Genomic DNA, 57,671 nt, shown 5'->3' on the forward strand with positions numbered 1-57,671 from the left:
TGCGATAGGCAGCATGCGCGCCGAGCCTTTGGCATTTTTCACCCGCTGGAGATACCAGACAATGCCGGCAACGACGATCAGGGTCACAATGATGAAAAACCACCGCTGCTCCTGAAGAATTCCGAATGCTGCGCCTTTATTGCGGTGCGAGGTCAGAAGAAAGAAATTTCCGATGACCGGAATTTTTTCACTGATTTCCATGCGCGTAACGACCAGATATTTCGTTCCCTGATCGATCAGAAAAGCAACAAGCGCAATTACATAATAAATCACGTTAATCCGTCACCTCGTACTTCTTTAAGATACCTTCAATTTGGAACCGGCGGGCGGCAGACGCTTCCTTCCGGCTTGTCTATTGTAGCACAGCGCCGAAGAGAGCGTCTATTGCACGACCGGAGGTTGCAGCGGCTGCCGGCCCTATATCGGCAGGACGGTTACCGCTGCAGCAGAACAAAAAAATGCAGAAAACCGCCTTATCCGAGCAAAGAAAAGCCCCGCTGGCGGCCGTCCCGATCGACGATCTCCGCGGGGCTTTTATCACGCTAAGGACATGAAAGACAATCAGTCGATCTTGATGCCGACTTCTTTCCCGTTAAGCGTCACTCTTTCCATACCGTCCTTCGAACCAAACGATACCTCGTTAACCAGTACATTCTCGCGCAGCACGGAGTCGAATGCTTCAAGAGCCGTTTGCAGCTCGTTGTCGACGTCGAGCGTCAGATCTACACGCTGTTCGACTTTGAGATCAAGCTTTTTGCGCGTATCCTGTACGGCGCGGACGATCTCGCGTACCCAGCCTTCCTGCTCGAGTTCCGGCGTCACATCCGTGTTCAGCGCTACCGTCAGACCGTAACCGGACGCGGATGCAAAACCTTCCTTCGCTTTCTTCTCGATCAGCAGCTCTTCGCCGGTCACCTGCAGCTCTTCCCCTTCCGGCGAAGTGATGTTGAACGAACCGCTGTCTACGACTGCACGCGTCTGATCCGCTGTCATGCCTTTGAAGTGGTTCTGCAGGAAACCGACGTTTTTGCCGTATTTCTTGCCCGCTACCTTGAGGTTCAGCTTGAGCGTATAGTCAACAAAGTCGCTGTCCCCACTCTCTACACGGATTTCTTTGACATTGATCTCGTCCTTGACGATATCCGCGTAATCCGCCAGATCAAACTCGCGGTCCATGGATACAATCAGCTCGGACAGCGGTTGGCGCGTTTTCAGGCTGTTTTCGTTCCGCACGTTGCGGGCAAGTTCTACGATCTGCTGCGATGTCTTCATGTCGCGCTCCAATTCGGTGTCGATCAGCGAAACGTCGGCTTCCGGATAGTCGGCCAGATGCACGCTTGTCTTGCCGCCCAGGTTGCTGTACAGATCTTCCGCCAATACCGGCATAAACGGAGCGATCAGACGAGCCAGCGTCGACAGAACTTCGGTCAGCGTGCGGTACGCATCCAACTTGTCGTCCGTCAGGCCGCTGCCCCAGAACCGGTCACGCGAACGGCGGATATACCAGTTGCTCAGACCGTCGACAAATTCTTCGATGCCTTTGGCTGCTGTCAGGAAATCATTATCCGCCAGTGCTTCGTTGGCCGTCGCGATCAAGCTGTGCAGACGGGACAGAATCCAGCGGTCCAGACGACCGGTCGGCACTTGGAATGGATGCTGTTCCGGATCAAATCCGTCGATGTCCGCATACAGCGTCAGGAATGCGTGCGTATTGACGATCGTATCGACGACTTTAGATTTTGCTTCGCCGACGACGCCTTTCGAGAAACGCTTTGTATTCCACGGTGCGCTGTCGGCCAGCATTACCCAGCGGAATGCGTCCATGCCGTATTCTTCAAGCACTTCCCACGGATCAACAACATTGCCTTTGGACTTCGACATTTTCTGTCCGTTTTCATCCAGAATATGGCCGGTTGCCATAACGGATTTGTATGGCGCTTCTCCGGTAACCATTGTAGAGATTGCGAGCAGACTGTAGAACCAGCCGCGCGTCTGGTCGATTCCTTCGACGATCATATCGGCCGGGTACTGCGCTTTGAAGTCTTCTTGATTTTCAAATGGATAATGCTGCTGGGCAAAAGGCATCGAGCCGCTGTCGAACCACACGTCGATAACTTCCGGCGTACGGGTCATAACTGCACCTTCCGCAAATGGCGACTTTAGTTTGATTTCATCCACGTAAGGCTTATGCAGCTCGATATCTTCCGGAACGAAATCTACAGCACGTTCACGCAGATCTGCGATGCTTTTCGGTGCGTACTGCTTGCCTGTTTCCTCGCACACCCAGACATTGAGCGGCGTTCCCCAGTAGCGGTTCCGGCTGATGTTCCAGTCGATCAAGTCGTCCAGGAACTTGCCGAAGCGTCCTTCGCGGACATGGTCCGGATACCATTTAACGCCTTTGTTGTTTTCGATCAGCTTGTCTTTAACAGCTGTCGTCTGGATAAACCAGCTGTCTGTCGCATAGTAGACAAGCGGGGTGTGGCAGCGCCAGCAGAACGGATAGCTGTGCTCGTATTTTTCTTTGCTGTACAGCCGTCCTTTTTCAGAAAGGGACTTCACGATTTCGATATCGGTCTCTCCATCCTTCACGAAGCGTCCTGCAAAATCAGTCACATCGGCTACAAAACGTCCTTGCGAATCGACCAGATTGACGAAGCTGATTCCGTTCTCTCGGCAGACCCGGTAGTCGTCCTCACCGTGCGCTGGAGCCATGTGGACAACACCCGTACCGCTGGAATCAGTAACGAAGTCCGCACCTACGATGAAATGTCCTTTTTCCGGTGTAAAGTAGTGGAACGGTGCATCGTAGTTCAGGCCGACCAGTTCCGAACCCTTCAGCTCCGACAGCATCTCGTATTCGCCTTTGAGTACACTCTCCGTCAGATTCTTTGCCAAGATCAGCACTTCGCCATCCTGCTTAACCTTTACGTAAGTCATGTCCGGATTGACAGCCAATGCAATATTCGAAGGCAGCGTCCAAGGCGTCGTCGTCCAAGCCAGCACATACTCGCCGCTTTCCAGCTTGAACTTGGCTGTCGCGCTCAGGTCCTTCACGTCTTCGTAGCCCTGTGCCACTTCGTGCGAGCTCAGTGTTGTTTGGCAGGACGGACAGTATGGGCTTACACGGTGTCCGCGGTAGAGCAGTCCTTTGTCATGGATTGTGCCCAGCAGGTTCCAAACGCTCTCGATATATTTATTATCCAGCGTGATGTACGGGTTATCGAGATCCGTCCAATAGCCGATCGCTTCGGTCAGATCGCGCCACTGCTTTTCATACGTAAAGACGCTCTCTTTGCACTTCTTGATAAATTTCTCGACGCCGTATTCTTCGATATCGTGTTTGCCGGAAATACCCAGCTGTTTCTCCACACCCAGCTCAACCGGAAGACCATGTGTATCCCAGCCCGCTTTGCGCACAACATGATAGCCCTTCATTGTCTGGTAGCGGCCTACGAAGTCTTTGATTACGCGGCCCAATACGTGACCGATATGCGGCACACCGTTCGCTGTCGGCGGTCCTTCGTAAAAGACGAAGTTTGGTTTACCTTCCCGGTTTTCGATCGACTTTTTAAACGTATCTTCTTCGTTCCAACGGTTCAATATCCGTAGATCGCGCGCCCGTGCTTTCTCTTTCACATCGACTCTTTGCATTTCTGTAGGCTCCTTTTTGTTGAAAAATAAATGCTTTTTAAAACAAATAAAACCCCGCCCCTGGAAAGGGACGAGGCTTGCTCGCGATACCACCCTTGTTTCGCCTGTCTGCACAGTCTGTCCGAAAAACGCCGGAGCACGCCGCTTTTCGGGCATCGCGCAGCAGAGCGACACCTTGTCTCCGCGTCCAATAACGCGGGGCCGCTGTAACGGTCGGCTTCCGGTACGGCCTACTCTCTCTGCCGATACACGGTCAAAGAATTCGGACGTACTTCTCCGGGACGATCTTCGGTCTATGCTTCGTACACCGGCTTGCAGCTCATAAAGGCCCGGCTCTCTGGAGAACGATTGCATGACGTACTGTTCCCATCGTTGAATTTGAGTTGTAATGGTTACTGAATCAAATCTGTCTGATAACGTTCTTTATTTATAGCGCTATACGCACCCGTTGTCAATAGCTCACATCATTTGGTGGGGTACGCAGCAATCAGTAAGATTCGCTTGCACGCCGGTCGGCTTGAGCTTGTTCCATCTCGCGATCAAGCTCACGGCTCTGGCGATCAAGCGCATCCCAGCCATCTTGGGCCAGCAGTTCCAACTGCGCTTCGATCAGCGTACGGAAACGAGTCCGGTAGATCGACGCCTGCTTCTTGAGTTCTTCCATCTCTACAGCTACTTTACGTGATTTAACAAGCGCTTCATTGATGATCCGGTCGGCATTCTTTTCCGCTTCCTTCACGACCAGCTGCGCTTCCTTCTTCGCATTGCCGCGCACTTCGTCAGCCGCTTCCTGTGCGACAATAATCGTCTTGCTGAGCGTATCTTCCAAGTTCATAAAATGATTCAGACGCTCTTCCATTGATGCCATACGGTGCAGCAAATCCTTGTTTTCGCGAATCAGACTTTCGTAATCTTTGATGACCTGATCCAGAAACTCGTTGACTTCATCTTCATCGTATCCACGAAGACGTCGGCTGAATTCTTTACTATGTATATCCAGCGGTGATAATGCCATGTTGTGCACCTCCAATGTATTAAGCACGCTGCCATCCTTCGACAGTACGGCGGATGTATCCGGTTCGTGCATAAGACCGCCGCGCTCCCCGCGCAGCGGTCCTCTTCGGTTTATCGGAATTTCGACGCCAAAACGTGAATTCCTGCTTGCTCCTGCACAACCCGCTACACAAATTTGCCGATTCGTACGCGGTAACGACCTTTTTTTGTCAAATCGCCGACTTCCAGCACTCGAAAGCGCCCGAAGCCCTGCAGCGAGACCGTATCACCTTCGCGCAGCGTTTTGGAGGGATCTTCCTCCACCTTCCAATTTACCCGGCAGCGGCCGGCTTTAATCGGAGGCAGAATTTTCGCTCGGCTCATCCGGTAAACGTCACTCGCAATTCCGTCGAGACGCGGCGAAGCTACAGTCAGTTCCATTTCCGCCAGTTCCGATTCCGAAGCCAGCAGCGACGCAATCGGCAGAAGTTCGGTGAATACGTTTACCCGATGCACCTGCCTAAGCTCCAGATTAAGGAAATCCGCGATCTCGGCGGCAGCCACAATGTGGCATCCGTCTTCGCGCGGATGAATATCACCGATCTTGGAACGCTTGATTCCGAGTCCCAATACCGATCCCATATAATCGCCATGCCCGATCTCCGTGAATTTGCTGTCTGCCGGAGTGATCGACAGCACAACCATTTTCATGTCTTCGTCGTCCAATTCCCGATAATCCGGTGCAATCAATGCCCGCTTGCGTTCGGCATGCGGACTTCCGCCGTCCAGACGCATGACAACATCTCTCTCCGAACCGGCCAGCATGGACAGGATCTGCAGCTGCCGAGGATCGAGAAAATCGGTCAACTTCATTTCATGATAACGGGCCGCGCCTTCAAGCCATTCAGAGGCGCGGTCTACAAACTCCCGTTCATCGGGGTGCACATGTTCATACAAGTTTTTAGACATAAGTTTTCTCCGTTAAGTGATTGCCAGTCTTAAGAGCTCAACCAGATACATAACTCCCCGCTGAACAAAACGCAAAACGAAAAACGCAACAATCGGGGAAATATCGAGCATTCCGCCGATCGGCGGAATAAAGCGGCGGAAAATGGACAAATACGGTTCTACAACTTTTCCGAGCATAACGCCGACTTGGCTTTCGCGTACATTCGGCAGCCAAGACATCAGGATATAAATAATCAGCAGCCAGCTATAAATTTGAAAAAGCAAAGGAATCCATTGATACTCAAGCCGTAAGAGAAATTCTACCAATCTATCTTCACCTCATTTGATTAAATTCTTGGTCCTCGCGCATCAGATCGGCGATTGTCCCTTCGACTTCGACCGTATCCGGCGTGCAGAGAAAAATATCTCCTCCGACTTTGGAAATGCTGCCGTTAATGGCATAGACCGTACCGCCGAGAAAATCGATAATCCGCTTGGCATGATCACGGCGGACCTGCTGCAGATTAACAACAACGGAACGATGCGCACGGAGATGATCGGCGATTATCTGAGCATCTTCGTAGGTGCGCGGTTCGGACAGGATAACTTTAACACTCTTTTGCGCATGGATGCTGACCACATTGTTCGTTTTCGCATTTTTGCGCGTTTCGTAATTTTGGGTCGAATCGTTCTGAGGTTCTTCCTGCTCTACCACTCTTTCGCGTTCCACGATTTCCTCTTCTTCCTGCAGGCCAAGAAAATTCATAAAACGGTTCATGACACCCATCGTCAGTCCTCCTCTTTTCCTACCAGAATAGAGCCCAGGCGCAGCCAGGTTGCCCCTTCTTCAATCGCCACTTCGAAATCTCCCGACATGCCCATCGACAAATGTGTGATCGGGTAAGGCAGTACATTACCAGCGTTCAGCTCGTCCCTAAGCTCTCGCAATCCCCGGAATACGGGCCGAGCGGCTTCGGCATCGGATTCCAGCGGTGCCATGGTCATCAAGCCGACAATCTCGATATGGGGATAATCACGCATCTGCCTTACAAAATCGAATACCTCTTCCGGCGGCATACCTGATTTGGAGTCTTCGCCCGATATATTGACTTGAACGAAAACCTTAACCGTTATATCGGCCGCTGACGCCTGACGCTCCAGTTCTTTTGCCAGAGACAGACGATCCAACGAGTGAATATAAGCGAATTTGCCTATAACATCTTTGACTTTGTTACTCTGAAGCTGACCGATGAAGTGCCAGACTCCCCGATCTCCGAGTGCTTCCCACTTGGATTTGGCATTCTGCCAGCGATTCTCGCCAATATGGAGAATTCCGCTGTCGAATACCTGAGCCGTTTTTTCCGTTGAGACATATTTGGTCACGGCTACAATGTTGATTTCTTCGGGCGATCTACCCGCGCGTTCGCAAGCTTGAGAGACCAGCCTGTTCACCTGCGCGATCCGCTGTTCCAATGTCACCGGAACGTGCCTCCTTCTTTCCGTCCAATCCAGCTGGCCATGCGCCCGGTCCGTCCATTTTCCTGTCTGTGCGAAAAAAACAGATCGGTCCGGCTGCTGGTGCACCAGCTCGTACATGCAATGTTTTCCGGACGTATTCCTGATCTTATCATAATGTGTCGGTTCAATTCTTTCAAGTTCAGCAGAGCTTTGCCGCCACCCAGATCTTTTGAAAAGTCAGACAGCGAACATGGATCATTACCCGAGTCTTTTTCAAGCAAAACCCGGACCTGTTCCAGTACCTTGTCATCCACTTCATATCGGGTTTCGCCGATACAAGGGCCGATCGCCGTCTGGATGTCTTCCACGCGGCTTCCATAATGCTCCTGCATCTTCTCAACCATACGGCGTCCGATTTCTGCTACTGTCCCTTTCCAGCCTGCATGTGCAAGACCGACTGCCTTTGTAATCGGATCAAAGAAATAGAGCGGCACACAGTCAGCGTAAAATGAAGTCAGCAGAATTCCGGGTACATCCGTCAGCAGTCCATCGGTATCGGGAAAAGCGCTCTCGCGATCAAGTCGACCGCGGCCGCGGTCGACTTCCTTGACGATCGCAATCTCTGCCAGGTGCACCTGCTCTCCGCTCGTCCAATCTTCGAAGCGGAAACCAGCTGCAGCTGCCACTCTGGACCGATTCTCTGCCACATGGACAGGATCATCGCCCACATGCAGCGCACAATTGAGTGAAGCATGAAACCCTTGGCTTACTCCGCCCGAGCGTCCCGTAAACCCTGCACTAAGCCCTTTGAAAGCCTTCCAAGGCTCCAGTTCAAATACTTCTGCACCACTTTCCGCTATTCTGCGAACGAACGGTTCTTGAATCGTCGTCATCTTCTGCTGCTCCTCCTTGCCGGATTATTCAGGTGTCGATCTTGAAAAAAAGATCCGCTTCCGTATAGCGAAAGCGGATCCTCCATAAGCGCTTCATGGCTTTTAATCGTTGTTTTGACGCGAACGGTTACGCAGGAACGTTGGAATGTCCAGCTGATCGGTATCCGCCTGCGGCTCGAAAGCCGGACGCGGCGGCTGCTTTGGACGTTCACCCGGAGCGGCTTCCGGCTGCTGGGCTGCAGGACGACGCACAATCGGTTTCATAGGCGCTGGCTTATGTTCAAAACCGGTCGCAATAACCGTTACTTTGATATCTTCTTTCATGGTCTCGTCGATGATGGCACCAAAGATCATGTTCACTTCCGGATCGGAAGCTTCGATAACGATCTCCGCTGCTTCGTTGACTTCATACAGCGAAAGGTTCGACCCACCGGTGATGTTCATGATGACGCCTCTTGCGCCTTCAATCGATGTCTCCAGCAGAGGACTCATAATCGCTTTGCGTGCTGCTTCCGCCGCACGGTTCTCTCCGGAAGATTCACCGATGCCCATCAGCGCGGATCCGCGCTCGGTCATGATCGTTTTGACGTCAGCAAAGTCAAGGTTGATCAGACCCGGAACCGCAATCAGGTCGGAAATGCCCTGTACCGCTTGACGCAGTACGTTATCCGCTTCGCGGAAAGCTTCGAGCATAGGCGTCTTCTTATCAACAATCTCAAGCAGTCGATCGTTCGGAATTACGATCAGCGTATCGACTTTTTCTTTGAGCGCTTCAATGCCCAGTTCAGCCTGTCCGGCACGTTTACGGCCTTCGAAAGTGAACGGACGTGTAACGACGCCTACTGTCAATGCGCCGCACTCACGAGCGATTTCGGCGATGACCGGCGCGGCACCTGTACCTGTGCCACCGCCCATTCCTGCGGTAACAAATACCATGTCTGCGCCTTTCAGCGTATTGCTGATCAGTTCGCGGGATTCTTCGGCTGCTTTTTTGCCGACATCAGGGTTGGCTCCTGCACCAAGGCCTCGAGTCAGCTTGTCGCCGATCTGCAATTTATGTTCCGACTTAGCCAGGTGCAAAGCCTGAGCATCCGTATTTACTGTAATAAACTCCACGCCCTGCACACCGTTCTCGATCATGCGGTTGACAGCGTTGCTTCCGCCGCCGCCGACGCCGATGACTTTAATGCGCGCCAGGCTCTCCATTTCGAAATCGAATTCCAACATAGTCCTCCATCTCCCCCTCGTTTTCCTTGGATGGGCTCGTTTTTGTGTTCCTCATATAAATTCGCTAAACATATTTTTGAGCTTTTCTAGGAAACCGGTTTTCTGAGCCGTCTCCGGCGCGGGGCTTGATTTAGGTCGACTGACGGGTTTCTTGCCAGGCGCTGCACTTCCTCTGCCGCGGTTTTTCCGAATGACGCTGTACAAAATGCCGATCCCACTGGTGAAGGCCGGGTCCCGCACACCGATATAATCCGGTACAGCGAGACGAACGGATGCAGTCAGCTCACTTTGGGCAACCTGCAGCACACCGGGCATTGCGACGGTTCCGCCGCTTAGCACATAGCCGCCGGCAATATCTCGATAGCCCATGCGTTGAATTTCCTGATGAATGAGCTGGAAAATCTCTTGAACCCGAGGCTCGATAATGGCCGCAAGGTCTTCCTGTGTATATTCCTTCTCGATGGTGCTTCCAATCCGATTGACCTTGAAAACAACATCCGCCGCAGCATCCGCCATCATGGCACAACCGTATTTAAGCTTGACCTTTTCAGCCTGGTCGGTTACCGTACGCAGACCGTAGGCGATGTCGTTTGTGACATATTCGCCTCCGACCGGCAGTGTCGAGACGGCCGATAGATGGCCGTTTTCAAAGATCGAAATCGTTGCCTGTCCGGCTCCGATATCAATCAGGGCCGTACGCATCGTCTTCTCATCTTTGGTAAGTGCCAGCTGGCCGGCCCCGAGGGAAATCAGCACCAGTTCTTTCACCTTGAGGTCGGCTTTCTCCACACAGCGCAAGAGGTTATGTATGGCCGTCTTCGCGCCTGTGACGATCGTAGCTTCCACCTCCAAGCGGGATCCGATCATGCCCCGAGGATCCTGAATTCCCTCCAAGCCGTCAACCACGAACTGCTTGGCCACGACATCGATGATTTCACGCTCCGGCGGCAGAGCTACAACTTCGGCAGCCTTCGTTACGCGCTCGAGGTCGTCCTCTCCGATCTCGCGATCCTCGTTCGATACGGTCACAACGCCGCGGCTTGACTGCAGTCCGATATGGCTGCCCGATATGCCGACATAAACTTCTGTTATCTGAATGCCGACCATTCGCTCGGCATGCTCTACGGCGTCACGAATCGATTGGACGGTTTGATCGACGTCAACGATAGCGCCTTTTCGGATTCCTTCCGAATCGGCCGATCCAACTCCAATAATATTAAAGGTTCCGTTGCTTATCTCCCCAATAATAGCACGAACTTTGGATGTACCGATGTCCAAACTAACAATGATGTCATTGCTGCTCAAGCCCTTGGCACCTCCCGTTTACAAAATTAATCATCTGGTTTGTTTAAAGCCGGGTCTTATTTGGCATCTCATTAAAAGAATTCAACGCGACTTAAACTTTCCCTCTTTCGTTTCTGATTTTTTTATGCTTTTTATACGATTGTGTATCTTTTTGTGAGAACACAGCAAACATTATAGCATTTTTTATAATCCAAGAGTAGCAGGCTCTAAGGCGCTTGTTCACCTTCCTCAGATTCGTTTTCGGCGTTTACGAAAGGCATGAAGTAATCGGCTTCGAGCAAATCGATAAATCCGGGGCTCTGTGTTTCGGTAATGCCGCCCAAAATCTCGAGTTTGTCTTTCAGCAGAGAAACGGTTGTTTCCACTTCAAACCGCGACCGCGTGTATAAGCGGATCTTGTCCGGATAAGATTCGGTAGGAGTAGGTGTAATCTCGGAAAGGTCGGACAGCAGGCTGTCCGGCACTGAGGCCAGCACCCGGCATAACTTGATCTTCTCCTCTTCTTTCCCTTCCCACTCGGTCAGCATCGGCTTCTCGGCAGGCAGACCCCGATCCTTGAGCGGAATCTCAGCTCCGCTGCCCAGCAGCGCCTGAACGCTGCCATCGTCGAGCAGCTCGTAAGCAACTGGATCATACTCGTCAACAATAAGCCGAATGGTGCCTGGAAACCGCTTCTCTACCTTCGCATGCTCGACCGCATTCAGGTTCGCCACAATTCGCTGCTCCACACTAGCCGCACTTGATGCAAAAAAGTGACTGCCGATACTCAATTCCGCCGCCTCAATCACCGCAGAGCGATCGATGTACACATTGCCCTCGACTTCGATCTGCTGAATACGACTCAACGATGAGCGGAAAAATAGAACACTCAGCATCGCAACCAGCAGTACGATCACCGTTAGCCAAAGTTTCCATCGACCGCTGCGCCGGAGCCGACGCGGCTCTTCCTCTTGATGTTCGCTTGGTTTGACTACTTTCAGCATGGCCATTCTCCATCCGGCCGCCCTTTTTCGTCTGTATGAAACAGACAGACGAAAAAGGGCGGTTAATTGCGCAATACGCGGAATTTTGTATTACGTTCATTATACACGTGCCGCGCACGATGGCAAAGAAAGATCAGACTTATAGCGCTCCCCGACGAATGGCTTGTGCTCTCACCGCCAATTTTCGCAGTTCTGCCGCAATAATCGAAGCGGAATCGGGCTTGCCGAGTCCAGCTGAACGTTCGGACATTCTGGCACGCAGATACTCATCGTTCACAACCGCCTCTACGGCCTCGAGCAGGCTTCGTCCGTTTAGATCACGTTCCAAGATCATAAGGGCCGCACCCTCGTCTTCCAGAGCTCTGGCATTGACTTCCTGATGATTGTTTGTAACGTTAGGAGACGGAATTAGTACTGCGGGAATGCCCAGTGATGTCACTTCCGCGAGAAACGATGCGCCGGCGCGGCTGATAACAAGCATGGAAGCGGCCAGTACCTCCGGCATCCGCTCCACATAAGGCAAAACTTTTAAATTCGCCGGAGTCACCCAAGGCGCTTCGTCAAGACCGCGCTTGATCTCGTCATAATATCTCTTGCCGGTTACATACACAAATTGTACATCAGGCATTCGCATAATATCCGGCACCATCTGCAGCATTGCTTCGTTAATCGCCTTGGCTCCGATACTCCCGCCTACGACAAGCACGATCGGGGTCCCTTCCGGAAGCCCCAGCATCCGAAATCCTTCGGCCGCATTGGCTCTGTGAACCGTCGTAGCCCGCGGATTCCCACTGTACATGACCCTTTTCGCTTTCGGAAACTGATTCTGCGTCCCGTCGAAGCTTACAGCCACTGTATTGACGTATCGGCTGAGAAAACGGTTAGTCAGTCCGGGGATCGCATTTTGCTCGTGAATCAGTGTCGGAATTCTCAGCTTGTGAGCTGCATAGACAACGGGTCCGCAAACATAACCTCCGGTACCAACGACGACATCCGGTTTAAACTTCTCCAGCAGTTCTGAAGAACTCTGTACCCCCCGCAGAAAGCGGAGAACGGTCTTGATGTTGTCGGCGGAGAGACTGCGGCGAAATCCTGTAATATCCAGCGTCTCGAACGGTATCTGGGTTTCGGGCACAATGGAATTTTCGAGACCGCGCTTTCCCCCAATATACAAAAATTCGGTATCCGGTCTATCGGCTTTCAACTGCTCGGCAATGGCAAGGGCAGGATAGATATGTCCACCGGTCCCGCCTCCGGTCAATACGACGCGCATACGACTTCCTCCCGTCTAATTCGATATCGAACGAACCGCCTGCTTAAACAGCAGCCCCCGTTCTTCAAACGAAGCGAACATATCCCAGCTTGCACAGGCCGGAGACAGAAGCACTGTATCTCCAGGTTCGGCCAGTTGACGCGCTTCGTCTACAGCACGGATCAGCGTTTCTGCGGAATCTCCTGCCGGATCGACGACCTTAATATGTTCTACGCCCGCACGGCGAGCCACACCGGCAATCTTCTCGCGTGTTTCTCCAAGTGTGACAAGCGCCTTTACCTTACTCTGCAAAGCAGGCAGCAGTTCCTCGTAATCAGAACCCCGGTCCAGTCCGCCCGCAATCAATACCACCGGCCGTTCGAAAGCCGAGAGTGCCGTCAGCGTCGCTTTGGAATTGGTTGCTTTCGAGTTGTTGTAGTAATGAATAGCGCCGATCTCGCCCAGCGATTCCAAACGATGCTCTACACCTCCAAATCCGGCAAGCGGCTCTTTGAGCGCTTCCGGACTTACACCAGCCGCAATCGCTGCCGCGCAGGCCGCCATTGCATTTGCCGTGTTGTAACTGCCTGGAATACCGATATCCGCAATCCTGATAATCGTGTGCACCTCTCCCGCCGCATCGCGATATACGATAGAACGGTCGATCAAGTTGTCCTCACCTTCCAGCAGACCGGACGGTGAGACGTATACACCTTCCAGAGTCAGCTCTTCGGTCATCGAAAACGGAAGAACCTTTCCTTTCAGGTAAGGAACCAGTTCTCTGCAAAAAGGATCATCCCAGTTGATGATGCTTGTATCTTGAGGTGTCTGATTTTCGAAAATTTTGGCTTTGGAGGACGTATAATCTTCCATTGAACCGTGGTAATCCAAATGCGTCTCTGCAATATTAAGCAGACAGGCGATCCGCGGTGCAAAATCCTGAGTCCCTTTCAGTTGGAAGCTGCTTAATTCAACCACAAGCCAGCTGTCGTCCGGAGCCTGCAGAGCGGCATCGCAGAGAGGCGTTCCGATATTCCCGGCAACAATCGGTTTTAGACCCGCTGCTTCTAACATGTTACCGATCCATGTTGTGGTCGTTGTCTTCCCGTTAGAACCGGTGATTCCGATCATCGGAGCCGCTGACAACTGATAGGCGACTTCGACTTCGGTTACGACTTCAATGCCGAGCTCAAGCGCTCTTGCAACCGGAGGCGCGGAGTAAGGAATACCCGGATTCTTAATTACCAGCGCCACTCCCGGATGAATCAGATCATCCGGATGTTCGCCGCATATAACAGAAATGCCCAATTCCTCGAGAACGCCCGCTTCTGGACTGTCTTCCCGCGGCTTACGGTCGTTGACCGTCACATTTGCGCCGAAGCCGTGCATCGTTTTTGCCGCCGATACGCCGCTTCGCGCAAGCCCCAGTACAACGACTTCGCGATTTGCATACTTTTTAGGATGTTCCATCTCTACAGCCCCTTGACAAGATACAGTCCGAACACGGATAGAATCAGCGAGACGACGAAGAATACGACGACGATTCGCCATTCCGACCAGCCGGAAAGCTCGTAATGATGATGAATCGGACTCATTTTGAAAATCCGCTTGCCTCGCGTTTTGAACGACAATACCTGCAGCACGACGGACAGCATTTCAATTACAAAAACGCCTCCAATCACGAGAAACAGAAATTCCTGTTTCGTCAGGATGGCAATCATGCCGAGCGCTCCGCCGATCCCGAGCGAGCCTGTGTCGCCCATGAACATTTTGGCGGGATGCGCATTGTAGACCAGGAAGCCGAGTACAGCTCCTGCCATCGCCGAAGCTCCGATCGCCGAAGGGAACTGTGTCGCCTGCATGGCAATCAGTGCATAGGCTCCAAAAGCAGGGGCACTGACTGAAGACAGCAGACCGTCTACGCCATCAGTGAAATTGACCGCATTGGATACAGCCAGCAGCATAATTACGATGAACGGATAATAAAACCAACCGCCCCAATCGAAGGTGCCGGAAATTCCCGGAATCGACAATGCGGTGCTGTGTCCAGAGTCGATCAGCAGCCAACAGGCGATCGTTGAGAAGAGGAGCTGGCCCGCCAGCTTTTGCAGCGAAGTAAGGCCAAGCGAACGCTTTTTCACTACTTTGATGAAATCGTCCAACAGACCGACGAAGCCGAAGCCCAGCGTCGTCGTCAGCAGAACATAGAATTCGGTGTTGATTACGGAAAATTTGACGAAGGCCAACGTAAAGGCCAGCAAAATGACGATACCGCCCATAGTAGGGGTGCCCGCCTTTTTCAAATGACCTTGTGGCCCTTCTCCGCGCACCTGCTGTCCGAGCTTCAACCGCTGCAGCAGGGGAATGCATAGCGGCCCGGCCAGTACGGCAAGCAGAAACGATACGGCGGCTGTCAGAATTAAAAGCTGTAAATCCATTCGCCGATCAGACTCCGCTTGCTCCGGTCAGCGGCGCATCTCGCAGCGCATAGACCACTTCTTCCAGCTTCATCCCCCGCGAAGCTTTGACCAGTACAACGTCTTTGGGCTTCAAGCGGCCGCACAGATGCTCAATAAGCTGCGCTTTGTCGGCGAAGGCATATACCGCTTCCGGGTTCATGACTTCGCTTGCCCCTTCTGCCGCTTCGGCGGACAAAGGACCAAAAGCACATACAGCCTCGATACCCGATCTGCCTGCATATCTTCCAATCTCACGATGATATTCCTTCTCTTCATCACCAAGCTCCAGCATATCGCCCAATACCAGCACTCTCGAAGCGTAACCTTCCAGACCGGCCAGTACGTCAATTGCCGCTCGGGCTGAGGTAGGACTTGAATTATAGGTATCGTTTAAGAGCGTCAAGCCTGATACGCCGATCAACCGCTCGATCCGCATACCGGTAAGCTGCAATTCTGCAAGCCCCTTCTTCATTTTATCAGCTTCAACACCGAGCTCCCTGGCTGCAGCCATCGCGGCCAACGCATTGGTCACGTTATGACTGCCGAGCGTCGGCAGCGAGAAGCAGAAGTCAGCTTCTCTTCGCGTCGTAAAGGCCATGCCTGATCCCTGCTGCATTATTCCGGTCGGATAATCGTCGTTTTCTTCGTTTAGACCGAATGTAAATGTCCGAAGCCCTTCAGGCAGCTTGCCTTCCAATTCCTTCAGTACAAGAGGAAGGAGCGGCTCGTCGCCATTGTACACAAGCAGACCGCCAGGCTTGGTGCCCGATGCAATCTCAAGCTTGGCACGGGCGATATTTTCCCGACTGCCCAAGTTAAGCAGGTGGGATTCGCCGATATTCGTTACGATCGCAATATCGGGCGGAGCAATCTGTGCAAGCAGAGCAATCTCGCCGAGATCGCTCATACCCATTTCCAATACGGCGACATCCGTATCTTCCGGCATAGCCAGCAGGGTTAACGGCAGGCCCAGATGATTATTGAAGTTCCCCTGCGTTTTGTGGACGCGCAGCGAAGTACTCAGCAGTGCAAAGACCATGTCTTTGGTCGTCGTCTTGCCATTGCTGCCGGTTATGCCGACCACTTTTGCACTGGTTTCGCGCAAATAAGCAGCCGCCAACATCTGCAGCGCTTCGAGCACATCATCCACTTCGATCAAAACGCCTTCCGGAGCACCTTCGTGTCCACGCTGCCAGAGCGAAGCGGCCGCTCCCGAACGAAGCGCTCCGGCTGCAAATTCATGCCCATCCACCTGCGCGCCGCCAAGCGGTACGAAGAGACAGTTCTCACCGATCTTGCGCGAATCGATGGAGACGCCGACAATCAACTTTTCTGCAGAAGCTGTACCGATCAACTGACCTCCGCACATGTCGGCAACTTGGCCGATTGTCCGTGTAATCACTTGACGACTCCCCTTACCGCTTCTGCCGCTACAAGGCGGTCGTCGAAGTCCAATACCTGCTTGCCGACCAGTTGATAAGTTTCATGTCCTTTGCCCGCAATTAACAGCACATCGCCCGGCTGCGCTTCCTCAACGGCACGGCGAATCGCTTCCGCACGGTCCACAATCAGCGTGTAACGGCTCTTATCGACCCCGTCCTCAATCAGCCCCGCTTCAATATCTTTAAGAATTGTATCTGGATCTTCTGTACGCGGATTATCCGAAGTTACAAACGCAAGATCGCTGTATTTGACCGCAATACGCCCCATAATCGGCCGCTTCGTCCGGTCGCGGTCTCCGCCGCATCCGAATACGCAGAGTACTCGCTTTTCCGCGAATTCGACGACAGTGCGCAGTACATTCTCCAATCCGTCCGGAGTATGGGCATAATCGACGATAATAGCGAAAGGTTGTCCCGCATCAACTGCCTCGACTCGTCCATCTACGCCTGCAACAGCTTCCAGACTGCGTTTAATGTCTTCCAGCTCTACCCCTTCGATCAAAGCGGCAGAGATTGCGGCAAGCGCGTTGTAGACGTTGAACTTGCCAACCATACGCAGCTGGATATCTGCAGAACCTTTGAATGTGTCAACGTGGAAGAATGTGCCTTTCGCCGTAATTTTGATCTGCGAAGCCCGGACATCGCATTCGCGTTCCACGCCGTAAGTGACAACTTCGGCAGCCGTCACTTTGGCGAATTCTGACGAAGCTTCGTCGTCCGCGTTCAGTACAGCATATTTGCGTTCGGAAAGATCTGCCGGCAGCGAATTGCCCAATCGTGCGAAGAACAGTCCTTTGGCGGCGCGATACTCTTCCATAGAATGATGATAATCCAGATGGTCCTGCGTCAAGTTCGTAAATACGGCCGTACGATAATCCGTACCCTTGACACGTCCTTGTTCCAGTGCATGCGACGAAACTTCCATAACGCAGCATTTCACGTTTCGATTAACCATATCGGCGAGCGACCGTTGAAGGCCAAGCGATTCCGGCGTTGTGCCCGACATTGGAAATGTTTCGCCGTCGTAACGCATCTCGATTGTACCGATTAAGCCGGTCTTAATGCCATGATCCTGCATGATTCGCTCGATCAAGTACGTTGTCGTTGTCTTGCCGTTCGTTCCGGTAACGCCGATCATACGCATCTGTCGGCTCGGCTCGCCGAAGAATGCATTTGCCAGAACGGCCATCGCCATCCGGCCGTCGCGCACGAGAAGCTGCGGAAGATTCGTGTCGAGCTTACGTTCAACGACCAGCGCGACGGCGCCGTTCTCTTCCGCCTGCTTTGCATAATCATGTCCGTCCACCGTGAATCCAGGCAGACAAATAAACAGATCTCCCGCTTTCACTTTACGAGAGTCGATCTCAATTCCCTTACATTCCGTTTCTCCGCTGCCGATCAACCGAGCGGTAATGAGCTGCTGTGCCAATTGCTGCAATTGCATGATTCATTCTCCCCTTATCCTATTCAATATTCCCAATCCTTGTGTTCTGTGTATGCCCAGGCCGCAAAATGCCCGAACCCGCCAATGGCAGGCCCGGGCTATCCGCAGCTTCAGTTAAGCGGAGCGGCTTCGCTTTCCGGAGCTGGCTCGACAGGGACGACTGTCCCGCCATCCACGACCGGTCCGTTGATGTCAGCCTGTTCGTCGGCTTCCAGGGAATCATCTTCGACATGTTCTCCGCCGGTCGAGGTATCCTCAGACTCCGAGTCATCGTCCGTACCGGTCACCATCACTTTGGCGGACTTGAGTGTCAACACGACAATCCGGTTTCCTTCGGCGTCTTGGGTCAACTTCTGCGAAGCAACGTAACCCGACCCCTTTGTACTGATCGAAACGTCCAATAATGCCAAAATATCAACTGCATCTCTCAGTGACAATCCGGTCAAGTCCGGCACGTTCATCTCATCCTTATCCTCAGTCAGCAGATAAATCTTCTGTCCGGCATACATGGCGCTGCCTGCAGCCGGATACTGTTCAATGACCGAAGTACCCGCACCGACCTGTTCGTAGGCGATACCTTCCTCCAGAAGTTTGGACTTGGCGTCTTCCAGCTTCATCTTAAGCAGATTTGGAGCGGTAACTTTAAGCAGCAGGTCCCCAGTTTCCGAATTCTCGCTTTCGCTCTGAATCTCGGTATCTGAGAACTTCTTCGGTACACCCATGTACTCCAATGTTTGACCCAGGATTTCTTTGGCGATAGGAGCTGCTATTGCCCCTCCACTCGCATTTGGATCATTGGGCTCATCAAGCATGACGAATACTGCAACCTTCGGATCGTCGGCCGGTGCATACCCGATGAAGGAAACAGCAGAACGGTTCTTGTCATAAGCGCTGCCTCCTGCTTTGGCTACGCCGGCCTTCTCAGCCGTACCTGTCTTGCCGGCAACCCGGTAACCCGGAATATAGGCATTCCGTCCCGTGCCGATTATTCGATCAGAAACAACCTGCTCCAGATAACCGCTAACGATCTTGGCCGTTTCGGGTGTGATCACGTCGCGGATTTTTTTGACTTCATTCATTTTTGTCACTTCGCCGGTCTGTGGATTGCTTTTCGACTTTACGATGTGCGGTTCAAGCAGCTTTCCTCCGTTAGCAACCGCCGAGATTGCCACAATCTGCTGAATCGGCGTAACGCTCACATTGTGACCGAACGTAATCGAAGCCTGGTCGCCGAGCGGGCTGTTTTCCGTTACATTCATCTTGCCGTCCAGTTCGCCAGGCAGTTGGATACCCGTCTTTTCGCCGAAGCCAAATTTCCCAATGTATTCCGTCAACTTTTTCGTTCCGATCTTTTCCAGGCCCAACTTGACAAACGCTACGTTACTGGAATGCTTGACACCGTCTAGGTAAGAGATAACACCCCAACTTCGGCCTACGTCGTGAATATTTCTGCCTCCGACCCGAATGACTCCCGAAGAATAAGTTTCGTTGGGATTGAATTTCCCTTCCTGAACTGCAGCCGATAACGTAACAATTTTGAATGTCGATCCCGGCTCATATTGTCCCATAACGGATAGGTTGTTGAAATCTTCAAGCTTCTCCGCTTCGGAATAAGAGTTCGGATCAAATGTCGGCATATTTACCATCGCTAGAATATCCATTGTATTGGGATCAGCAGCGATAATCGATACACTTTTCGGCTGATACTTTTCGTAAGCTTTTTGCGCTGCCTGTTCAGCATAGTGCTGAATTGTGCTGTCCAGCGTCAATTGGAACGAAGTGCCATCTTTCGGCGGTACAACTTCACTGCTCGCATTCGGCAGCTCAACACCTTTGGCATCTCTCTGATAACTGATCTTCCCGTCGATGCCTTTGAGCTCGTCCTCAAAATAAGATTCGATTCCGTATTTGGGATTGCCTTCATTATCAACAAATCCAAGTACGTTAGCCGCGAGCGTATGCTGCGGATAAAAACGCTTAATCTGATCGTCAAATACGATACCGATATCCGTTTTTTTGCTCAACCCTTTGGCCTGACGGACTGCGGCAATCGACGATTCGATTTCCTTTTTCAAATCGCCGTCGATCTTCCATCCCTGCGGCCGTACTTCAACCCATACGCTGTAATCGCCTTTTTTGTAAGTCCCTTTGGGGCTGTCCTTCTCATACTTGCGGACCACCAGTTCACGAAGTTTTTCTTCAGACACCCCAAGTTTTTCATGCAAAATTTTCACAACGTCGTCCGCGGTGCCGCGTTGGTTGATAATATTGGGTTCCACAACCACGGAATAAGCAGGAGAGTCTACCGCCAATTCCTTGCCGTTCCTGTCCGTAATGGCTCCTCGTTCGGCCTTCAATACTTTGGAAGCCGACCACTGCTCAACGGCCTCCGCGTGCCAAAATTCTGCCTGAACCACTTGCAAAAAAAAGATTCGTCCGATTAGAACGAGAAAAAAGAGGGTAATCCCCCCTCCGATTAAAAGCGTACGCAATTTCACCCTTTTTGTCAGCATACCGGTGGAACCTCCTGCCTCATTCAATCCCGCTTCCCATTTGGAGCTCGCTGCCTAACGGCAGCGAGCTCTTCAATTCGAAGCTTTTTGTTGTGAGTTCCCAGTCTATTGATCGCGTCACATGCTCGGTTTGATAATTCGATTCCCTATTCAAGTCGGGTTAAAGCTAAGGTTCGAACTATAAATCGGTCTCGGTCAATGTACTAGTTGTCAGTATCCGCTCCAGGCGATTGCTTGTCTTCTCCGCTGTTGCGATTAACGAAGATCGGCTCATGTTCCGTCGCTTGGACCAATCCGAAAGACAGTGCTGTTGGTACAATCGCCTGCCGCAGCACTTGCTCGTCGCGTGCCGCCTGCGCAATATCTTTGTTGATCTGGTTCGTTTGGCTTTGAGCCGCTGCAATTTGATGATTCAGATCATAGATATGTACATAGCGCCAGGCCACAATACTGCATAGAGCAACCGCGACCAGCACGCTGGCCAGATACAGCAGTTTTTCTCTGCCCGGAAGCTCGGCCCGGCGGGTTACAACCGTAGTCTTCTGATTGTATTGCTGTGAATGTGAAGATTGCTGTTTCTCCCGTTCCCGGATTGCCAAATTTCCGCGTGTCTGTACCATTGATCAATCTCCTCGTCTTGAAATTAGTCCAGCTTCTCTGCCACCCGAAGTTTGGCTGAGCGTGCTCTGGGATTTTGCTCGATCTCCGCATCCGTTGGTACTTTAGGTTTGCGGTTGATGATTTTGATGCTGTTCGGACCTTCATAAACCTCGACAGGAAATCCTGGAGGAGCGACATTTTTGCCGGTATATTCGAGCAAAATTTGTTTGCAGATCCGATCCTCAAGCGAATGGAACGTAATAACACTTACTCGTCCGCCCGGTGCCAAGCAGCGCACTGCTGCATGAAGCGCATCTTCAAAAGCAGACAGTTCGTCGTTAACGGCAATTCGCAGCGCTTGGAAACTGCGTTTGGCCGGATGACCGCCCGTTCTTCTCGCTGCCGCAGGTATGCCTTCTTTGATAATTTCAGCAAGTTCGGTTGTTGTCTCGATCGGATGCTTCGCCCGATGCTGCCCGATTTTCCCTGCAATCCGCCGAGAAAACTTCTCTTCTCCATAACGATACAGAATGCGTGTAATTTCTTCTTCCGGCCACTCATTAACAATTGTTCTTGCCGTCAATTCGGAGGACTGGTCCATCCTCATATCGAGCGGAGCTTCATGGTTGTAGCTGAATCCGCGCGACGCTTCATCGAATTGAGGCGAAGATACGCCGAGGTCGAACAGAAATCCGTCTACTTTAGGAATTCCTTCCTCATCGAGCGGAATCCCCGACTCTCGAAGTGCATTTTCCAATTCTCGAAAGTTGGTCTTGACGAGCGTAACCCGTTCTTCGTAAGCTGCCAGCTGCTTGCGCGCATTCTCCAGCGCCCAATCGTCCTGGTCCAGCGCAATCAGTCTTCCGCCTTCGCCAAGCTTGGATGCAATTAACGAGCTGTGTCCTGCACCGCCAAGCGTACAATCGACGTAAATGCCGTCAGGCTTAATATTCAGCCCCTCGACCGCTTCTTCTTTGAGCACCGTAATGTGATGAAACAATTTCGTATCCCCCAGACGCAACATGTCGCATTCATAATTTTCTTTAAAATTCGATATCGAAATCGGATAATTTCTCTGCAATTTCTCCGAAGGACTCCTCCGACTGCATATAATAGCGGTCCCAGTTGTCCCGGCTCCAAATCTCTACCCGGCTGCCTGCGCCGATAACGACGCATTCCTTATCCAACTGCGCGTATTCGCGCAAGTTGGCAGGCAGATTCGCTCTTCCCTGCTTGTCCCATTCGCACTCCGCTGCACCTGAGAAAAAAAACCGAGTAAAAGCACGTGCATCGGACTTCATCAAAGGCAGGTTATTCAACTTGCGTTCGAGAATTCCCCATTCCTGCTCAGAGTAAACGAAAAGGCATTGGTCTAGTCCGCGTGTCACAATGCATGCCGTTCCCAATTTCTCGCGAAACTTGGCCGGCATAATGATGCGGCCCTTGTCGTCGATGTTATGCTTGTATTCGCCCATAAACATCGCAGGACCCACTCCTCGCCTTTTCTCCTCCACTTCATACCACTTTCCACCACCTACAGCATAATAGATTCGACGTTCGAAATCAAAGCCCTTCCTTAAATTTCACGTTTTTTTGTCGAATTTGACGTTTTTTTTCGGATACTTTTCTTTTTTTATAAAAAAAGACCGTTATTCCCTTATTACAGGAAAAACGGTCTTTTTTCTATTCAACTTCAAACATTCCAACTTTGCAGGTACGTTTTTTGCATTTCGTTCAGCTCGTCGATTTGAATGCCCATGCTTTCCAGCTTATAACGGGCCACTTGTTCGTCCAATTCATAAGGGACTTTGATCATGTGGTGTCCAATCGATTCATAATGCTCATTTACATACCGCAGCGACAATGCTTGCAGGGCGAAGGTCATATCCATAATCTCTGCCGGATGACCGTCCGCTGCGCCCAGGTTGACCAGTCGACCTTCGGCGAGCAGATATATTTTCCGTCCATCCTTGAACTGATACTCTTCGATATTTTTGCGAACCGTACGAATCGCTTCCGAACGTTCTTCCATATCCGGCTTGCTTACTTCAACATCAAAGTGCCCGGCGTTTGACAAAATCGCTCCATCTTTCATCACATCGAAATGTTCGCCTGCAATGACTGCCTTGTTGCCTGTAACCGTAATAAAGAAATCGCCGAGTGGTGCTGCTTCAAGCATAGTCATTACCCGGAAGCCTTCCATATGCGCTTCCACCGCTTTAATCGGATCGATTTCGGTCACAATGACATTGGCCCCGAGTCCGCGTGCACGCATGGCCATTCCTTTGCCGCACCATCCGTAACCGACGACAACTACCGTCTTGCCGGCCACAATCAGATTGGTCGTACGCATGATCCCATCCCAAGCCGATTGACCGGTACCGTAACGGTTGTCAAACAACGATTTGCAGAAAGCATCGTTAACGCCGATCATCGGCAGCTTCAACGTACCTTCGTTCTCCAGCGAACGCAGCTTGATAATCCCGGTCGTTGTTTCTTCCGCGCCGCCACGAATTGTTTCCAGTAGATCCGGTCGTTCTCCATGCAGAATGGTAGCCAAGTCGCCACCATCGTCAATAATGAGATCCGGCTTGGCTTCAAGCGCCCGGATGTTCAGCTCTTTAAGTTCTCCCGGTGCCGGCTGATACTTGGCAAAGACCGTAATGCCGTCCTCTACAAGAGCCGCGCAGACATCGTCTTGTGTAGACAGCGGGTTGCTTCCTGTAATGGTCACTTCCGCCCCGCCGGCTTGAATTACTTTCGCCAGATAAGCTGTTTTTGCTTCAAGGTGCAGACAGACGGTAACTTTCAATCCTTTAAAAGGCTGATCCTGTTCGAACTGCTCCCGAATGCGGTTTAATACCGGCATGTGCGCAGATGCCCAATCGATTTTCAGGCGACCTTCCGGTGCAAGATTGATATCGGCAATAATACTGTTTTGTTTGGCCAATGAACTCATGTAAAAACCTCCCGATCCACTTTTATCATATTGAGCCCTACTCTTTTACGATGTTGGATCTTAATAATGATGTTGAATCTTAATGGTGATATTGAATCTTGATCCTATTAGACTTCAACAATACGATGTCTGCCTGTCAGATCCGGATCGATTTTCATCAATTCGTCAATCCAATCCAGACCGTAACGGTTCAACATGTAAAAGACGGTATATACGCGCTCCTGTGGACGGTCCAGCGGAAACAGCATTTTGTAAATACGATCCCATCTGCGGAGTTCCGCTTCGTTTTGTCTGGCAATGGTCTGTTTCGTCTTTTCCTGCAAAAAAGTTATCTGATCGACGATTTTTTCACGGTTCTTCATGCCCAAGTTCGCAAGACCGGATTGCAGTTCTCCCAGCCGTTCGATTAACGGTGCGTAAAGTTGTTCGAACTCTGCCTTCGTCTGCTCGAACATTCCGTCCATGCCGAGTTTATCCTGCTGAATTAACCAGGCTTCTTTCCGGCTTTCGAACCGTTCCATCACATCTTCAAACGTAAGGCCATAAAACTCCATGTTCTTTTTCGTCGAAGGGTCGAGCACCGTAAAGGACATCCGCGGAAGTAGAATCGGCATCTGCATGCCCGCAGCCTCGAATCCATCCTTTGTTCCTGCCCAATAAGCGATTTCCCCAAGTCCCAATACCGCCTGCAGAACCGGGAATAGGTAATCCTGCATCAACGGCCGTGTCAACACATTGTTGCTGAAGCACTCTGGACATCGCTCCAAACGTTCAAGGAGCTCCTCCTTGGTCAGAATGACCATACCCCGACGATCGACAAACTTTCCGTCCTGTTTATACAGCAGCAGCCGCTGCCCTTCATGAATATAGAAAAGGTTGGCAGCACCCTCTACTGCTTGGGCCTGCTGCTCGTAACCGGCATCTTCGATTCTTTCGGCGGCTTGCAGATAAGCTTGCTCGAACTTGTCGTTTTGCTCGATCAGACGTTCAAACATCGGACGTTCCACTTTGCGAAGTTCCGGATCTGCCGAATCGACAAGAACAAGACCATAACGGCCGAACAGTCTTCCGATCAGACGGGCAAACCCTTCGCTCAGGCTGGTGGATTGAGGAAGTTCACTGCGAAGCATCCCTATCAGCTCCGCTTTGAACTCCGAATCGGCAAGCTCCAACTCCAGCTCCGCAATCACTTCTTCCCACTTTTCGGTCGGTACTTCTACAGCGCTGACTGATGATTTGCCATCATGCCAAGATTCCATTCGAAGTCGGCGCACTTCAAGGTCATGCGTTAATACGTAAGTATGATCCGCTTCATCCCAATCATGGTCTTCGCCTGCGATCCAGAAGATTGGTACAACTTCCCGACCCAGGTCTTTGGAAGCGAGCCTCGCGGCATGAACAATTGTCGCCGCCTTGTATACGACAAGAAGGGAACCGGTAAACAATCCGCTCTGCTGTCCGCCTACGACAACCAACGTCTGTTTGTCTTTCAACTTCTCCAGCGATTCCCGAACGGACGCATAATCGTTATATCGAGCATTGTAAGACGTCAGTACCCGAACCAATTCCTGGCGGTCGGCCTGCGGTCGGTTCGGAGCATCCAGCCATTCGGCCCGGCGCCTAAGCGAGTGCCCATCTTGTAAATCGTATTCGTATAATTCATGCGAGTGCTGCCCGCGCACATAATCTTCTCCCAAGGCCGAACCCTTGCGAATCACCTGTGGAATGACATTCATGTCTGGCCTTGCCTCCTGTCTCTGTCTCCTTAAACCCTTCTTGATTGTACCCAATCGTCCTCGCATCGTCAAAACAACTTTCTACCACTCCGGTATAAAGTCATACTTCAAAAAAGCAAAAGACCGCCTTTCCTAGCGGCCTGCGCTGCGGAAAGACGGTTTGTTTCTCCTCCAGAAGATGGAGAGAATGACTTGCTAAACGACTCAGTAAGGTGTAGCGACCCAGTGTCCTGGAGAAACTTCAACCAACGTCGTCTCTTCGGTTTTTTCGTCTGCCGAACGGATTGGACCTCCGCCTTCAGCCGACAGCAAAATCCGCTTTTTCTGCGCTTCGACTTCCGGATCCGGAACTGGAATCGCGGACAGCAGCGACTTGGTATACGGATGAATCGGATTGCTGTACAGCTCTTCGCTGTCTGCCAATTCGACCATTTTGCCCAGATACATAACCGCAACACGGTCACTGATGTGTTTGACCATCGACAGATCGTGTGCAATAAACAAGTAGGTCAGACCAAGACGCTCCTGCAGTTCCTGCAGCAGGTTAACGACCTGCGCCTGGATCGACACGTCGAGTGCCGAGATCGGCTCGTCACAGATAATGAATTTCGGATTAACTGCAAGCGCGCGGGCAATCCCGATACGCTGACGCTGACCACCTGAGAATTCATGCGGATAACGCGTTGCGTGATCGGTGTTCAGACCAACCAAGTCCAACAACTCTTCGATACGCTTTTTGCGTTCTCCTCTGCTGCCGGCCATATTGTGGATATCCAATGCTTCGCCAATAATATCCGATACCGTAAAGCGTGGATTCAGGGAAGCATACGGATCCTGGAAAATCATCTGCATATCACGGCGCATGGCCTTCATCTTGTTTGGAGGCAGCTTGTAGATATCTGTTCCGTTAACACGTACGCTGCCTGCAGTCGGCTCATAGAGCCGCAAAATGGTACGGCCGGCTGTGGACTTACCGCAGCCCGACTCGCCTACCATGCCCAGCGTTTCGCCTTCGCGGATAAAGAAATTCAAGTTATCCACCGCTTTGAGCACTTTCCCGTTTCCTACATTAAAATATTTTTTCAGCCCCTCGACTTCGATCAGATTCTTTCCTGTCATTGCTCCCATGGCTGACGCCTCCTTCACTGTTGAATCTGCGGATTATTTATTTTTAAGCGACGGGTCAAGCGCATCGCGCAAACCATCTCCGAGCAAGTTGAATGCCAGCATGATTACGCTGATCAGAACTGCCGGGAACAGCATCCGCCAAGGATAGTACATCCAGCCGGTAAGGGCATTTTCGACCATCGAACCGAGCGAGGAAATCGGAGCCTGTACGCCGAGACCGAGGAAGCTCAAGAAAGATTCTGCGAAAATAGCGCTTGGAACCGACAGTGTCAGGGTAACAATAATTGGACCGCTCGCATTCGGCAGCAGGTGACGGAACAACAGTCGGCCTGTACCTGCGCCCATCGAACGCGATGCCAATACGTACTCGCGGTTTTTCAATTTCATGATTTCGCCGCGGACAATCCATGACATGTTAATCCAGCCTGTGATGGTCAGAGCCAGGATGATCGTACCCAAGCTTGGCTCGAACACAACCAGCAGCAGGATCGTAACAAGCAGGTAAGGAATTGCGTACAGAATTTCGGAAAATTTGTTCATGATCGTGTCGACGCGGCCGCCGAAGTAGCCCATGATGCCGCCGTAGATTACGCCGATCAGCAGGTCGATCAGCGCCGCTGCCACACCTACGATCAAAGAGATTCTTGCGCCCGACCATGTTCTGACAAACATATCACGGCCCAGATCATCCGTTCCGAACCAGTGCAGCGAGGAAGGCGGCTGGTTAGTTGCCAGCAGGTCGTTCGTTTGGTAATCGTAACCGTGTACCCAATAAGAAATCATTGGTGCAAAGATCGAAGCAAGAATGATCAGCACCAAAGCCATCAGACCGCTCATTGCAACTTTGTTGCTGCGCAGACGTTCCCATGTATCGCGCCAAGCCGTAAGGCTTTCGCGCTTAATCACTTCGGATTCGCGCTCGTTAATATTGACTGGCTCAAAGTCAGCCGCCGTCAAAGCGGGCATAGGCTGCTTGTTCGCCTTATTTTCATTCGCCACTTGATTAGCCCTCCTTGCCCGATGTCAGTTTGATACGCGGGTCGACGAGTACGTAAACGATATCGGTAATGAACCGAGCGGCCATCAAAATGATACCGTAGAACAGCGTAATACCCATAATCATCGTATAATCGCGGTTTGAGATACTTTCAACGAACACCTTACCAATGCCGCCGATGCCGAAGATTCGTTCAACAACAACCGAACCGGTAATGATGTTAGCCGTCATCGGTCCCACATAAGTAACAACCGGCAGAATACCGTTGCGAATAACGTGCTTCCAGAGAATTGCCGGCCACTTCAGGCCTTTGGCCTTCGCCGTTTTGATGTAATCAGCATGCAGAACTTCCAGCATGCTCGAACGAGTCAGACGGGCGATATAAGCGATTGGTCCTGCCGACAATGCGATAACCGGCAGTACATAACCAAGTGGCGTGCGAAGCCCCGTGATCGGAAATATCCCAGCCTTAAGACCAAGTGAGTATTGAAGCAGCGAAGCAAGTACAAAGCTCGGTACCGCTATACCAATGACCGCTATGATCATAACGGCGCTGTCTATAAACTTCCTATGATACAAAGCCGCCATTAACCCCAGCGTCACGCCGACAATAATTGATACAACAACGGCGATGAGACCCAGTCTCAATGATACGCCGAATGTTTGACCAACAATAGAAGAAACTTCCTGATTTAGTTTTTTCATCGAAATCCCCAGATCACCTTGAACAATATTACCAAGGTAATTCACATACTGAGTCAATATAGGTTTATCCAAACCGTATTGAGCATCCAAGCGGGCCCGAATTGCAGCCGGAATTTCTTTTTCGGACATAAACGGATCGCCCGGAATTGCTTTCATCAAGAAAAATGTCGCTGTTATCAGAATAAACAGCGAGAGCAGCGTATATATAAGTTTACTGGTTATATAGCGTGCCATCTGCGAACCTCTCCCCCTTCATTCTTATAAAACTGGTTAAGCTAATTAGTTATATATAGTTGCACATTCATTATTTTCAACCCTATTTACTAGTTAAACCAGAGCAAAAATGGAAGTTTTGCGAACATGCAAAAAAATCGGGATATATATGGGAATCCACATATATCCCGAGCCTTTATTTAACTTAAGTCATTCTCACCAGACCGTTTGATCTTAGTGTTCTTCCAGGTAAGCGCGAGTGAAGTCGATTGCGCCGGAGAAGTCAGTCGTTACGCCTTTAAGGTAAGGCTTTGTAAGCGATGCTTGTGTGTAGTAGTAAACAGGCATGATAACCATGTTTTCTTGAATCAGCAGTTTTTCAGCATCAGCCATGTCCTGCATACGTTTTTCCAGATCATTACCGCCTTTGTAGGCTTCTTCGATCAGTTTGTCGTATGCTGGATCTGCATAACCAGTGTTGTTGTTGCCGCCACCGCTAACAAACATGTCCATGTAAGTCATCGGATCGTTGTAATCGGCAGACCAACCTGCACGAGCGATTTGGAAGTTACCCGTTTTTCTACTTTCTAGGAATACGGACCACTCTTCGTTTCTCGTTTGAATTTCTACACCAAGATTTTTCTTCCACATATCAGCTACAGCCAGAGCCAGCTTTTGGTGGTTTTCACTTGTGTTGTACAGCAGGGTAATCGGAGGAAGCGTTGTATATCCTTCTTCCTTCATGCCTTCTTCAAGCAGCTGTTTAGCTTGTGCTGCATCTTCTTTGAAATATTCGCTATCCGGATGCATATCGCGGAACGATTGACCGTTCAGACCCGCGATCGATGTTGGTACGAAACCGTATGCCGGAGTTTGGGAAGCTTTCGTTACATTGTCGATGAGCGATTGACGATCGATCGACATTGCGAATGCCTTACGAATTTTTTCATTGTTGAACGGCTCAACTTCAGTGTTGAACTCGTAGTAGTATGTCGAAGCAATGTTTGTAAGCTTGAACTCGTCTGCCAGCTGCTGCGAAAGCGGCTGAATTTGGTCGGTTGGAATTTCACCGGTAGGTGCGCCAGCATAGTCGATTTCGCCGCCTTGGTACTTAGCAGTTTCTGTCGCGCCGCTGTTTACAATCGTAGCTGTAATGTTGCTCAGCTTGATGTTATCCGCATCCCAGTAGTTTTCGTTTTTCGTCCAGCCCATTTCGGAACCAGAAGTCCAGCTCGTCATTGTGAACGGTCCGTTTACAACCATCGATTCTGGCTTCGTTGCCCAAGCATTGTTGCCTTCCACCGTCGATTGGTGAACCGGATACAATGTGTAGAACGAAGTCAGACCCAGGAAGTAAGGAGTTGGGTTCGTCAGCTTAACTTCCAGCGTTTTTTCATCAACAGCTTTTACTCCTACAGTGGAGAAGTCAGTTGTTTCGCCAGTGTTGTAAGCTTCAGCACCTTCAATGTAGTACAACTGGTAAGCATATACTGGAGCCGGAACAGTTTCCGGGTTCAGCACGCGCTGCCAAGCGTATACGAAATCGTTGGCTGTTACAGGATCGCCGTTACTCCAAGTTGCGCCTTCACGCATTTTGAAAGTGTACGTCAGACCGTCTTCGGAAACATCCCAGCTCTCGGCAGCGCCTGGAACCGGATTGCCTTCTGCATCGATTGTTGCAAGGCCTTCATACATGAAACGCAGCGCAGTGTTGGACTGGCTGTCTTGAGCCTGTGCCGGATCAAGCGTCGGCGGCTCAGCCGTAAGGTTAAGGCTTAGAGTCTGATCAGCTGCCAGGTTGGCATCGGTAGCGGCCGGCTCGGAAGCATTTCCGTTGTCAGTCGTACCCGGAGCGGTCGCAGCCGAATCCGTATTTGTCTCGTTGGCGCTTCCGCAGCCTGCGAGTACTGTGCCGATTACAAGAACCAGCGTGAGAAGCAACATCCAGCTTTTCTTTTTCATCCTGCAGCTTTCCCCCTAGAAAAGATTAATTTTTTTATTGATTATAACCCTCACCGCAAAAAAAATCTATAACCTTTTTTCAGAATCTTACGCTTTTTTTCAAATTGTACTCGCTTTCTGTCACATTTTCTGTCTCAAACCCTGATATTTCGGCAAAAAAAATAAAATTTCTTTCGTATTTTTTTAATATGTATCATTTCATGTTAGATATTTATAAGGTAAGCAATAAATCCGGAAATTCCAAGCAGAATATAACAAGGTGCCAGGAAAAGAAACGTCATTCTCCAAAATCCGGAAACTAATCGTCGCGGTTCAATTTTTCCGCGTTTACGGTTTTGTGCACTTCCGAGCAGCCCGGCCAGGATCAGCAAAATCAGCAGCAGCAAATAAAATCCGAATGTAGATCCCAATACATAATTATAAAGCGCTGAGACAGCAAAAATCAGAAAAGGTGTTGTGACATCCATTGCCCGTCGGAAAGACTGAGGCCTTGGTTCTTTGCACAGTACACCCACCGCGTAGACGAGTAAGAATGGCAAAAAAGGAAGCACACACAGCGTAATCAGCACTCCTGAGACCGTTGCGAACATATTATTCCTCCTGCGCCCTTAAAATTCAAAAACCTCTCATACCTATAATATCTCAGAAGTCCAACGGACTCAGTTTATGCCCTCGATCAAGTTCAGCAGCATCCGATTGATAGGCGCCTCCGTACCGGATCGATGCGCAAGTTCCGCAATTCCTCCACTGATCCACTTTGCTTCGGTGTTTCTTCCTCCCAATACATCTTCAAGCATAGAGGAACGATTCCGGGCCGTTGCGCGGCATACATCCAATACATCCCTCCACCAGTTTTCAGGAACGGGAATCCCTATATTCGAATAAACAACCGAAATTTCATCGAAGATAGCTCGCATAAGAGCAACTCGTCCGTTGTTTACAAGCAGTTCGCCATTCTCGACACGCCATATGGCCGTAAGAGGATTGACAATCGCATTGATCAGCAGCTTTCTGTACACGACAGTTTGAACTTCATTCGACACCGACATGGACAATCCTGCCGAAGTGTATAGATCTTCGAACTTTTTCTCCAGCTGCATTTGCTCTTTGGAAAGGAAAGTTTCTGCCGCCTTTGGAAGTCCGAACAGTGTCGAACCTTTCCCTGCATGCAGAACGGAACCTGTATCCAATCGGCGTGCCCCTTCGGTAGTAACGGCCGCATATATTAAAGCTTGCGGCATTACTTTTTCCAAACGCTCCAGATGTCCGATACCATTTTGCAGGCAGAGCAGCCGATCACCGGAACGCATGCCTTCACTCAGCTTATGAATCAGAGAGTCGTTTAGATCCTTCTGTTTGACGGCGAGCAGAATCCATCGATCTTCCGTTTCGTTTTCGGGCTTTGCAAAATCATGAATGGATCTGGCATCGAGCATTTCTTTTTCGCCTTGAAAGCTCGCTCTTGCTGCAGGTTCATGCACTTCGATTCCATATCTCGAAATATGCTGTGCTTGTTCTTCCGTTCGGGTATACAGCAGAGTCTGGGCTCCGCCTCGTGCGGCTCCTGCAGCAAACAGAAGCCCCAAAGCTCCGCCACCAATAACTTCAATTTTCAATATTCTACCTCCACGTTGAATATTTATCCCAATTGTCTTTGGTTTACTGATACAGATTGCAGCCTTATAATTAGAATAATCAAACCGATCTTATTTTCCTGTTAATGAACGAGTTAACGCTCCTGCGGAATTTTATTTTATCACAGCCGCCAAACGGCGAAAATGCTGACGCGGAAGTTTCCGTCATGCTCCGGAATTCGGAAGAACGAACAGAAAGCGAGGAATACGCTGTGTCAAAACGTTTATCTGCAGGTCTGATCGCAGCTGCACTCGCCTTCGGTTCCGGCGCTATTCCGGCGTATGCACATTCCTCTCTCGAAGAATGGACGCCGGAGCAGCGCAGGCTGCTTCAAGATACATTGTCGCTGAACGAACTGCAGCGCGATGCGGACCGTATTGCTGAAGAACAGGAAGTCTTGTCCCGTCAGCGTGAACGTCTGAATCAGGAGATTCGACGTCTTGAAACCAAGATTGCGGATAACCGCAAGCGTACGGATAGCATTGTTCGCGCTCAATATATGCAGAATCAGCGCTTTATGCTGCTGTCACTGATTGAAGCCCGGTCCTTTAGCGATATAACCCGACTGTATAATTACTATCATCTTGCGATCCGACATGACGAAGAACTGCTGCTCGGATTCCGCCAAGACACGGAGGCATTGGAGAATCGAAGAAACGAATTGGCTGCCAATTCGGCTCGACTGGAAACCGTTCGGACCGGCATCGAACAGCAGCAGCTTCGACTTCGCGCCCTCCAACAAGATATTGATCAAGGATTGCTCGCCAGCAGCGATCCAGAGCGCCTCAATCGTCTTGCCGACGAACTGAACGTCTATTGGAACAATGTCGGGCTGTATGAAGTCGACGGATACTTTGCCTCCCTTGCTTCGGCCAGCACCGAACTGCCGAATTTTTTGCAGAGCAGCGGCAAAATGCAAGTATCGGGACTAGGTACACGTTATACGATCGAATTGACGGACGCCGAACTGAACACTTTTCTCCGCTCGCAAAGCACCGCTTTTGAAAACTTTTCCTTTACGTTTGAAGACGGGCTGGTTGTTGCGGAAGGAAGTCAGGATCGGCTGTCGCTGCGCATCGAAGGACGCTATACGCTGGAGACTGAACCGCATAACGCCATTCTGTTTCACGTTGACAGGCTGGTCTTCAACGGTCTTGAGCTTCCCGAAACTACCCGCAGAGAGCTTGAACAAAAATACGATCTGGGCTTCTATCCACAGCAGGTCGCTCCTGTCGTAGTCAACGGTGTCGAAATGGCCGAAGGACGTTTGAAAATTTCAATGCAGTTGGCACTTTAGACAAAGTCCTTCCTTACACGAATTCGAATATGCTCAAAAAATGCCCTGTCGCAGTGCTACAGGGCATTTTTCATTAAAACTTTCGGCAGACCTTTTCGAATTCAGGGCAGCAAGTAGGCGGCCAGTTTGTCCGGACCAATCTCTCCTTCATAAAAACGGATTAACGAGCGGCTCCACGAACTTTCGCGTGCCGCTTCCCTTTTCGGATCCGCAGTCTCTGCTGTTCCGTCCGTACCACTTACGAATTGTGGGTCAGGCAGCCAGCGAAGCAGGTCCGTATTGTTATTGTCGGACTCGTCGAACACTGCCCGAAGTGCAGACAGATGTCCCGTAGAGCTGTACCAATCGTTCTGTGTATCACGACCTGTTATGTAGGCGATCCATAAAGAAGCTTCTCTCGAACGGTCGGTATTCGCAGTAATACCCAAGCAGCGCAGGGAAGCCGTTTGCATGGCAAAAGGAAGCGGACTTATGCGTACAGAAGAACCTTCGGAACCGAGTCTCGACAGCCGATCGACCGCCAGATCAAGCTCTCCCGATTCGACCTTCATCCGTAGAACGTTATTCTCCTGTCCTTCCTGTGTGGACACATGAGGCAGGTATGTTCGAGTTCGGAGTTCATCTGCCAGTTTCAGTGCACGGTCCACCTTCTCCCCGCTTTCTCCTCTGGATGTTCCTCCCCACAATGCAATCAGCGAGGCAAAAGCACGAGCATCTCCTCCAGGCAACCCAAGTACTTTCGAGGAAGAAGGGGTTTCCTGATCTTCACGACTATTTGAGAGCTCCTTCTCCCACTCTCTCCAAGCTTCCTCGGTCTGCGGAAGTTCACCGGATGTCGCTTGAAAACTGCCAGGGTCCCATACTGCTCCGTAAGGATCAAAGTCAAGAGGTACGGCCCAGCGGTAACCGTTCCACTCAACCGCCGCGGCCGTTAGTGGCAGCAAATCGGAAGGTGCAGCGACACCCGCTTCATACAGATCGGCTGGCAGCAGCCGTCCAGCAGCAGCGAAATCTGCAACCCATGCGCCATCCAGCATGACAACATCGGGTTCTTTTCCGGAAGCATAGATTTCCCGATACGTTTTGTAGGCTTCCTCCGGCGCTAGATTGACCAGCAGGACCGTACTTCCCGAAAACTGCTCATACTCTCTGTTTATGGCCTGAAGCGCAGCAAATTCTTCCTTCTCCATCATCGTATAGACTTCGATTGCACGCAGTGAGCGCTCCGCTTCTCCTCCGCGCAGCATCGCTGATTCGCCGCCGGATTCCTGTTGCGGTCCGGGAGGCGTCGTCTCGGGCAGAGACGGCGATAGATTGATCAAGGCCAGCAGCAATATGCCAAACAGCACGAAATAATTTTTCCGCTTCAGTTCTGATCCCTCCCTTTCCTATTTTCTCCATTGTAACAAACGATCTTTTTTCCATCCAAAAAAAGAATCCGGTAGCAAAACCCGGATTCTTCGCAAGTTAACGATTGTTTTTTCTGTCTTCTACAGCAAATCTGCTGCCAGTTGAGCCAACTTGGAGCGTTCTCCTTTTTCCAGATGGATATGCCCTGCAAGTTTCTGTGACTTGAATTGTTCTACTGCATAGGTCAATCCGTTGCTCGTTGCATCAAGATACGGATGATCAATCTGCTCCGGATCGCCGACAAGCACCATTTTGCTGCCTTCGCCGACCCGTGAGATAATCGTCTTCACTTCGTGCCTGGACAAGTTCTGCGCCTCGTCGATAATAATAAATTGTGACGGGATTGACCGTCCGCGGATATAAGTCAGTGCCTCGACCTGAATACTGCCGAGCCCCATCAGAATTTTGTCGATATCTCCTGCACTTTTTGTATCGAACAAAAATTCCAAATTGTCGTAGATCGGCTGCATCCAAGGCCGCAATTTCTCCTCTTTTTCGCCCGGCAGATAACCGATATCTTTGCCCATCGGTACAACCGGCCGCGCAACCAACAATTTCTTATATTTCCGGTCGTCTTCGACTTTTAACAGTCCCGCAGCCAGCGCAAGCAGCGTTTTGCCAGTGCCGGCTTTGCCTGTGATCGTCACAAGCGGAATATCATCCGACAGCAGCAGTTCGAGCGCCATCCGCTGCTGGGCGTTACGAGCGATGATGCCCCATACGGGATCATTGCCTTGGAACAGCGGTTCCAAACGTTTGGCATCGGCATTCAGCTTGACGAGAGCCGACTTGCTGCCCCCTTCATTTTTGAGAATGGCAAACTCGTTTGGATACAGCTGTCCGGCCGCATGACCTGCTTCTGAAACAAACAGGTACTTATCGCGATAAAAACGGTCCACCAGTTCATCCGGGACCTGCAAAGACGCATATCCGGGATATAGAGAGTCAGGGTCGGCGGTCCGATCGGTCATATAGTCTTGAGCAACCAGCCCAAGCACATCGGCCTTTACCCGAACCAGCACGTCTTTACTTACCATCACGACCAGACGGGCTTTATCCTCTGGAAGTTCCTGCTGTTCATTATGATAATTAAGCGCAACAGCCAGTATACGATTATCGTTCGTCATTTCGCCGAACAAATCCTGCATACGCTGGAAGCTGCGGTGATTGAGTTCAACGCGGAGTATTCCGCCCGATTCGAGCTCTACTCCGTCATGCAGATGCCCAAGTTCGCGAAGAGCGTCCAGTTCTCGCGATACACTGCGGGCATTGCGTCCAATCTCGTCGGCCAGCCTCTTTTTCGAATCGATCTCTTCCAACACGGCGGCAGGAATGACCACTTCATGTTCCTGAAACGAAAAAATGGAACGGGGATCGTGCAGCAGAACGTTAGTATCGAGTACAAAGAGCTTTTTCACGAGAAATCCCTCCCGAGGCTTAATGGAACCGCGAGCCTTCCTCAATCGCCAAGCGATTCAAGAAGAAGCGATCGAAACCGTTGCTCACCCCCTTTCAAGGTTCGGAACTTTTTTATAATACCTGAAAAGGCAAAAAAGCCCGCGGTAAACCGCTAGGCGTTTTTCATGGCGTTCATAACCTGACCGTCAAGCCGTTCGGCGGCATGCAGATCGAGCGCACGGGTATATTCCGGAAGTGAAGACAAATGTGCTCCGTAAAAAAGGGCATTGCGAACCGCTTCGACATTGACATCGAAGCAGCACATCTTGAACGGGACGTTCTGCAGCGGATCCTGCGCAACGCGCGCCGTTCCGTTTACGGCATACACTTTTCCGCCTCCAAAAACGGTAATCGTTACTTTCGGATTATGCAAAATATTGTGAACCAGACGGGAGCGGTGATCCACCGCGAACCGGAGTGTAGCCGGATTGACAGCGTACACCCAAGAAATAGCCGTCGAGGTCGGACCGTTACTTTCGGCATCTACTGTAGCCAGCAGCGCAAAGGTCTCGCTCTGCAACTGTGTGAAGAGAGATTCGGTCAATTGCGTAACGGCTTCGGACATCACATGGCCTCCTATACGGCGTCTGATCGGAATATTTCGATAAGCCTCTTGCTCACTCCGATTATAACATACCGGAAAAAGGGCATTCAATCATTGCTCTTCTACCGGGGCAGCAGGCTGGTGCTTGCCGGCCAATTCGTCCTTAAGCGCCTGTTTGGCGGCCGACAGTTCGCTATCGTTAATATAGACAAATGGGCTTCTCCAGGATCCTGCCAATTTCGGATAGCTGATATTTTCTCTCGGAATATCCCAATAGGTTCTGACCAGATTGAAAATTTGTTTATTCTCCAAATCCGTCTTCGTATTGTCCGCAACCGCCTCAATCAGGGAGCCTGATTTGGTAACTGCATTAAACGTCTGCAGCTTGTCCATGATTGCGCCGATCACCTGCTGCTGACGCTGGTTCCGGCTAAAATCGTCGGACGGTTTTGTCGGAGGGTTACAATTTGTTTTGCGATAACGCACATAGTCGAGCGCGTTTTTACCGTCCAACTTTTGCGGGCCGGCTTTCAGATTGATGTCCGTTCCGTCAGCGGTATCTTTGTAGCACATGTCCATCGTTACGTCGACATCGATACCTCCGACTGCATCCACAATATCTTTCAAACTTTGGAAGTTCACAACCGTTACGTAATCAAGCGGAATATCAAAGTACTTGCCGAGCATCCGCTTGATCGCTTCCTCCGCATTTCCTTCTCCCTTTTTCTCTTGGGCAAGAAAAGCTGGATAATACGCGTTAACCTTACGAACTTTGTATCCGTCCAATTCAATACGCGTATCACGGGGCAGCGACACGACGGTAGCCGTATTTGTTTTTGGGTTCATCGCGGCGACCATAACGACATCGGTCAAGTTTGAGCCGGTTTCTTCCCGAAAGTCCGAACCCAGTATGGCCATTGCGATTGGCTGCGTGGAAGCTGGTTTCTCGGGCTCTCCGGCTGTGCCAATCAACTGCGATTTCTGGTATACCCAGCCAAGGTAGACGCCTACTCCAACGAGCAGCAAAATTACCACAATCGCAAAAGCTTTCCAGAAGCGCTTGGCACCGCTTTTTTTACGTTTAACAGCCGGCCGACGTCCTCCTCCACCGCTTCCTCCTGTGGAAGCCGCTGTACTCCGGCGGGCAGGGGTGTCCGATGCGGAACGTCCTCGTCCTCCGCTCGAGCGCGGCGGCAGGCCGCCTCCTCTTGTACTGCTCATATCCTATCCAGCTCCTTCTCTTGTGCAATCCATGCGAACAAGATAAATAAACACTCGCACAAATGAAAACAGGGCCCGCACGCCACCCCGGCGGCGGACCCTGTTCGCCAAGCCACCTGACATCTTCTTATTAAGACGTCAACAGCTCGGGAAAAGTTACCGATTGCTTGCTTTAAATTGCAAAATTACGAGTTGGCTTGTGCCTGCTTACGCTGCTTTTCCGAACGTTCGCGCTCGCCCTTATTCAAAATTTTCTTGCGCAGACGCACGTTCTTAGGCGTGATCTCGCAGTACTCATCATCATTCAAATATTCCAGTGCCTGCTCCAACGAGAACAGACGCGGAGTCTTCATCTTGACCGTATCGTCTTTTGTTGCGGAACGAACGTTGGTCAACTGCTTTTCTTTACAGATGTTAACAACGATGTCGTTGTCGCGCGTATGCTCGCCAACGATCATACCTTCGTATACTTCAGCACCCGGTTCTACGAACAGTGTGCCGCGATCCTCAACGCCGAGGATACCGTACAGCGTCGCATTGCCGTTTTCTGTCGAAACGAGAACACCCTGGTGACGTCCGCCAACCTGACCGCCGATCAGTGGGCCGTAGCTGTCGAACGCGTGGTTCATTACGCCGTAACCACGAGTCAATGTCAAGAAGTTTGTCCGGTAGCCGATCAGACCACGAGCCGGAATCAGGAATTCCAGACGAACCTGGCCAGTACCGGTGTTGATCATGTTGACCATTTCCGCTTTACGCATGCCCAGGCTCTCCATAACGGCACCTGTACTTTCTTCCGGCACGTCGATCAGCAGGCGTTCAATTGGCTCCATCTTCTTACCGTCGATTTCTCTGACGATAACTTCTGGCTTCGAAACCTGCAGCTCGTAGCCTTCACGACGCATATTTTCGATCAGGATGCCCAAGTGAAGTTCGCCGCGTCCCGATACAATAAAAGCATCCGGGCTGTCGGTTTCGTCAACGCGAAGGCTGACGTCGGTTTCCAGTTCGAAGAACAGACGATCGCGCAGTTTACGGGAAGTGACCCATTTGCCTTCGCGGCCTGCGAACGGACTGTTGTTAACCAGGAAAGTCATTTGCAGAGTTGGCTCGTCGATCTTAAGAACCGGCAGTGCTTCCGGATTTTGTGGATCAGCGATCGTCTCGCCGATATTGATGTCTTTGATACCCGCGATAGCGATGATATCTCCGGCGCCGGCTTGGTCCGTCTCGATGCGCTTCAGACCTTGGAAGCCGAACAGTTTCTCGATCCGTGCCTGTTTCATTCCACCATCACGTGTCATAACAGCAACTGATTGTCCCTGACGGATCACGCCTCGGTTGACACGACCGATTGCGATACGACCGAGGTATTCGTTGTAGTCCATCAATGTAACGAGGAACTGCAGCGGCTCATCTACGCTTTCCGTCGGCGACGGAATGTTCTCGATGATCGTGTCATACATTGCCTGCATGTTGTCGTCCTGCTTCTCAGCATTTTTACTGGATGTGCCGTTCAGTGCGGAAGCATATACGACCGGGAAGTCGAGCTGGTGATCGTTCGCACCCAGTTCGATGAACAGGTCGAGCACTTCATCGATAACTTCCGACGGACGAGCAGCCGGACGGTCGATTTTGTTAACGACAACGATTGGCGTCAAGTTGTGCGCCAACGCTTTACCCAATACGAAACGAGTTTGAGGCATACATCCTTCGTAAGCATCTACGACGAGCAGAACGCCATCAACCATCTTCATGATTCGCTCTACTTCACCACCAAAGTCGGCGTGTCCTGGCGTATCTACGATGTTGATCAGGTAATCTTTATAAGTAATCGCCGTATTTTTCGCCAGAATCGTAATACCGCGTTCTCTTTCGAGATCGTTGGAGTCCATGGCACGCTCTTGCATTTGCTCATGGTCACGGAAAATACCGGATTGCTGGAGCAGTTTGTCGACGAGCGTGGTTTTACCATGGTCGACGTGAGCGATAATCGCGATATTGCGAATTTCTTGTCTTGAATGCATGAATGGAATGTTCCCTTCTCTATTAAAAATGTTAAAAAACGAATACTTAGGCTTCTCGCAAAAGAAGCGTCTGGCAAAACTGCCGACGCCCTTCAGTCCCTTTTATTGTACATGATTTTCATAAAATTTCAAGACTTATTACATTTTACGCCAGCCATTCGATTTTCCAGACTTAGCTTTCGGCCAGAAAAACAACCAGGCACCTGCCAAAATCAGCAGCACCGAAAAGACATATAGAAAAAGCGGACCGAGCAGGTTAAAAATAAACATAATGAGCGAAAAGCCGATTAACCCTATGGCAGCGTAGCGAAGTGTTTCCCGACGCTTGGACGCAAAGACAGCATATTCATATATCCCTATACCGAGACCGAGGATAAAGGCCGGCCACAGCTCATCAATCAATTCAAATCCCCAAGTGTTGCACAGCGAAAAGACAAGACCATACACCGTTAACATTGCGCCGGGTATGAGAGTCCAGGCCGGCAGCCTACCGGTAGCATAGGCTAAATGGAGCGCTGCGCCGGGAATCAAAATCAAGAGCGGCCAAAAAACGCGGCCGAGAAAGGCAAATACGCCCCACTGCCCCAAGAGAATGATCAATCCGGCAGCTAAAATAAAAATCCCGACAGCCTTTTGATTGTTGTTTGGCATCCGATTCTCTCCTTGCGCATTTTCACGCCATCTTGTATGACGACGGGACCTTATGAATCTTGGCCCTACCCTTTTAGTTATCGGAATACTTCGCCCATTTGTTCAGCGATTCGGCAAAACTTTGCAGTCCTGTTTCTGTCCGGCTTTATCAGGGTCCATTTTAGTCGATGTCTAGTTCAATTACTGGCTGGTCCAGTCACTGTCTAGTCCGGCTGCTGTCCAGTCTGTTTGGTACCCAGTTTGGTTAAAACCATTCCTGCTTGATATCCGCCTCTTGATCCGTTTCCTCACGGCGCAGACGCGAACCGCCCGCAAACAGTTCGATGGTTTCCGTACCGTCGGCCGCTTCTTCAATCAGGCGCTCCAAGTTCGGCGTGACGGCTTCGACCTTATTTACGATGCGAAGATTCGGGTTGGTGGTCGGCGACTTCGGTACAAACAGCGTGCAGCAGTCTTCATAAGGCAAAATGGAAATGTCATACGTACCAATCTGACGCGATATACGTATAATCTCATCTTTATCCGTCATGACCAAAGGCCGCAAAATCGGCAGCTCCGTTGCCCGTTCGATTACATTCATGCTCGGCAGCGTTTGGCTCGCCACCTGCCCGAGACTTTCGCCTGTGACCAGCGCCAGCGCTTTTTCCCGTTCGGCAATCTTCGTTGCTATACGCAGCATGGACCGCCGCATCAATGTAATCATCAGATTGTCCTGCCCCATTTGGGTAAAAGACGTCTGTACTTCGGTAAACGGCACAATATGCAGACGTACCTTGCCCGCGTATTCGGCCAACACCTGGGCAAGATCGATAACTTTTTCCTTTGCCTTCTCGCTCGTAAACGGATAGCTGTGGAAATGGATACATTCGACTTCAAGGCCGCGCCGCAGCGCCGACCATCCGGCTACCGGACTGTCGATGCCGCCTGACAGAAGCAGCAGCGCCTTGCCGTTCGTCCCGAGCGGAAACCCTCCTGCACCGGGAATGACTTCGCCATAGACATAAGCCGCTTTGTCGCGAATCTCGATCCTGAGCTCCAACTTGGGATCGTGCATATCGACTTTCAACAGCGGGAAACGTTTGAGCAGCGGTGAAGCAATCAGCGGGTTTGCTTCGTGCGTCGGATGCGGGAAGTCCTTCCAGACTCGGCGGACATTCGTTTTGAACGTCAGCTCCTCCGTTAGTTCCATCGCTTCGATCAGTTCCCCGGCCGCACGGACAATCTCATCCAGTTCCGGACGGACTGCCCGCACCGGACTCATTGAAGTCATGCCAAATACGTTTTGCAGGACGGGAATAAGAGTTTCCACACTTTCACTGCCGGGATCGACGTATACACGTCCAAATTCCCGGCGAACTTTAGCATCCGGGTAAGGACGCAGCAGAGCCCGTACATGCTCGACAGCCGCTTTTTCAAATCGTGCCCGGTTGCGTCCTTTCAGAGTTAATTCGCCAAAACGAAGCAGCAGGTAATCGTATTTTTTCATCAGTTATCACTTTCTCCCCTCAACGGTGCCAGACGTCTTACAGCCTTGTCCAGCGCCTCCGACAACAGTCGGATATCTTCTTGCGTATGTTCGTCGCCCAAGCTTAAACGAATGCCGGACGTTGCATGTTCCCGTTCTCGTCCCATTGCGCTGAGTACCCGGCTTGGTTTTTCGGTTTTCGCCGCGCAGGCGGATTGTGCCGAGACCAGCATTCCGAGCTCTTCCAGCGTATGCAGAATGACCTGCGATTTCAAGCCCGGGAACGTAAAATGCACAATATGCGGCGCCGGCTTGATCGGTTCGGTCAGAGTCAGCGCTTGATGCAGACGAACTTCTTTTACCAAAGTGTCGCGAAATGCCTTCATCTTCGCCGCACGCTCGGTCCGGCCTTCGGCAGCAAGGCGAAAAGCTTTGGCTGCACCTACGATTGAAGCTACATTCTCTGTGCCCGCACGCAGGCCGCCTTCTTGTCCTCCGCCGGAAAGCAGCGGAAACAGGCGCACGCCTTCACGTACGAACAGCAGCCCGACACCACGCGGACCGCGGATTTTATGAGCCGATACGCTGTACAGATCGATGCTCGCCGCCTTTAGATCAAGCGCAAGACGTCCGAAGCCCTGCACGCCGTCGACATGGAGCAGCACTCGCGAATCCAGACTTTTCAGGCGGCGGCCGATCTCTTCGATCGGCTGTACCGCTCCCGTTTCATTGTTCACATGCATGATGCTTACGAGTGCCGTGTCCTGACGAACTGCGGCCAGCAGGCGATCCGTCGAAACTGTCCCGTCGGATTCCGGCTGCACGTAAGTTGTCTCAAATCCCAAACTTTCCAGCTGCCTACAGCTCTCGTAAACCGAAGAATGTTCGATTTGCGTAGTGACAATATGTCGTCTGCCGTCGCTGCGTCCCAACATAACGCCCTTGATTGCCAGATTATTGCTTTCGGTCGCTCCCGATGTAAATACAATTTCTCCCGGCTTGACGTCAAGCGCTTCTGCGCAGACTTCCCGGGACCGTTCCAACAGCTTTGAAGCTGCTTCGCCGCTGCGATGAATCGACGATGGATTGCCGCTGTGCACCGCCATCACTTCAGCAATCGTTCGGATGACATCCGGATGCGCCGGCGTTGAAGCTGCATGATCAAAATTTAGCATAACCGACACCTTTCTTCCCTACTTGTCTGCATTTCGTCTTCATTTCAAACAGCAAAAAGATCAAAAAGGGAAAGCTGCGCTTTTCCTCTTTGATCTTTGCCTGACGCCGGGGCGGCTCAGATATACTTCGCCTGCGCCGTTTCGACCCGGCCAATATATTTTTGCGTTTCGCGCGGAAGCTGACTGAACTTGGCATTCAAATCTTCCTCCGTACGGATTCCCAAGCGCTGCAGTGTACCCGGACCGGCATTGTAAGCGGCAAGTGCAAGACGCTGCGAACCGCCAAAGCGGATTAACATCGAAGCGATATAGCTGGATCCGCCATTGATGTTCTGTTCCGGATCGAACGAGTTCTTCACACCCAACCCCGCAGCCGTTCCGTCCATCAGCTGCATCAATCCTTTGGCGCCTGCGCCGGATTGAGCATTCGGGTTGAACGAAGACTCTGCGTCAATAATACCGTAAATCAGTGACTGTGGAATACCGTATTTGGCACTTGCAGCCTGTACGATATCTCCATACTGAGCGGCTTTACCATTTGGCGTACCCGACTTTACGGTCGGTTCCGACACTCGCGGCATCTCAATCTTGGCCGACGAGTCGTCCAGCGAAGCAGCTCCGCCGAGCGATGACGTTCCGCCGGATGTTATTCCACCAAGCGATGTTGCTCCCTTTTTAAGCGAATCGACCTGATCTGCAGGCAGCGAGATCGCAGCCAGCGTCTTCATCAGTTCCTCTGCCGAAACCGAGTTTGTGCCCGACTGCTCCATTTTTTGCTGAAGCAGTCTCGCGAATACCGAAGAGTCGATTTTGCCCTTTGTCATGCTGTTCACTGAGGACTTGTCGAGATTCAGGCTTTCCATCCATTGAAATTCAATGAGCTGCTTGGCCGTTCTCGGATCGATAATCATCGGCAGCACTCTCCTTTTCATACAGTGTCAAATTCAGCTCAAAGCTTGATTTTAATTCCGAGTTCTAAATATCCTAACTGCGACTTGTCACTTACGAGCGAGGAGCACTCATACGACGCTGGCTCAAATAATCGCTCTCGTAATAATCCAAATCGTCGCGCAGCTCTTCATAGGTCTTGGTCACGTCTAGAATGACTTCGCGCGCAGGAGCCGCAATCTGTCTACGGAAACGGATCGCTTCCTGGCCCGTATATGCGTAACGGCCATCTTCGGCATAACATTCGTTTTTCGGATAAAAGAAGCTGTTAATGACGTTATGATAGACCTTGTACAGCGTGTCTTCCGCAGAATTAACGTCGAAATTGGCCCGCCGAAGCAGTACGCCGATTTTTTCGGAGGACGTTTCCGAGAATACGAGCAGATGGCGAAGATCAGACAAAAATCCTTTGTAATAAGCGACTTCTTCCTCATCCTGCGACTGGGCAAGCTGAGTCAGCGAATACTCGTTCAAAAAGGCTTCGATTCTCAGGGTAGCGGTTTTCAACTTTTCTCTGGTCGATTCACATAATCTCTGTACGTTAGGTGCTGACATAACGGCATTTCCCCCTTGGTATTTGATCGCGCGGGCGCGAAGCGGGCTTCCTTGCAAACCCTATGTTCCTGCTTCGTCCATCGTAGCATAAAAACAGAGCAAAAGCATCCGCCAGCATTCCATAAAGCGGAGTGATAAATAATACCTATCAGTTCAATACGGATACAATCCTGTTCTGCACTCAATGAAGTTATCTATCATTTAACCGGTTCGCTTGCTTCAAAACGCCCGACTTCAATCGTTCTCCAAACATTCGTATGCAAAACGGCGCCCCTTCCTCCCAAAAGAAGGAAAAGGGCGCCGCCGATGGGATTGTTCGTGCAAAAAAATCCTATCGTCCTCGAATCGGTCGATTGAACTTAGTCAAGGCATCAGGTTGCGTCAGTTCGGAAAGTTTACCGTAAGCCGGGTTCTGTGCTGCTTCGCGGTGATAACGGGAACTACCCTCCCGCTGTGAGCGACAATCATCTGTCTAGGCCGTCCATTGCTGAACGGCTCGAGCGACCAACCTAAACGCACCCCGGGCAAGGGCTGTTTCCGGCTAACCGAAAACCGCGTTTCATTAGGTCTTGCTTCGGATGGGGTTTACCAGGGACGAAGTCACCAGCGCCCCTCGGAGTCTCTTACACTCCGGTTCCACCCTTACCTGTGCCCGGTACGTAAACGTACCAAAGGCCATCGGCGGTCCATTTCTGTGGCACTAATCCTTCAGCTCGCGCTGACTGGACGTTATCCAGCATCCTGCCCTACGAAGCCCGGACTTTCCTCCCGTACCGCCTTACGCGGCACCGGCGATTGTCTGTTAAACTTCCCTTAAGCAACGGCTCATATTATACCGCGAAAAAGCGTCGGTGACAAGTCTTTTTTCTTTACACGAATTTGCGCCTCTTTCCGACGCATTTCGGCAAATTTCCGCGCCGCCTTTTCTACAGAAACCGGAACGGCTCCGTATTCGGTTCCGACGCATGAACTGTCGTGTTGCTTCCGCTGTCTGCCAGCATGCGGCCGAGCAGCCCCGCTACTTCGCGCTTCATAATTTTCTCCGAGTTATGACCGGGATCAATAATCGTCAGCCCTGCCATCAGCGCATCATGCGCCGTGTGGTAGTCGATATCGCCGGTAATCAGGACGTCCGCTCCTTGGCGGATAGCGTGATGAATATAACGGCTACCCGATCCGCCAAGCACCGCCGCCTTTTTAACAAGACGCTCGGTATCGCCTACAACGCGTACAGCCGGAACATCAAAGCCTTTTTTCACGACTTCGGTCAGTTCAGCCAGCGTTTTCGGTTCAGCCAGTTTGCCAATGCGTCCGAGACCGAAAGCCTTGCCTTTTTGCTCCAGAAGATACAAGTCGTAAGCAACTTCTTCGTACGGATGGGCTTTCAGCATCGCCTGAATTGTCTTGGAACGCAAGCTTTCCGGCAGTACCGTTTCGATCCGCATCTCCTCCGCACGTTCCAGCTTCCCTGGAGTGCCGATATGCGGAGTTGTACCTTCACCCGGAAGGAACGTTCCCGTTCCTTCGGCATTAAAGCTGCAGTGGGAGTAATTTCCGATTGATCCGGCGCCTGCTGCCAAAATGGCATCCAATACGCTCTGATGATGACTTTTCGGTACATATACGATCAGCTTGTACAGCTTCTCGTTCTGCAGTTCTTCCAGCGGCTTGGCATTCGTGATTCCGACGAGATCCGCCATCCAGTCGTTCATTCCGCCCTCCGCCACGTCCAAATTCGTATGGCTGATATAAACGGCAATATCGTGTTTGATTAATTTTTCATACAGAGAACCCATTGGCGTATCCGTACGAAGATTGGCCAATGGCCGGAAAATGATCGCATGATGCGCAATGATCAAGTTCGCACCTAGTGCTATGGCTTCATCCACTACCTCGGGGGTTACATCAAGCGCCACCAATACCTTTGTAATCTCTTTGTTCAGTGTGCCGAGCTGCAGGCCGATCTTGTCATTTTCGACGGCCAACGCTTTGGGCGCGAACTTCTCCATCAATTGGATAACGGTTTGTCCTTTGGCAAGCATACCAGCACCTCCTTCAGAAATTCGATATGGCGTTCAAGCGCCTCTCGCTTCCCTTTCGCTTCCTCGCTGTCCGAACGGCCCATCGACCCCGCAACCCTTTGCAGTTTGGAAATCTCGCCAGCCCATTTATCCCGGAATACTGGAGAAGCTTCGCGCACAAGAAAAGGACCGAATTCGAGCAGTTGTTCACGATCGAGATTAACCGGAGGTTGTCCGACTGTCGTGTCCGCATACAGGCGGGCATTTTCCTCTTCCGCCGACGAACTGCGATCGCCTGTCAGTATTTCGTAAATTTTGCCGTCTTCTTCGAGAATGGTTTCGCTTGTCAGCAGCCAGCCTTCTTCAAGCAGCCAGCGGCGAACCAAATCTTCACCGACGTTGGGCTGCAGAATCAGACGTTTGACTCCATCAAGCTTCTCTTTTCCTTCGGTCAAAATGCGGACAATTAGAGCACCGCCCATACCGGCAATGGCGACGACATCCACCTCTCCCGGTTGGATCGCGGCAAGCCCGTCTCCCAATCTGACTTCAACTTTATTTGCAAGCCCCGCTTCTGCCACCTGTCGACAGGCAGCATCGTACGGTCCCTGGTTAACCTCTCCGGCCACTGCAGATACGGCTCTTCCTTCCATCACCGCATAGGTCGGCAGCAGCGCATGGTCGGAACCAATATCCGCCAGACGGCTGCCAGACGGAATCAGGCTGCAAATTGTGTTCAAACGTTCCGATAATTTCATACAGACACCCACGCAATCCATTTTTTTCGCCAGATAAACAAGAAGATAAAAGCCAGCGCCAGCTTGCCGATAATATACAGAATAATCCACGACGTAATATTCTGGCGCAGCAGCATGTCGTCGAGCTCGGGCATGAACCAGAGCGTCATTCCGACCGCAAAATAGATCGAAGCAAAGCGTTTCGCTTTATGATAAGCAAGCCAAGTCAGCCAGATCAATAATGCACTGAGCGGAAGCCAAAGGAGCTGAAGCATAGCCCAAGATGCACTCGGATTTACCTGCTCAAAAAATTTGGCGTACAGCAGAATCAGCGCTCCCCAACCGCTGTAGTGCAGCAGACCGCTCGGTACAATCATGCCCACTGCCAACCATACGACGGCACAGACTGCAATCAGTCCAAGCATAGACATTTCTTCCGGCCATCCATTTAGTCGAATGATCCATGTACCGAGCCCCAGAAGGATAAGACTGCCGATCGCATACAGAAACTGCGCGCCCATGCCGCCCATCAAAGCTCTTCCTCTAGCGTATATTCCAAGCCCGTAACAGAACGAGACGAGCGCCGCTATTCCGGCAAGTTGAAACGGCCAGTCCAGAATCGGGAAATAAAATCCGATCAGGCAGATTAGCGCTACACTGAGAAAAGATAATGCCCATAACTTGAAGTTCCCCTGCTGCAGCGCATTGACCGAAAGCGTACTTTTATTCTTCTGTGTTACCTCGTCGTCATACAAGTTTAACAAAAAATCGCAGTAATGTTCGGGTAAAAGTTTGCTTTTACGCCAATTTTCGATTTCCATGATGATAACTCTTTTTTTCTCCCGTTCCAAAAGCGCTCCTCCTCTTGAGGAATGCATTCAAAACTCGTCATTTTCGAAATGTCTGATATGACTCATTTTTGAACACACACCATAACTGAAGCCGTTCTCTTATGCTATATCGGCAGGTCGCTTCACTCCGATTAAGCAGGCAGATATTCCGTTATTCACAAATCGATAGCGTACTTGTCGACAAGACCGGCAAGCAAATGCTCAAGCCTATTGTACCCGGAAAATGCCTGGTCGCCTAGCGGCTGCTTTGCACGAACATTCAGGACTTCGGACGGATTGCAGCTCCCGATAATCGAAGAAAAAGAGTAGTTTACGGATAAAAAAGACCGCCGGAGCCATGCTCCCGCGGTCTTTCCTGAACATCCTGCTCAATTACTCAAGGAAATCTTTAAGCCGTTTGCTGCGGCTCGGATGCCGGAGCTTACGAAGAGCTTTGGCTTCGATCTGGCGAATCCGCTCGCGGGTTACACCGAATACTTTACCCACTTCTTCGAGCGTACGGGTGCGGCCGTCATCCAGTCCAAAACGAAGACGGAGCACATTTTCTTCCCGGTCAGTCAACGTATCAAGCACATCTTCAAGCTGCTCTTTCAGCAGCTCGTAAGCGGCCGCATCTGCGGGAGCCAGTGCTTCCTGGTCTTCAATAAAGTCACCCAGATGCGAATCGTCTTCCTCGCCGATTGGTGTCTCAAGCGAGACCGGTTCTTGAGCGATCTTCATGATTTCCCGGACTTTCTCTACGCTGAGCTCCATTTCCGCAGCAATCTCTTCCGGCGATGGTTCGCGTCCATACTCCTGCAGAAGTTGGCGGGAGACTCGAATCAGCTTGTTGATCGTCTCCACCATGTGTACCGGAATCCGGATCGTACGAGCCTGGTCGGCAATAGCCCGGGTAATGGCCTGTCGAATCCACCAAGTCGCATACGTACTGAATTTGAACCCTTTTTGGTAGTCGAATTTCTCCACCGCTTTGATCAGACCCATGTTGCCTTCCTGGATAAGATCCAAGAACAGCATTCCTCGTCCGACATAGCGCTTGGCGATGCTGACAACAAGTCGAAGGTTGGCTTCCGCCAAGCGGCGCTTGGCTTCCTCGTCGCCTTCTTTGATGCGCTTCGCCAGTCCTACTTCATCGTCGGCGGAAAGGAGAGGAACACGACCGATCTCTTTTAGATACATACGTACCGGATCGTTGATCTTGATGCCCGGCGGAAGCGCGAGATCGTCTTCGAACCCGAACTCTTCGCCGCCCTCCTGCTCACTTCGTGGACGAGGGCGCTCTTCTTCATCGTCGCTCTCGCCTCCTACCTCGATCCCCAGGTCTCCGAGCTGTTCGTAAAACTCGTCAATCTGCTCAGGATCCTGATCGAACGGCGACAGCTTTTCGGCAATCTCTTTGTAGCTGAGCTGGGATCTTTTTTTGCCTAGTTCAATCAGCTGCTCTTTCACCTGTTCAAGGGTCAGTTCGCCTTCTAATTCCGTATGTTGCTCGTTCGCCATTCTAGACTCCCTCCTCCCTGGATTTCGAACCAAAAACCCGTTCGTTACTGCCGTTCCAGGGCTATGATTTCACTTGCGATTTGAGCGGCGAGCAGGAAGTCGCCCTCCTTCTCGGCGCGCATCATGTCTTCGCGCTTGCGTTCGATCCCGCGCAGGTGAGGAACTTTGCGCACTTCTCGAATGCAATCGTCCAGTACCTGTTCGTTCCATTCGCGAGGCCCTTCCATCATGACAATGGAACTGACCGTTTTCTCCAGCTTCTCGTCCTGCAAAGAAGCGATGAATCGGCTGCTGTCGGGCTCGCGATCTTGTGCATAAAAAGCGTAAAGATAGGCTGCGATCGCCGCGTTCTCGGGTACATTGAACTCGTCACCCAGACGTTCCGCCACATAATCGGCCGCCTGCCGGTCCTGCAGCATTAAATACAAGAGACGTCTTTCGGCGGCCTGGTAAGCGGGAAGCAAGTCGCGATTTGGACGCGCTCGGCGTTCCTGAGGGAAGAAATTCTCTTCGTGAGCGCCATAATTCCCGCCGCCAAAGCTGCCTTTTTTAGAAAATCCGCCTTTGCCCCCATAATCGCCGCGATCGCGATTTTTACTTCCGTATTGTCCTCCGCGACCGCCCGATTGAGGGCCGGAATATGCCGGACCCGGATCTTCCTGACCCGGTGCCGGCCGGTGCTGCTCCTGCCGAATCAGGTTGCAGTCCTGTTTAAGACTTTCAAATGAAATATCGACCTCGGATGACAGCTCTCGCAGATAGACCTCACGTTCTGTCGGCGAACTCAATGCTGCAATAACCGGCAGGCCGGCTTTCGCGTAATCAAGCCGACCGCTCTCCTCGGACAGCTTGTAATTCCGGCGCAGATTAGCCAGACGGAACTTGGTTGTCGATGCCGCATCCTCCACAACCTGGCGCATAAAGCGTTCTTTTCCGTGGGAACGAATATAGTCGTCAGGATCTACACCTGGAGGAAGCATCGCAATTTTTACCTGCAGTCCGGCCTGCTCGAGAATAGGGATACTTTTGAGAGCTGCGTTCTGTCCCGCGTTATCTCCGTCGTAGCAGACCAGTACTTCGTCAGCAGCCGTTTTGATCATTGCGGCATGCTGCTCGGTAAGCGAAGTTCCCATCGTTGCAACACCATTATGCACGCCGGCCTCCCAAGCTGCTATAACATCGCCGTAACCTTCGAATAATATGACCTGCCGCTGTTTGCGGATGGCACTTCGTGCCTGATCGAAGTTGTACAGTACCCGGCTTTTGTTGAACAACCGGCTTTCCGGCGAATTCACATACTTGGGATGTCCCTCGCCGAGTATACGTCCGGCAAAAGCGATCGTCTTGCCGCTTCGATTGGCAATCGGGAATATAATGCGGCTGCGGAAGCGATCGACGTATCCGTCGCCGCTCTGTCTGGCCGAGATCAGCCCGCCCTTCTCCATTTCTGCCAGATCGAACGAACGCTTATCCAGAAACTGGACGAGTGTGTCCCAACGGTCTGGCGCAAATCCGATACGGAATTGGTCGATCAATTTGTCGCCAATGCCCCGTCCGCGCAAATATTCCAATGCAGGCCGGCCGTGCTCGGTGTTTTTCAACAGGAAATGATAGAATTTTTCGCTCCATTCGTAAGCTTGAAGGAGACGTCCGGTTTCTCGGTCCTGAGGCGACTCCGGCTTTCCTCCTGTATTCTGGAAAGGGATGTGCGCCTCTTCCGCCATAATCTTCACGGCCTCGGGGAAGGATAGTCCTTCGATTTCCATCCTGAATTTGATGGCGTTGCCCCCCATGCCGCAGCCGTAGCAGTAGAAAATCTGGCGATCCGGCGTCACCGTAAAAGAAGGGGTCTTTTCGGAATGGAACGGGCACAGGCCTTTCATATATTTACCCTGTTTGGTCAGATGTACAAATCTGCCTACCGTTTCGACGATATCGTGCTGATGCAGCACCGCATCGATCGTTTCCTCCGGAATATTTCCGTATTCCGTACTCATATTAACCACCTTCTAATAAAAATAATATTCGCTATACCTCTGACTTCTCCTGCAAATCATGTAAAAGTTTTAAACATTTTTCCGAAAAGGCAGCCCGGTCCTCGGCCGTAAATTTCTTGGGTCCTTTGGTCCGACCGCCTCCCCGGCGGACTTTTGCGCTCGTATGGCGGCGATCCAGCAGAAATTCGATGTTTTCCGCATCGTAAACGACTCCTCGTTCAGAAAGAGCAAAAGCCCGCTTTGCCAGCACCAGCGCAGCAAGTCCATAATCCTGCGTTACGACCAGATCCCCGGCCCTCAAATGATTGACAATGTATAAATCTGCACTTTCTTTGCCCCGGTCTACCCGTACAACTTCCACGCCTTCTTCCGCGCGCAGAACATGATCGTAAGAAGAGACCATAATTATCGGTACACCGATCTTTCCGGCCGCCGCCTTGATCTCATCTTTTACAGGACAAGCATCGGCGTCAACCAGAATACGCATATGATTCGCTGCTTCCATGGCTGCCTCCTCTCGGCCCGATAAAGCGGAAGGAGCGGAGCCCACTCCATAGAACCGGGCCCGTACTGCATACGACTTGCACTTATTCATTCGCTTCCTCAGACAACAGGCTATGCGAAAAACGGAACGTTTCCCACAGGGGAAACGGGTACTCATCCCGTTTCCCCTCAAAGAGAAACAAATGCTCCCGCGCCGCCTATCGGCGCGGGTCCTGCTCTCTGTGCGGGAAAAATTCCGTATCGGTTACTTATTTAACTTTTCTTATTTGCAGGCGAGAACAGTTCTGTTACTGCCAGACCAGTTTGCCGAAGTCGGCAAATCGCTTCAGATCAGCGTCGATTGCAGCCAGCAGAGCGAGACGATTAGCTCGTACATTTTCATCCTCTGCCATTACCATTACCCGGTCGAAGAACGTTGTAATCGGCTGTCGCAGTCCTGATAAGGCCGTCAGTTCGGCTTCAGCGGCGTTCTTACGGCCTTCTTCATCAGCTGACGTCCGTGTCTTCTGCCGCTCATGAAGCGTCGTCCATGCCTCATACAGTTCGCGCTCCGCTTCGTCTTCGAAAAGCTCCGGCTTCACTTTGCGATTATCGGACTTCGAGGCCAGATTGCTGGTCCGCGTAAACGATTCGACCGTTGTCTTGAACTCCTCTTCAGTCAGCACAGCTTCCATCAGCGCTTTACCGCGCAGGATGACTGCTGGAATATCTCCAAAGCCGGCCGCAATAACGGCATCGACAACGTCGTAGCGCAGCGTATCCGACAGCAATTTTTTGACACGAAGTTCGAAGAAGTCATGCAGATCTTTGCGCACTTCTTCCGCAGTACGCTTCAGATTTCCGGCCTGCTCGTGCACCGAGATTGACAAGTCGAACAGCTGCTCCAGCGTGAAGTCCAGCTTGTGATCGAGCAGGATCTGCACAATACCTGCAGCTTGACGGCGCAGTGCATATGGATCCTGCGAACCCGTCGGGATAATGCCTATGCCGAAAAATCCGACGATAGCATCAATTTTGTCTGCCAGGCTGACTACCGAACCGACAATGGAAGCCGGAGCGGATTCGCCTGCAAAACGCGGCTGATAATGCTCAAAAACGGCACGAGCGACAGATTCTTTTTCTCCCGCTTTGCGTGCATAATCTTCACCCATTACACCTTGCAGTTCAGGGAATTCATAGACCATTTGGGTAACCAAGTCGAATTTGCAAATATCGGCCGCACGGCTGACATCCTGCATATCTTCACTGTCCAGGTTCAGCAGCGCAGCGATCTGATCCGCTGTCTGGCGAATACGGCGCACTTTGTCTCCGGTACTGCCCAATTCTTCGTGGAAGACTACATTTTCAAGCTTGGAGAGCGCATCTTTGATCTGCACCTTCTGATCTTCTTCATAGAAGAACTTGGCGTCCGAAAGACGAGCACGAAGCACTTTCTCGTTGCCTTTGGCAATAACGTCCAACGCTTTGTTGTCTCCGTTGCGAATGGTTACGAAGAATGGCAGAAGCTTGCCTTCGGCGTCCAGTACCGGGAAGTAGCGCTGGTGCTCTCTCATCGAGGTGATCAGCACTTCTTGAGGAATGTTCAGGAACGACTCCTCAAACGTGCCAAAGAGTGCCGTAGGCGTCTCGACGAGGAACACAACTTCTTCAAGCAGATCTTCCTTGATTGCAATATTCCAGTTTTTACTTTCGGCCAGATCGCGAATCTGCTTCAGAATAAGAGCCTCGCGTTCCTTGACATCGACCAGCACATGCTGGGCCCGCATGGACTCAACATAGTCGGAAGCTTTCGCGATCGATGTTTCACTGCCCAGGAATCGGTGCCCGCGTGACACGCGACCTGTCTGAACATCCGTAATTTCAAATGGTACGACTTCTTCACCGAACAGAGCAACCATCCAGCGGATTGGACGCACGAATTTGAAGTCGTAAGCGCCCCATCGCATATTTTTCGGGAAGGTCATGGACGTAATAATGCTTTTCAGCCCTTCAGGCAGCAGCTCGGATGCTTCCTGTCCGTTCAAGCTCTTAGTCGCATAAATGTATTCAACGCCGCCAACTTCCTTAAACGTAAAGTCGCTTGCTTCGACACCTTGACTGCGGGCAAAACCCAATGCGGCTTTTGTCCATTCGCCATTTGCATCCTGCGCGATTTTGCGGGAAGGGCCTTTGACTTCTTCGCTGACATCTTCCTGTTTCTCGGATACGCTGAGGGCCAGAACAGCCAAGCGGCGAGGCGTTGCGTAAACTTCAACTTTCTCGTAACCGAGACGCGAAGCATCCAGCCATTTTTCCGTTTTCTCGCGAAGCTGATTCATCGCGGCACGCAGGAAGCGGGCCGGTACCTCTTCAAGCCCGATTTCGAGCAGCAGATCCTTTGCCATTACGCTTCCTCTCCTTTCTTGATCAGCGGGAAGCCAAGCTTCTCGCGCTCCTCGACATAAGCAGCCGCTACTTTACGCGCCAGGTTGCGCACTCTTGTAATGTAGCCGGTCCGTTCGGTCACGCTGATTGCGCCCCGGGCGTCAAGCAGATTGAACGTATGCGAGCATTTGAGCACATAATCGTACGCCGGAAACACAAGATTTTCGTTAGCAGCTCTTGTCGCTTCCTGCTCGTACATATTGAACAACGTAAACAACATTTTGACGTCCGAAAGCTCAAAAGTATATTTGGAATGCTCGTACTCTGCTTGACGATACACGTCGCCGTAAGTCATGCCTTCCACAAATTCCAGATCGAACACGTTCTCTTTGTCCTGGATATAAGAAGCGAGACGTTCCATGCCGTACGTAATTTCAACCGCTACCGGGTTTGTCTCGATTCCGCCAACCTGCTGGAAGTACGTAAACTGTGTAATTTCCATACCGTCCAGCCATACTTCCCAGCCAAGACCTGCACAGCCCAGCGTCGGGTTTTCCCAGTTGTCTTCTACAAAGCGAATATCGTGCACGAGCGGATCGACACCGAGAGCCTTCAGGCTGTCCAAATACAGCTCCTGAATATTGTCCGGAGACGGCTTGATAATAACTTGGAATTGATGGTGCTGATAAAGCCGATTCGGGTTTTCTCCATAGCGTCCGTCGGAGGGACGACGCGATGGCTCAACATAAGCCACTTTCCACGGTTCCGGTCCCAACGAGCGGAGATACGTCATCGGATTCATTGTGCCGGCGCCTTTTTCGGTATCGTAAGGCTGTGCGTTAATACATCCCTGTTCTGCCCAGAACTGCTGCAGCGTCAGAATCATGCGTTGAAAATTCATAAGAGCACCCCTTTGCAAATTGATTGGCTTCCCGGAACGGGAGCTCCTGCAGGCTTCTGAAAGCGCACAAAAAACTCCCGTCCTTACGCCTGATTGGACAGACGTAGGGACGAGAGTCGGTTTGCATCTTACATGCAGTTCAACACCCGCGGTTCCACCCTACTTGAATGCACGGCGCCGTGATCCGGTCGCGATCGCATTCCTCTTTTCCGTACGCTTAAGGTTTCGCCGACTCCCGGAAGTGCCAAATCATACAAATTACGGTTATTCCGGGCTTGCACTCTCCCCGGTTCGCTGATCAAAACCGTCTTCCCATTCGTATGTCTTCCGTTCAACGCCGCTGCGAAACATTCAGCAATGTTACTTTATTGTAAGGCCCGAATTCTTATTTGTCAAAGCCGTACTTGTCCAGCTGATCAAGAAATCGCTTTGACTTGAGATTCATGCCGATATGTTCCTGCATCAAGGCATTCATGACCATTTTCAGCTCTGCTTTTGTATCCGGCTTAACATCCACATTACCTAAACGGCGCAAATCCAACTTCGCAAATACCCGCAGCAGCGACAGCGCACGTGCAGATACGGGAACCGCATAGGAGTCAGCCGCCCGGAAAGGGGTGCTGAGCACTCCGCCAAGCCGCGGGCTGATCCATGCATCGCCTTCTACCGGACGCTGACTGGCGGAACAGATTTCCAGCTCGGGACCGTAACCGGACGCCTGGAGCATCTTCATCTCGAACAGCCGCATCATGACTTCGGGATCTTTGCCTTCGCGCATCCCGGTCAGAAACGCCAGAAGCTGTTCGAACCAGAAGCTTCCTGTATCCTCATCCTGCAGTGCCCGATCAATCAGTTCGCAGGCATATGAACCGTGTGCCGCCAGCACGAGATCTTCTCGCAGCTTGTGATTCGATTCATAGATTTCGCCATCGTTCAACGTGCCCAATCCGCTGCCGCCTCGGAAGAAAGTAAATATACCGTGAGTAAAAGGTTCGGTTAACGAAGAGTGACGGCTTTTAAGCTTTTTCGCTCCCCGTACCAGAACGCCAATCTTCCCGTGCGTTTGAGTGCACAGTGTAATGATCTTGTTAGTCTCCCCGTAATCCATCGCCCGGATAACAATTCCTTCGAGACGGTACAGCATACTAAGCGTCCCGGTGGAAGCCCAGATCGCGCAGAACGCGATCCTGATTGCGCCAGTCCTTCTTCACTTTAACCCATAGTTCAAGGAAGATTTTCGAACCGAGCAGATTTTCGATATCTTGACGCGCCCGTTTGCCGACTTCTTTTAGCATAGCGCCCTGTTTGCCGATTACGATCCCTTTCTGCGAATCGCGTTCTACAAAAATGACCGCACCCACATAAACGATGCCGTTTTCCTGCACTTTCATATCCTCGATGGTAACCGCAATGGAATGCGGAATTTCTTCGCGGGTCATCTGCAGAATCTTCTCGCGAATCAGTTCCGCAATAACAAACTGCTCAGGATGGTCTGTAACCTGATCTTCCGGATAGTACTGAGGACCTTCCGGCAGATAC

The 57,671-nt window shown here is 51.2% G+C and carries 49 protein-coding genes and 1 other RNA gene (2 of these 50 only partly in view); 1 reads left to right on the forward strand and 49 read right to left on the reverse strand.

What is annotated here, in order from left to right; translation table 11 throughout:
• The 28 genes from lspA to F456_RS0103870 form a co-directional block, all read right to left on the reverse strand.
• On the reverse strand, nucleotides 1–273 hold the 5' portion of the coding sequence (gene lspA, locus F456_RS0103735; protein ID WP_018975663.1) for a signal peptidase II. 240 nt of this gene lie to the left of the window's left edge; only the first 273 of its 513 coding nucleotides appear in the window; its start codon is at nucleotides 271–273; its stop codon lies off the left edge, out of view.
• A 288-nt stretch (nucleotides 274–561) separates the two neighbouring features.
• Complete coding sequence (gene ileS / locus F456_RS0103740) at nucleotides 562–3,654, reverse strand: isoleucine--tRNA ligase (protein ID WP_018975664.1); 3,093 nt, start codon at nucleotides 3,652–3,654, stop codon at nucleotides 562–564.
• 487 nt (nucleotides 3,655–4,141) lie between these two features.
• Nucleotides 4,142–4,669, reverse strand: a complete 528-nt coding sequence (locus F456_RS21695) for a DivIVA domain-containing protein (RefSeq protein ID WP_040924935.1) — start codon at nucleotides 4,667–4,669, stop codon at nucleotides 4,142–4,144.
• Between the two features lie 164 nt (nucleotides 4,670–4,833).
• Nucleotides 4,834–5,616, reverse strand: a complete 783-nt coding sequence (locus F456_RS0103750; protein ID WP_018975666.1) for a YlmH family RNA-binding protein — start codon at nucleotides 5,614–5,616, stop codon at nucleotides 4,834–4,836.
• Between the two features lie 12 nt (nucleotides 5,617–5,628).
• The gene (locus tag F456_RS0103755) at nucleotides 5,629–5,922 is read right to left on the reverse strand and encodes a YggT family protein (RefSeq protein ID WP_018975667.1); all 294 of its coding nucleotides are present in this window, start codon (nucleotides 5,920–5,922) and stop codon (nucleotides 5,629–5,631) included.
• A gap of 7 nt (nucleotides 5,923–5,929) precedes the next feature.
• A complete protein-coding gene (locus F456_RS0103760; RefSeq protein ID WP_018975668.1) occupies nucleotides 5,930–6,382 on the reverse strand; it encodes a cell division protein SepF in 453 nt (150 codons plus the stop codon).
• A gap of 2 nt (nucleotides 6,383–6,384) precedes the next feature.
• Complete coding sequence (locus F456_RS0103765; protein WP_018975669.1) at nucleotides 6,385–7,074, reverse strand: YggS family pyridoxal phosphate-dependent enzyme; 690 nt, start codon at nucleotides 7,072–7,074, stop codon at nucleotides 6,385–6,387.
• Nucleotides 7,071–7,946 carry a peptidoglycan editing factor PgeF gene (pgeF, locus tag F456_RS0103770; protein WP_018975670.1) on the reverse strand — a complete coding sequence of 292 codons (876 nt, stop codon included), beginning with the start codon at nucleotides 7,944–7,946 and terminating at the stop codon, nucleotides 7,071–7,073. Before pgeF ends, F456_RS0103765 begins: the two co-directional genes overlap by 4 nt.
• A 102-nt stretch (nucleotides 7,947–8,048) precedes the next feature.
• The gene (ftsZ, locus tag F456_RS0103775) at nucleotides 8,049–9,173 is read right to left on the reverse strand and encodes a cell division protein FtsZ (RefSeq protein ID WP_018975671.1); all 1,125 of its coding nucleotides are present in this window, start codon (nucleotides 9,171–9,173) and stop codon (nucleotides 8,049–8,051) included.
• Between the two features lie 51 nt (nucleotides 9,174–9,224).
• Nucleotides 9,225–10,478, reverse strand: a complete 1,254-nt coding sequence (gene ftsA, locus F456_RS0103780; RefSeq protein WP_018975672.1) for a cell division protein FtsA — start codon at nucleotides 10,476–10,478, stop codon at nucleotides 9,225–9,227.
• Between the two features lie 206 nt (nucleotides 10,479–10,684).
• Nucleotides 10,685–11,461, reverse strand: a complete 777-nt coding sequence (locus F456_RS21700; protein WP_018975673.1) for a cell division protein FtsQ/DivIB — start codon at nucleotides 11,459–11,461, stop codon at nucleotides 10,685–10,687.
• A 139-nt stretch (nucleotides 11,462–11,600) separates the two neighbouring features.
• Nucleotides 11,601–12,734, reverse strand: a complete 1,134-nt coding sequence (gene murG, locus F456_RS0103790) for an undecaprenyldiphospho-muramoylpentapeptide beta-N-acetylglucosaminyltransferase (RefSeq protein WP_018975674.1) — start codon at nucleotides 12,732–12,734, stop codon at nucleotides 11,601–11,603.
• Nucleotides 12,735–12,749: 15 nt separating this feature from the next.
• The gene (gene murD / locus F456_RS0103795) at nucleotides 12,750–14,183 is read right to left on the reverse strand and encodes a UDP-N-acetylmuramoyl-L-alanine--D-glutamate ligase (protein ID WP_018975675.1); all 1,434 of its coding nucleotides are present in this window, start codon (nucleotides 14,181–14,183) and stop codon (nucleotides 12,750–12,752) included.
• A gap of 2 nt (nucleotides 14,184–14,185) precedes the next feature.
• Nucleotides 14,186–15,151: a phospho-N-acetylmuramoyl-pentapeptide-transferase gene (gene mraY / locus F456_RS0103800; protein ID WP_018975676.1), complete on the reverse strand. Its 966-nt coding sequence runs from the start codon at nucleotides 15,149–15,151 to the stop codon at nucleotides 14,186–14,188.
• Nucleotides 15,152–15,158: 7 nt separating this feature from the next.
• Complete coding sequence (locus F456_RS0103805) at nucleotides 15,159–16,571, reverse strand: UDP-N-acetylmuramoyl-tripeptide--D-alanyl-D-alanine ligase (RefSeq protein ID WP_026293629.1); 1,413 nt, start codon at nucleotides 16,569–16,571, stop codon at nucleotides 15,159–15,161.
• On the reverse strand, nucleotides 16,571–18,058 hold the full coding sequence (locus F456_RS0103810) for a UDP-N-acetylmuramoyl-L-alanyl-D-glutamate--2,6-diaminopimelate ligase (RefSeq protein ID WP_018975678.1): 1,488 nt from the start codon (nucleotides 18,056–18,058) through the stop codon (nucleotides 16,571–16,573). Before F456_RS0103810 ends, F456_RS0103805 begins: the two co-directional genes overlap by 1 nt.
• Nucleotides 18,059–18,168: 110 nt before the next feature.
• The gene (locus F456_RS0103815; RefSeq protein ID WP_018975679.1) at nucleotides 18,169–20,571 is read right to left on the reverse strand and encodes a PASTA domain-containing penicillin-binding protein; all 2,403 of its coding nucleotides are present in this window, start codon (nucleotides 20,569–20,571) and stop codon (nucleotides 18,169–18,171) included.
• Nucleotides 20,572–20,774: 203 nt separating this feature from the next.
• A complete protein-coding gene (locus tag F456_RS21705) occupies nucleotides 20,775–21,191 on the reverse strand; it encodes a hypothetical protein (RefSeq protein WP_018975680.1) in 417 nt (138 codons plus the stop codon).
• A 23-nt stretch (nucleotides 21,192–21,214) separates the two neighbouring features.
• Complete coding sequence (gene rsmH / locus F456_RS0103825; RefSeq protein WP_026293630.1) at nucleotides 21,215–22,171, reverse strand: 16S rRNA (cytosine(1402)-N(4))-methyltransferase RsmH; 957 nt, start codon at nucleotides 22,169–22,171, stop codon at nucleotides 21,215–21,217.
• Nucleotides 22,172–22,214: 43 nt separating this feature from the next.
• Nucleotides 22,215–22,652 carry a division/cell wall cluster transcriptional repressor MraZ gene (gene mraZ, locus F456_RS0103830; RefSeq protein WP_018975682.1) on the reverse strand — a complete coding sequence of 146 codons (438 nt, stop codon included), beginning with the start codon at nucleotides 22,650–22,652 and terminating at the stop codon, nucleotides 22,215–22,217.
• A 212-nt stretch (nucleotides 22,653–22,864) separates the two neighbouring features.
• Nucleotides 22,865–24,130 (reverse strand): adenosylhomocysteinase, encoded by a 1,266-nt coding sequence (locus F456_RS0103835; protein WP_018975683.1) that lies wholly within the window; start codon nucleotides 24,128–24,130, stop codon nucleotides 22,865–22,867.
• A 107-nt stretch (nucleotides 24,131–24,237) separates the two neighbouring features.
• On the reverse strand, nucleotides 24,238–25,866 hold the full coding sequence (bshC, locus tag F456_RS0103840; protein ID WP_018975684.1) for a bacillithiol biosynthesis cysteine-adding enzyme BshC: 1,629 nt from the start codon (nucleotides 25,864–25,866) through the stop codon (nucleotides 24,238–24,240).
• Between the two features lie 204 nt (nucleotides 25,867–26,070).
• Nucleotides 26,071–26,985 (reverse strand): ABC transporter ATP-binding protein, encoded by a 915-nt coding sequence (locus tag F456_RS0103845; RefSeq protein WP_026293631.1) that lies wholly within the window; start codon nucleotides 26,983–26,985, stop codon nucleotides 26,071–26,073.
• A 42-nt stretch (nucleotides 26,986–27,027) separates the two neighbouring features.
• Nucleotides 27,028–27,960, reverse strand: a complete 933-nt coding sequence (locus F456_RS0103850) for an ABC transporter permease (RefSeq protein WP_026293632.1) — start codon at nucleotides 27,958–27,960, stop codon at nucleotides 27,028–27,030.
• Nucleotides 27,961–27,997: 37 nt separating this feature from the next.
• Complete coding sequence (locus F456_RS0103855; protein ID WP_018975687.1) at nucleotides 27,998–28,930, reverse strand: ABC transporter permease; 933 nt, start codon at nucleotides 28,928–28,930, stop codon at nucleotides 27,998–28,000.
• A gap of 213 nt (nucleotides 28,931–29,143) precedes the next feature.
• Nucleotides 29,144–30,871: a peptide ABC transporter substrate-binding protein gene (locus F456_RS0103860; protein WP_018975688.1), complete on the reverse strand. Its 1,728-nt coding sequence runs from the start codon at nucleotides 30,869–30,871 to the stop codon at nucleotides 29,144–29,146.
• Between the two features lie 203 nt (nucleotides 30,872–31,074).
• Nucleotides 31,075–31,461 (reverse strand): DUF3397 domain-containing protein, encoded by a 387-nt coding sequence (locus F456_RS0103865; RefSeq protein WP_018975689.1) that lies wholly within the window; start codon nucleotides 31,459–31,461, stop codon nucleotides 31,075–31,077.
• A gap of 69 nt (nucleotides 31,462–31,530) precedes the next feature.
• Nucleotides 31,531–32,487, reverse strand: coding sequence for a ketopantoate reductase family protein (locus F456_RS0103870; RefSeq protein WP_018975690.1), 957 nt, complete (start codon nucleotides 32,485–32,487; stop codon nucleotides 31,531–31,533).
• A 230-nt stretch (nucleotides 32,488–32,717) separates the two neighbouring features.
• On the opposite strand from F456_RS0103870, the gene F456_RS0103875 reads away from it, so the two are divergent.
• On the forward strand, nucleotides 32,718–33,803 hold the full coding sequence (locus F456_RS0103875; protein WP_157059984.1) for a coiled-coil domain-containing protein: 1,086 nt from the start codon (nucleotides 32,718–32,720) through the stop codon (nucleotides 33,801–33,803).
• 101 nt (nucleotides 33,804–33,904) lie between these two features.
• On the opposite strand, the gene F456_RS0103880 is transcribed toward F456_RS0103875, so the two are convergent.
• From F456_RS0103880 to era, 21 genes are all read right to left on the reverse strand, one after another.
• Nucleotides 33,905–35,152, reverse strand: coding sequence for an ABC transporter substrate-binding protein (locus tag F456_RS0103880; RefSeq protein WP_018975692.1), 1,248 nt, complete (start codon nucleotides 35,150–35,152; stop codon nucleotides 33,905–33,907).
• Between the two features lie 141 nt (nucleotides 35,153–35,293).
• Complete coding sequence (locus tag F456_RS0103885) at nucleotides 35,294–36,631, reverse strand: PhoH family protein (RefSeq protein ID WP_018975693.1); 1,338 nt, start codon at nucleotides 36,629–36,631, stop codon at nucleotides 35,294–35,296.
• A gap of 152 nt (nucleotides 36,632–36,783) precedes the next feature.
• The gene (locus F456_RS0103890; protein WP_018975694.1) at nucleotides 36,784–37,236 is read right to left on the reverse strand and encodes a pyridoxamine 5'-phosphate oxidase family protein; all 453 of its coding nucleotides are present in this window, start codon (nucleotides 37,234–37,236) and stop codon (nucleotides 36,784–36,786) included.
• 90 nt (nucleotides 37,237–37,326) lie between these two features.
• Nucleotides 37,327–38,436: an LCP family protein gene (locus tag F456_RS0103895; RefSeq protein ID WP_018975695.1), complete on the reverse strand. Its 1,110-nt coding sequence runs from the start codon at nucleotides 38,434–38,436 to the stop codon at nucleotides 37,327–37,329.
• 185 nt (nucleotides 38,437–38,621) lie between these two features.
• Nucleotides 38,622–40,463 carry a translational GTPase TypA gene (gene typA, locus F456_RS0103900; RefSeq protein WP_018975696.1) on the reverse strand — a complete coding sequence of 614 codons (1,842 nt, stop codon included), beginning with the start codon at nucleotides 40,461–40,463 and terminating at the stop codon, nucleotides 38,622–38,624.
• Nucleotides 40,464–40,601: 138 nt separating this feature from the next.
• Nucleotides 40,602–41,114, reverse strand: a complete 513-nt coding sequence (locus F456_RS0103905) for a hypothetical protein (protein WP_018975697.1) — start codon at nucleotides 41,112–41,114, stop codon at nucleotides 40,602–40,604.
• A 244-nt stretch (nucleotides 41,115–41,358) separates the two neighbouring features.
• Nucleotides 41,359–42,600, reverse strand: coding sequence for a tRNA uracil 4-sulfurtransferase ThiI (gene thiI, locus F456_RS0103910; RefSeq protein ID WP_018975698.1), 1,242 nt, complete (start codon nucleotides 42,598–42,600; stop codon nucleotides 41,359–41,361).
• Nucleotides 42,600–43,754, reverse strand: a complete 1,155-nt coding sequence (locus tag F456_RS0103915) for a cysteine desulfurase family protein (RefSeq protein WP_018975699.1) — start codon at nucleotides 43,752–43,754, stop codon at nucleotides 42,600–42,602. Before F456_RS0103915 ends, thiI begins: the two co-directional genes overlap by 1 nt.
• 116 nt (nucleotides 43,755–43,870) lie before the next feature.
• Nucleotides 43,871–44,665 carry a lytic transglycosylase domain-containing protein gene (locus F456_RS0103920; RefSeq protein ID WP_018975700.1) on the reverse strand — a complete coding sequence of 265 codons (795 nt, stop codon included), beginning with the start codon at nucleotides 44,663–44,665 and terminating at the stop codon, nucleotides 43,871–43,873.
• Nucleotides 44,666–44,756: 91 nt separating this feature from the next.
• Entirely contained in the window at nucleotides 44,757–45,257 is a 501-nt protein-coding gene (locus tag F456_RS0103925) for a DUF3907 family protein (RefSeq protein ID WP_018975701.1), read from the reverse strand.
• 386 nt (nucleotides 45,258–45,643) lie between these two features.
• Nucleotides 45,644–46,068, reverse strand: an RNA gene (gene rnpB / locus F456_RS23440) — RNase P RNA component class A.
• A gap of 115 nt (nucleotides 46,069–46,183) precedes the next feature.
• Nucleotides 46,184–47,299 (reverse strand): Nif3-like dinuclear metal center hexameric protein, encoded by a 1,116-nt coding sequence (locus tag F456_RS0103930; protein ID WP_018975702.1) that lies wholly within the window; start codon nucleotides 47,297–47,299, stop codon nucleotides 46,184–46,186.
• The gene (locus F456_RS0103935) at nucleotides 47,266–48,036 is read right to left on the reverse strand and encodes a tRNA (adenine(22)-N(1))-methyltransferase (protein ID WP_018975703.1); all 771 of its coding nucleotides are present in this window, start codon (nucleotides 48,034–48,036) and stop codon (nucleotides 47,266–47,268) included. The genes F456_RS0103930 and F456_RS0103935 overlap by 34 nt, the downstream gene beginning before the upstream one ends.
• On the reverse strand, nucleotides 48,033–48,866 hold the full coding sequence (locus F456_RS0103940) for a hypothetical protein (protein ID WP_018975704.1): 834 nt from the start codon (nucleotides 48,864–48,866) through the stop codon (nucleotides 48,033–48,035). The genes F456_RS0103935 and F456_RS0103940 overlap by 4 nt, the downstream gene beginning before the upstream one ends.
• A gap of 372 nt (nucleotides 48,867–49,238) precedes the next feature.
• The gene (gene rpoD, locus F456_RS0103945) at nucleotides 49,239–50,366 is read right to left on the reverse strand and encodes an RNA polymerase sigma factor RpoD (protein ID WP_018975705.1); all 1,128 of its coding nucleotides are present in this window, start codon (nucleotides 50,364–50,366) and stop codon (nucleotides 49,239–49,241) included.
• Between the two features lie 44 nt (nucleotides 50,367–50,410).
• The gene (gene dnaG / locus F456_RS0103950; protein WP_018975706.1) at nucleotides 50,411–52,363 is read right to left on the reverse strand and encodes a DNA primase; all 1,953 of its coding nucleotides are present in this window, start codon (nucleotides 52,361–52,363) and stop codon (nucleotides 50,411–50,413) included.
• A 31-nt stretch (nucleotides 52,364–52,394) separates the two neighbouring features.
• Nucleotides 52,395–52,868, reverse strand: a complete 474-nt coding sequence (locus F456_RS0103955) for a YaiI/YqxD family protein (protein WP_018975707.1) — start codon at nucleotides 52,866–52,868, stop codon at nucleotides 52,395–52,397.
• A 286-nt stretch (nucleotides 52,869–53,154) separates the two neighbouring features.
• The gene (gene glyS, locus F456_RS0103960) at nucleotides 53,155–55,251 is read right to left on the reverse strand and encodes a glycine--tRNA ligase subunit beta (RefSeq protein ID WP_018975708.1); all 2,097 of its coding nucleotides are present in this window, start codon (nucleotides 55,249–55,251) and stop codon (nucleotides 53,155–53,157) included.
• The gene (glyQ, locus tag F456_RS0103965) at nucleotides 55,251–56,132 is read right to left on the reverse strand and encodes a glycine--tRNA ligase subunit alpha (RefSeq protein WP_018975709.1); all 882 of its coding nucleotides are present in this window, start codon (nucleotides 56,130–56,132) and stop codon (nucleotides 55,251–55,253) included. Before glyQ ends, glyS begins: the two co-directional genes overlap by 1 nt.
• A 385-nt stretch (nucleotides 56,133–56,517) precedes the next feature.
• Complete coding sequence (recO, locus tag F456_RS0103970; RefSeq protein WP_018975710.1) at nucleotides 56,518–57,276, reverse strand: DNA repair protein RecO; 759 nt, start codon at nucleotides 57,274–57,276, stop codon at nucleotides 56,518–56,520.
• A gap of 1 nt (nucleotide 57,277) precedes the next feature.
• Nucleotides 57,278–57,671 carry the end of a GTPase Era gene (gene era, locus F456_RS0103975; RefSeq protein ID WP_018975711.1) on the reverse strand. It continues 512 nt past the right edge of the window, so only the last 394 of its 906 coding nucleotides appear in the window; the start codon falls outside the window, past its right edge; its stop codon occupies nucleotides 57,278–57,280.

The organism is Saccharibacillus kuerlensis DSM 22868, from assembly GCF_000378145.1.
Lineage (GTDB): Bacteria > Bacillota > Bacilli > Paenibacillales > Paenibacillaceae > Saccharibacillus > Saccharibacillus kuerlensis.

Excerpts from the sequence above, each read along its gene's own strand:
- F456_RS0103750 (WP_018975666.1), bottom strand. The coding sequence starts at position 5,616 with ATGTCTAAAAACTTGTATGAACATGTGCACCCCGATGAACGGGAGTTT.
- F456_RS0103855 (WP_018975687.1), bottom strand. The coding sequence starts at position 28,930 with ATGGCACGCTATATAACCAGTAAACTTATATATACGCTGCTCTCGCTG.
- F456_RS0103925 (WP_018975701.1), bottom strand. The coding sequence starts at position 45,257 with ATGTCAGCACCTAACGTACAGAGATTATGTGAATCGACCAGAGAAAAG.
- F456_RS0103760 (WP_018975668.1), bottom strand. The coding sequence starts at position 6,382 with ATGGGTGTCATGAACCGTTTTATGAATTTTCTTGGCCTGCAGGAAGAA.
- thiI (WP_018975698.1), bottom strand. The coding sequence starts at position 42,600 with ATGAAAAAATACGATTACCTGCTGCTTCGTTTTGGCGAATTAACTCTG.
- typA (WP_018975696.1), bottom strand. The coding sequence starts at position 40,463 with ATGCATTCAAGACAAGAAATTCGCAATATCGCGATTATCGCTCACGTC.
- glyS (WP_018975708.1), bottom strand. The coding sequence starts at position 55,251 with ATGGCAAAGGATCTGCTGCTCGAAATCGGGCTTGAAGAGGTACCGGCC.
- F456_RS21695 (WP_040924935.1), bottom strand. The coding sequence starts at position 4,669 with ATGGCATTATCACCGCTGGATATACATAGTAAAGAATTCAGCCGACGT.
- bshC (WP_018975684.1), bottom strand. The coding sequence starts at position 25,866 with ATGAATGTCATTCCACAGGTGATTCGCAAGGGTTCGGCCTTGGGAGAA.
- F456_RS0103835 (WP_018975683.1), bottom strand. The coding sequence starts at position 24,130 with ATGAGTTCATTGGCCAAACAAAACAGTATTATTGCCGATATCAATCTT.
- mraY (WP_018975676.1), bottom strand. The coding sequence starts at position 15,151 with ATGGATTTACAGCTTTTAATTCTGACAGCCGCCGTATCGTTTCTGCTT.
- F456_RS0103955 (WP_018975707.1), bottom strand. The coding sequence starts at position 52,868 with ATGGAAGCAGCGAATCATATGCGTATTCTGGTTGACGCCGATGCTTGT.
- ftsZ (WP_018975671.1), bottom strand. The coding sequence starts at position 9,173 with ATGTTGGAATTCGATTTCGAAATGGAGAGCCTGGCGCGCATTAAAGTC.
- murD (WP_018975675.1), bottom strand. The coding sequence starts at position 14,183 with ATGGAACATCCTAAAAAGTATGCAAATCGCGAAGTCGTTGTACTGGGG.
- dnaG (WP_018975706.1), bottom strand. The coding sequence starts at position 52,363 with ATGAGTACGGAATACGGAAATATTCCGGAGGAAACGATCGATGCGGTG.
- F456_RS0103935 (WP_018975703.1), bottom strand. The coding sequence starts at position 48,036 with ATGAAATTATCGGAACGTTTGAACACAATTTGCAGCCTGATTCCGTCT.
- F456_RS0103865 (WP_018975689.1), bottom strand. The coding sequence starts at position 31,461 with ATGTTCGCAACGGTCTCAGGAGTGCTGATTACGCTGTGTGTGCTTCCT.
- murG (WP_018975674.1), bottom strand. The coding sequence starts at position 12,734 with ATGCGCGTCGTATTGACCGGAGGCGGGACCGGTGGACATATCTATCCT.
- F456_RS0103930 (WP_018975702.1), bottom strand. The coding sequence starts at position 47,299 with ATGCTTGCCAAAGGACAAACCGTTATCCAATTGATGGAGAAGTTCGCG.
- F456_RS21700 (WP_018975673.1), bottom strand. The coding sequence starts at position 11,461 with ATGCTGAAAGTAGTCAAACCAAGCGAACATCAAGAGGAAGAGCCGCGT.
- F456_RS0103915 (WP_018975699.1), bottom strand. The coding sequence starts at position 43,754 with ATGCTAAATTTTGATCATGCAGCTTCAACGCCGGCGCATCCGGATGTC.
- F456_RS0103850 (WP_026293632.1), bottom strand. The coding sequence starts at position 27,960 with ATGCCCGCTTTGACGGCGGCTGACTTTGAGCCAGTCAATATTAACGAG.
- recO (WP_018975710.1), bottom strand. The coding sequence starts at position 57,276 with ATGCTGTACCGTCTCGAAGGAATTGTTATCCGGGCGATGGATTACGGG.
- F456_RS0103815 (WP_018975679.1), bottom strand. The coding sequence starts at position 20,571 with ATGCTGACAAAAAGGGTGAAATTGCGTACGCTTTTAATCGGAGGGGGG.
- ileS (WP_018975664.1), bottom strand. The coding sequence starts at position 3,654 with ATGCAAAGAGTCGATGTGAAAGAGAAAGCACGGGCGCGCGATCTACGG.
- F456_RS21705 (WP_018975680.1), bottom strand. The coding sequence starts at position 21,191 with ATGGTACAGACACGCGGAAATTTGGCAATCCGGGAACGGGAGAAACAG.
- mraZ (WP_018975682.1), bottom strand. The coding sequence starts at position 22,652 with ATGTTTATGGGCGAATACAAGCATAACATCGACGACAAGGGCCGCATC.
- glyQ (WP_018975709.1), bottom strand. The coding sequence starts at position 56,132 with ATGAATTTTCAACGCATGATTCTGACGCTGCAGCAGTTCTGGGCAGAA.
- F456_RS0103810 (WP_018975678.1), bottom strand. The coding sequence starts at position 18,058 with ATGCAATTGCAGCAATTGGCACAGCAGCTCATTACCGCTCGGTTGATC.
- F456_RS0103895 (WP_018975695.1), bottom strand. The coding sequence starts at position 38,436 with ATGAGCAGTACAAGAGGAGGCGGCCTGCCGCCGCGCTCGAGCGGAGGA.
- pgeF (WP_018975670.1), bottom strand. The coding sequence starts at position 7,946 with ATGACGACGATTCAAGAACCGTTCGTTCGCAGAATAGCGGAAAGTGGT.
- F456_RS0103845 (WP_026293631.1), bottom strand. The coding sequence starts at position 26,985 with ATGACAGGAAAGAATCTGATCGAAGTCGAGGGGCTGAAAAAATATTTT.
- rpoD (WP_018975705.1), bottom strand. The coding sequence starts at position 50,366 with ATGGCGAACGAGCAACATACGGAATTAGAAGGCGAACTGACCCTTGAA.
- F456_RS0103905 (WP_018975697.1), bottom strand. The coding sequence starts at position 41,114 with ATGCCAAACAACAATCAAAAGGCTGTCGGGATTTTTATTTTAGCTGCC.
- F456_RS0103890 (WP_018975694.1), bottom strand. The coding sequence starts at position 37,236 with ATGTCCGAAGCCGTTACGCAATTGACCGAATCTCTCTTCACACAGTTG.
- F456_RS0103860 (WP_018975688.1), bottom strand. The coding sequence starts at position 30,871 with ATGAAAAAGAAAAGCTGGATGTTGCTTCTCACGCTGGTTCTTGTAATC.
- F456_RS0103920 (WP_018975700.1), bottom strand. The coding sequence starts at position 44,665 with ATGATTATCGATCCGAGAACGGCCAAGCAGCTCATTGAATTTCAATGG.